Consider the following 57,671-nt stretch of genomic DNA (forward strand, 5'->3'; position numbering starts at 1 on the left):
TTAAGCTGCTTTTGCTGTAAGCTTTGGTTCAACTTTTTGTTTAAAGAATTTTGTTCTTTGGAAATAGTGAACAAATATATGTTGCAATATTAATATAAATGCTCCAACAATTCAATAAATTTGTAGTCCGGCACTAAAGAATGCTCCAAAGATTATAAATACTAATGAAATAATATTTGACATACGATTTTGTTTTTTCATTGCTGCTTTTTGATAAGCATCAACACGTAATGACTTCTTTTTCTTTCAATTTAGAATCTTTGGCATATATTGCGATAGTGCTTGCATACCGACAGATATTAAAATTATTGGTAGATATATGAATTCTTTGTTAGAAAATACCCGGTTTAGTGAGTTTGCTGATAATTGAATTGAATATCAGGTTGCTTGTTTTATTTCAGGAGAGGTATTTATAACTCTAAATACAACAATTAATATTGGCAATGCAATAAACTGAGGCCAAATCTGTGATCAAGGAGAGATTTTTTCTTTCTTATATAATTCACTAATTTCAGCTTGCTTACGTTGCATCATTTGTCTGTCGCCTTTGTAAGCAGCATATTTGGATTCAATTTTGGCTTTCTTTTGGTTGAATTCTTCCATTTTTGCTTGACTAAACAAAGACTTGAATGAAACACCAAATACTACTAAACGAACAATTATAATAACAACTATTAATGCTAATATAATACTTCATCCTGTTGTTCCAAGTCCTTTTATAATTGAGTCCATAAATAAGTATATAGGTTGAACAAATATACCATAAAATGGTCCTTGTGCTCAATATTCTTTGTATGTTGAAATAGGTTTTTGACTCAATATTGCGCTATTATTAAATATTGTGTTTGTTCAATATTCTGAATTGTAATTTGAAGCAGGACTTAGACTTGATTTTCTATATACAAAACTACCGTCATTTGTTTTAGAAGGTAATTTTACATAATTTACATTTGACAAGTATTGTTGGAAAACACTTTTAACAAAAGTAAATAGTTGAAGTAACTTTCTTCCTTCATCTTCGTTGGCTAAAAGAGTTTTATTTTTTGATTTTTGTTCGTAGCTTCTTATAAATTGATTTCATTTTTCAATTATTTGGTTAGCATTTTCGCTACCATTTAATTTTAATGCTTCTTTAAAGATGTTAACCTTATCATCTTTAAAGGTTTTCAAACTTGCTCATTTTTGTAATGTATTTGAAACAAGAATTTGAAAAATATCTCTTAGAACAATTTCATCAACTGATGAACCACCAGTTAACTTTCCTTCTACTATATCATAGTTAAATTCTTTTATTTTTGTTCAATCTGTTGGTATAATGCCATCTTTATCTTTTGGCTTAGTGTCAAATGATAAGGAATTAGGAATTAAAATTTCACTGAATTTAGTTAATGGAGTGTAATTTTTAGTTTTGTAATTTCCTTTTTCATCACCCAAATTAAAGTAAGCATAATTTCCATTTACATTGTAGATGTAGCCACTTTTATCAGATGTTCCTTTTTCTGTTATATTTGTTCAATCTTCATCATGAGAAGATAAAACTTTTGCTTTGTCGTTTTTTGGCATTTGCAATTGCAACCCAAATGAACGAGAACCATATGCACCATAATTAGGATCTCTTTTCCTTAACTCATTAATAGCATTAGGTTCTTTTAAAGCGAGATATGTATTGGCGATAATATTTTTATCATTTATTTTGTTTGGTAAGGTAAAGAAATTACCAGTGCTATCGTATCTATAAGTGACAATATTTGGTGAAATGTCACTCTTTTTAGAATATAGCTCTTGTCCAGAACCGACTTTATTACTTGATTTTACAGTAAATGATTGTACACAACCAACTAAACCGATAGCCAAAAATAATATAACTATGACAATTTTTATTCATTTTCAAACTTTTAACCAAATATTTTTCGGTGTTTTGTTTTCTGGTTGACGAACTCGAAAGTCTTTATAGAATTTAGAGACATCCTTATTTGCCATCAGCGATCCTTTCATAAAGTTTTTTTACTTCTTTAACTTTTTGATTCCAGTCAAGACTCAAGAAGCCTTTGCGAGCAATAATCACAGTTTCGTAATTTAAAGTGCTAAAATCAATGTTTCTTAGAATTGATCTGATTTGATTTTTGTAATGATTTCTCAAAACAGCATTTGCAAATTGCTTAGGGATTGAAATACCCACTTTAAAGAAATCGGATTTGTTAAAATAAATTATTAAATTTTTTGAAACCACTTGATTGTGAGAATCAAGAATTTTCTGAAATTCCCAATTTTTTTTAACAACGTTATTTTTATTTATCATAATTTAAAAATATGCAAGGTATTAGACTTATTTATTGTCTGATACAGTTAATGTATATCTACCTTTTGCACGTCTAGCTGCTAAAACTTTTCTACCATTTTTAGTTTGCATTCTAGCCATAAAACCATGAACTTTAATGTGTTTGCGTTTTTTTGGTTGGTATGTTCTTTTCATAACAATTCTCCTTTGCGTTTTTATATATAAAATAACTTAATTTATTTTACCAAAAATACGACAAAAAAAGTATATAAAATACCTAAGAAAAAAATTTAATATTTTTTATGTTTTTAATGTAAATTAAAAGAAACACAAAATTTAAAGTTAATAACAAAATAAACAAAGAAATTATTTAAATGTTTATTATGTTATTTTAGTATAAAAAACTTCTTATTTTAAAAACAAAAGGCCTAAAAAAAATGTTAATAATTTTGTTAATAATTTGTAAATTAGCATTTATAAGGGCTTATTAATTTATTAATTTTGAATTTTAAAATATAATAGAGGTATGAAAACTACAAATCCCTCTGAATTAGATTTAAAAGCGCATAATATGTCATTTCAAAAAGAATTAGTTAATACTGCAAGTGATCCCTTAATATATGATCAATTCTTGTCGTCATTAGAAATTGTAAAAGAAAATAATAAAATGATTTACATATTAGTTAAAGGACCTGAAGATGTTTTAACATATATTAAGAATAGTCATAATGAAAGTATTAAAAGAGCAATTAAAAACGTTTATGGTGAAGAATATAATTTGGTTTATATTAGAAATTTAGATGAAATTAAAAGTTTGCAAAATAGCAATAATATTGAATCTCCAACTAATTCATTGACTAATAATTCTAAAGAAAATTTTAGCAATATTAAGAAGAATTTAACATTTGATGATTATGCAATAGGAAAATTTAATAATATGGCTTTAAAGGCAGCAAAGGCTATTTGCAATAGTGAAAAGATATTGTTCTCTCCTTTATTTATTCATGCTTCAAGTGGGCTTGGTAAAACACATCTATTACATGCTATCGGAAATGAATTATTAAAACACGGTAGAAGTGCATTATATATAAATCCTGATTCATTGACAAGAAGATTAGTTGAACAATTAAAATCAAAGAATCAAGAACAAATTAATAAAATTATTGATGAATTAATGTCTTATGATTGCCTAATGTTTGATGATGTTCAACAATATGGTAATCGTGATTCTACATTAAATGTCTTATTTAATATTATTGATAATATGATAATGAACGATAAGCAAATAATCTTTTGTGGTGATAAAAAGCCGGATGATTTAGGTGGATTTGAACAAAGATTTATAACTAGATTTAATGGCGGATTAACTGTTGAAATTTTAAAACCAGAGTTAAATGATGTAATTAATATCTTGAAATTTAAGTTGCAAGAAAACGGTATAAATCCGGAACTTTGAGAGGAGGAAAGCTTAAAATTTATTGCTAGAAACTTCTCTTCATCAATAAGAAATATTGAGGGTGCAATTAACAGAATAAAATTATTTCAAGATGGTGACGACGGCTTTTTTACATATGATATTAATACAATAAAATCAATATTTAACAGCATGACTCAAGTTGCTGAGAATATTACCCCCGATAAAATAATTGATGCTGTTTCTAAATACTATAAAATTGACAGAAAAAAAATATTGAGTAATGTAAGAACAAATGATGTGGTTAATGCCCGTAGAATAGCAACATATTTAGTGAATAAAAATTTTAATTATACATTGCAAGAAATAGGCAAGGTTGTAGGAAATCAATCACATTCAAACGTTATTGTTTCGCTTAATTGAATTGAAAAAAATGCTAACAGTAATCCAACGCTTAAATTAGCATTGCAAAAAATAGAAAGCAATCTTAAAAAAATTTCGTAATAGGTAGGTATAGAAATGAAATTAAAAATTGATAAATTGTTATTGGATAATGCAATTGAAAGAGTATCAAAATCCGTGGATGCAAATCCGTTTTTACCAGTCATGAAAGGTATTCTAATTCAAGCAGAGGATAACAAAATAACATTAATTGGTTCAAATGGTGAAACAAGCATAAAGCATGAAATAGAAACATCAATTGATGCCCAAATTGAATTGCCCGGAATTGTATTAGTTGAACTTAGCTTGTTTAAAAATATTATTAAGAAGTTAGATGGCGAAATAGTATTAGAAGTTGTAAATAATATTCTTAAAATAAGTACAAACAACGAAAATTATAATTTAAATATATATGATGTAAATGAATATATTGCAATTGATTTTGCATGTTATGGGGAACAAGTAAAAATTAACTGAAATGACTTTAAATCTTTAGTTCGTGATGTTATTTTTGCTGCTTCAACAAACGAAGTTAGTTTAATCTTGTGTTGTGTCAATATATCGGCAGCCAATAAGAAAATAAAGTTTATAACAACTGACAGATTTAGATATGCCCAAGCAGTTCAAGATATTTCTGAAGATGTAACATTCAATATTTCAATATTAGCTAAAAACTTAAGAGATATTACCAACTTTGATTACAATGGCGACGTTATTTTAAATATTTCTGATCAAAAGATTTCATTTAAATTAGACTCAACAACTATTGAGTCAAAAGTTGTTGATCAATTGTATCAAGATGTTTCAAGAATTGTTCCACAAGAATTTGACACTGAACTTAAAATAACTAAAAAAGAACTAAATAACTTATTGAATAAGGCATCAGTTATTATTAATGAAAACTATAATAAAATTAAGTTGCACATTGTTGATAATGTTTTAACCATTTCATCTGCTAGAGAAGAAATTGCTAATGCTGAAATTAAAACAAATAATTTTTCTTACAACGGTGAAGAATTGAAACTTGCATTAAATAGTAGATTTTTAAAGGATGCTATTTCTGTATATGAAGATAATTTAAATATTTTATTCACAAAAGATAAATTAAGAATAGTCATAAAATCAGATTCTAACCCGAATGTGCTACAATTGATTACGCCACAAAAAGGATTCTAATGGAAATAGAAATTACTGGAGAATTTATTAAATTAAGTCAATTTTTAAAGAAAATTGATGTGTGTCCAACGGGTGGAATGGCAAAATATTTTGTTCAGGTTCATAGAATATTAATTAACGGGAACCTTGCAAACGGAAGAAATGCTAAGATTTATCCCGGCGATACCGTTTGAATAGATGACAATGTTTATTTAATAAAAGGACAAAAATAAAAATATTTTTTATAAATATTATAAAATATTATAATTATTAAGCTTAACAATAACATAAAGGAGAAATCATGCCAGGAAGAGATCAATTAACAGGTCAAAAAGCTCTAAGTGGAAACAAAAGATCACACGCTTTAAACACCGCAAAAAGAACATTTGACTTAAATCTTCAAAAAGTTACTGTTTTAACTGAAACCGGAAGTAAAAAAACAGTTCGTGTAACTGCAAAAAATGCTAGAACACTAAAAAAATATGGTCTAGTTGCATAGTAGTTTTTTATAAAAATAATATGAAGTTGCCTAGGCAACTTTTTATTTTAAAAAAAATTAAGCAGTTGGCTTAATTTTTATTGTTTATAAATTTGAATAAATTAATAGAAATTTCTTTTGTAATTTTTTCAGCTCTTATATTTAAATCTAGTTCATTACTTTTTAAAAAATCAGAAATTTTTTGTTTTAAATTGCTTGGAAAATTATTTAATAAAGTTTTACGCTTGTATTGAAACATTTGTTTAATAAATTTCAAAATCTCAACTTGATTATTTCAAATAAAATCATTATTCTTTATTAGATTTAGTTGAATAACTGCCGAATCAACTTTAGGAGCGGGATTAAATTCTTTTGCCTTAACAGTGAATAAATATTTAGGTTCATAGAGAAGTTGTATTGATGCCGCTAATTTACTATATTGAGAATTGCCTGCTCCACAGCATATTCTATCTGCTACTTCTTTTTGAACCATTAATGTTATTTTATTAATGTTTTTAGCGTTATCTAATAATTTAAAAATTATATCGCTTGTTATATTATAAGGAATGTTTCCGATTACTTCAAAATCAGTATATTTTAATAAATCTGTTTGTAAGAAGTCTTGGTTCAATATTTCAACATTGCTTGAATAATTTTTTTGTAATAAAAATTCGTATAATCTTTTATCAAATTCAATACATACAAGTCTATTTACAACATCTGCCATTTGATCAGTTATTGCGCCCATTCCTGGGCCAATTTCAATAATATTTTTGCCTACAACGTTTGCAGCCTTTACAATCTCTTTTTGAATGTTTTTATTGCTTAAGAAATTTTGGCCCAATGATTTTAATGCTTTAATCATAGATTTTAAAAACCTTTCTAACATTCTTTTTAATTTGTTCAACTAAAACATCAACATCAATTTGTTTTAAATTAGCAATATATTCATATGTGTATTGAACAAAAGGGCTAATGTTGGGTTTTCCTCTCATTGGAGTTGGGGCTAAATAAGGTGTATCAGTTTCACAAAATATTCTATCTAAAGGAATATTTTTTACTGCTTCTTGTAAAGGCTTAGCATTTTTAAAAGTAACAACCCCGCTTATTGAATAATAGATATTTGAATATGTCAAGCATTTATTTAAAAAACTAAGATCCCCACTAAATGAGTGAAATATAAAATTAATGTCTTTATATTGAGGCAAGGTTATTATATCTAAAGAATCATCTAAAGCATCTCTAATGTGCATAATTACTGGTAAATTATGTTCTTTTGCAAAATCTATTTGGGCAATAAATCCTTGTTTTTGAATTTCTTTGCTAGGTGAATCATCATAATGATAATCAAGACCAACTTCCCCAATTGCAACAACATTTGGTTCATATATCTTGTTTAAAATTTCTCTATCTTGCAAACCGTTTGATAATGTTGGATGTATTCCAATAACAGGATAAACAAAATTAACCTTTTTAGCAAGTTCTATTGCTTGTATCGAATCATCTTCGTTTGTTCCACATACAAAAAGTTTTTCCATATTTAGGCTATGTCATTCATTAACTATTTCAAGAGGATCTGAATAGTATTCAGTTGATGGGTGGGTGTGTAAATCGATAAATTTCATTATAGTTCTCCTAATATATCTTTAAAAATATCAATTATTTTTAATTCCCAAATTGCTTTTGATTGCCTATATTCTAAGTTATTATTAGATTCCAAACAATCTGAAATCACCTTGAATGAATAAAATGGTTTGCCAAAAATAAATGATGTATGTGCCAATGAACAACATTCCATATCGCCTAATAAATTATTTGTATTTCAATCTAATATATCTGAATTTATTATGCTTTTATTAATAAAACTGTCACCGGTTATAATATTGGCTTTTTTAAAATTGCTGCAAATTTTTAGATCTTGATTGCAATGAAATACATCTTGCAAACTAGGCAATTGCCCGATTTTATAATTAGGTAAGGCAGTTAAATTAACATCATAATATTTGCAGTTTTGTATGCAATAAATATCTCCAACGCTACCATTGAAAATTGATATAGCAGGTCCAATGTTAATTACTTTTAATATATTGAACTTAGTCAATAAATAACTTAACATTAAAGCAGAATTAGTTTTTCCAACTCCACAATGTGCTAACAAAATTTGTTTATTGTTTCAATTTAATTCATAAAGATTCTGAAAATTATTTTCAAAATCAATTTTTATTTGTTCTAAATGCTTGCTATATTTTAGTCTTAATTGTTCAGTTTCTAGTGGTTCAGCAAAAATAAATAAATAAAATTTCTTTTCCATATATTTTTATTATTATATGCATAAATAAGTAAATAACTTACATTTTTATTGTTAAAACGCAATTAGCAAATAAATTTTGCTTTTAGATAAAGTTTTTAATTGTAAAAAGAATTTATTTTAAAATTAAAATATATGAAAATATTGTTAATCATTATTTTATGTGTTTTAATTATTCCAATTTTCATTGGCGTTATTTGTATATTTTTTATTAAAAAACGCACAATTTTAAAAGAAAAAAACTTCAAAAAAGAATTAGGCGATAAGGGAGAACAAGAAATAATAAAAATATTGCAAACAATGAATACAAAAAATACTTAGTTTAAACAATATTAGGCTGACAGGAGAATGAGGTAAACAAAAACAAATAGATATATTGTAGTATTCTCTAAAGGTATTTTTGTAATAGAAACAAAAAACTGAAAAGGGGTGTTGTCGGCTCAAAAAATAAAAAATATTTGAAGGCAGTTGCTAAGTATGGCGATGACAAAGCGCGAAAATGATCTAAGGATCAATATTTCAAAAAAAGCCCATATTGAAGCATTAAATAGTATACTTTCTAAATCAATAAATTATTACTCAATTATTGTGTTTGTTAATAAAAATAAAATATATTTTAGAAATGATGAGTCGAATGATAAGAAAAAAAGTTATATTTTAAAGAAAAGATATTTTTAATCCATTTAGATGAAGTTTTAAGCACAATATATCGTTGCATTATTCATAAAGCAAAAACTAAAGAAAAATAAAAAGTGCAGTCTAATATAATCCATCCTACCTTTTTTGTATTTCTATTTTTATAAAAAACAGAAATATATATAAGTTTATATTTGCTAAAATTAACAATGAATTAAAAAAACTATTTTTTTAAAAAAATATTTAAAAATGGCTTATAATAATTACGCTATTAAATAAGAGCCACTGCCCAGGTGGCGGAATGGTAGACGCTACGGACTTAAAATCCGTTGGCTGTAATGGCCGTGCTGGTTCAAGTCCAGTCCTGGGCACCATAAATGCGCCCTTAGCTCAGCAGGTAGAGCAAATGGCTTTTAACCATTGGGTCAGAGGTTCGAATCCTCTAGGGCGTACCATTTCAAGAAATTGATCAAGAGAGCGTTGCTCTCTTTTTTATTATTTTTATTTATAAAAAATCAAGTTTATTTTTAAACCTGATTTTTGAATTATTCAACTATTGATTCTAAATATTGAAGTTTATTGTTTTGACTATTGAATTTTATTTTAGCTCCATAAGCAATAATAGTTTTTGGATAACAATGTCCGAAATTAACATTGTAAATTATTGGAATATCAAAAGGAACAACTTCTTTTCAAACTTCTTTATATTCATTATAATAAACACGATTTTGAGGGCATCCGATTAATATTCCTTGAATATTTTTAAATAAGCCAACTTCTTTGAATTTTAGCAACATCTTTTTAAGTAATTGCGGGCTTGGCTTTTCTTCACTTGTTTCAAGAAATAAAACCATATCACATAGTTCATTAGGTTTCAATATTAAATTATATTTTTTAAATATTTCGGCTTCTTCTTTGTTTTTTTCTTCATCTAACCCACTATAAATAGTTTCAATGCAACCACCTCATAAATATCCCTCAAACGATTTCTTTTCATTTAAAAATTCATATTTTGTAATGTTTCTATGTTTCTCTCTTGGTATATTCAATGCTTTTTTTGAAAAATCATTTCGTTCTTCATATCAATATGCACTTGGCTTAATTTCAAATTTAGTTTTATTATCAAATAATCATTTAAATGAGTTTTTAGTATAAGGCAACATTTCTTTGTCAAGTTCAGCAATATCACATAAAATGTTGTGCCCATAAAATGTTTTTAGTCCTAATCTATAAAACATTAAATGGTTAACGGTTGAATCGGAATATCCAATAAAAATTTTAGGATTATTTAAGACTAAATTTTTAAAGTTTTCGTCTTCTAATAAAAATGGAATAGTTTTGTATGTGTCAAATCCACCAATTGCACAAATTATTGCTTTTATATTGACATTGCTAAAAACTTCATTTAAATCCTCAACTTTTAACATAGGATTTTCTTTTAAAACTTTTATTCCTTTAAGTGCGTTTTTAGCAATCATAACGTTAAGTTGAAAATCCAAATTGAGTCTTTTTATTGCCAAATCTAATTGGTGACTAGCAAATTCTTCTCCAATAGTTCCTGCAGATAAGCTTACTATTGCAATGCTATTTTCCTTGCTTAATTTTATTGGTTTGATCATATAGAAATTATATTGAAAAGTTTATTAAATTAAAACAAAAAAATTAGACATACAATTTTGTACAAGTCTAATTTTTAGGGCTAGATTTAATTATTTATTGTTTTGAAAATATTTGAATAATGATTCAATATCTGAAATAAATTTATGTTTATTGATAATTAATTCTTTTATGCCGTCAGGAATAGATATATTGACCTCTTTATCAAGTTCTGCATTATCACTTGCCCCTAAAAAATAAAAGTCTTGGTTTTCTTCATCAACATAACAAATTAAAAACGTGTAATTATTATTTTTTTCTACGTCATCAACAAATAAAGCATTATCAGGTTTTTTATTATCTAAATATTTTTTATAGCTAGTAACTATGTTTTTAGTTTTTTGTTGATTATAATCGTGTTTTGCACTTTTAACTTCAATATATAAATAATTTGTTATTTCACCATTATTTATTTTAAAAACAAAATCAGGATATGAAGACTTAATTTCTCTTTCTTCATCAAAATATTCTAATTTTAAACCATGAAAAACAGGGTTTTTTGTATAAACTTTGACGTTTATTTCATTTTTATATTCACTAATTATTTTCTTTGCTTCGTTAATGAATAATGTTTCGGGATTCGAATCAAAATGATGAAGTCTATCGTTTAAATCTTTATATGCATAATTTTCTGTTTTGTTTAGTTTAACATTATTTTTTTCTATTTGATCAGGGTCAATAAATATTTCATTAGTTTCAGGCAATGTTTTATTGGCTAATATTTTATAAAGTTGGTTTGTTGAATCTATTTTTTCAATATATTGAGCATATTGTAATTTAAATGTATTGAAATATTCTTTTATTAAGATATATCAAAAAATATTTCTTGTTATTGGACTATTGTTTGAATAAATAGAATCATATTTTTCATTTAACGCTTCAATAAGAACTTCGTTGAATATTTTTTTATGCATAAGAAGAAATTTGTTGATAAATAATTCTAATTCAATTGAATTATTTATTCATGAATAAACTCTAATTTTATCTTCAATGTTTCCTTGTTCTCCTATTAATTTCTTGTTGTTTTTAATATATTCTTTATGGTATTTTTTAAAATATTCATCAATCTTTTCTTTAACAATAGAATTTTTAGCTTCTCTAATAAAATCTGCTCCTATTATTGCTTGTTTGATTTTTACTTTATTTATTTGGCCATAAACAAATTTTTCATTTTCAAATTCTCGTTTTAAAATCAATGTTCTTCTTATATTTTCTTTGGTTTGAGCATTTGAATAAATATAGTATCTATTGCCTTCTCTAGAAATTTGATCTTTGTTATAACTTGGATTTGGGAATCTTTTAATTCTTCCTATTGTTTGAATAGACAAACTACTTGATGACACTTTTCTAAGTTGCACAAGCATGCAAGCCCTCGGAATATTTCAACCAGTTGAAGGACCAATTTTAAAAATTATTGCATCAACATTAGAGTCATTTTTTGAAATTTCTTTTAAGTTTATTTTATGATTTTCTTCCTTTATCAAAGAAGAAGATTCCACTTTATCATTTGAAAAGTATTTAACATAACTCAAATTACATTCATTTAATTTTTTAATTATGTTCTCAATGCTTTCTTTAAAATCATCTTTTTCTTTGGCTGTTGATTTTTCACTTGGTTCATTTTCGACTTGAATAAGCATTGCTGGTCTTATATTTTTTAAATCACTATTATTGTTTGCATATTGGATTTGAACTTCTTTAAATGTTTGACATGCTTTATTTAGTAATTCATTATCATCAATTAAATCTTGACTTGAGTCAGCTATACCCTTGTTATAAATTAATTCATCTTTTAACAATTTAATATCATCTTCGGCTAAATCCTTTTCATCAATATAGACAAGTTTATGTGTTCCTTTAGGAGTTGCTGTCATTTTTATTATTAAATTGGCTGCTTTTTGAATTTTATATTCAAATCTAACTTCTTCTTTTTTTAATTTAGATTCATCATGGATTGTATCAATATCTTCAAATTTAAAATTACTTCTACCTTTTATATTTCCACCATGATGCGCTTCATCTCTAATATAAACTAATGTATAGTTTTGATATTTAGTTTGATCAAGAAAGCTTTCAAGCAAACCTTGTTCGGTAAATATTCTATTTTTACCAAATGATGAAACACCAAAGATTATTACTTTATTTTTTTGAGGAATTAAATTATAAGTTGAATCTTTATTTTTTTGAGAATTCAAGGAAGGAGATTCCTTTCTTTCTACTTCATACAAACCATTAATATATCTTTTATATTCATTTAGGTTTGATTCCATTTGAAAAGGCAAATCTGCTGATGAAAGCGTGGCAATAACAAAGACTAATTTGTTTGGTTCACCATTGGCATTATTTTCTTTTATTATTTCATTTATAGTATTAGCCAACATAAAGGTTTTACCGCTACCAGTTGGAGCTTGAAAATCAACTATTTTAGGTTCACTAGATTGAATTGCAATTTTATATTCTTCAAGCAATTGTTTAACTGCTTTTTCTTGTACACTAGTTAGATTCATTGCTATCTTTTCCTTCAATTGGTTTTAAAGCGGTTAAATTTAGTAATATTTCTTGTTCGTTAATTTTATTTACATTCGATAAGTCAAAATCATTCAACATGTTTTTAAAATCTTGTTTAATTATTTCATTATTATTATCAAACGCATCGGTGTTGTAATAATTTACCTCAAAGACGTCAAGGTTTTGATTATATGGTTCATTTTTCTTTATTCAATCGAAGTCTGTTTCACCTTTACTTCCTTTGCCATTGTTAATTCTATAAAGTCTTTCATAGCAAACATTTATACCAATGTTATTTTCATTGTTTGTAACTAATGTGAATGTTCTATTGCCACCATCTTCTTTATTTAAATCTAAAACTGCATGTCCGGTTGTTCCCGAACCTGCAAAAAAGTCAAGAATGCGAGCATCAGGATTAGGATGAATGTTAATTAAATACTTAATTAGTTCGATTGGTTTAGGAAAATCAAAAATATTTTTATCTGAAAAAATACTTTTCATATTTTCACCACCACCTTGGCTATAAATGTTATCTATAATATTTTCATATTGTTGGCCAGCACTAATTTTTACAATTTTTTTTGTTCTTGGATCAAATTTTACAAATTGATATTGCTTTCTAAAGGCTACTCATTCATCATTTGAATTTTTCTTACATTCGATGAATCCTAATTTATTTCCCGCCTTATATGCATCATAGCTTCATGTATAACAGCCCGACTCTGGTTTATATTTATTTACGTGCAACATAAAAGTAGTTCCATCTGGTGCTTCAATTGGATAATCTAGAGATTTCAAATATTGAAAACTACCAGTTGAACTAGGATGGAAAAGTAAGGTCATTTTATAATATCCACGTTCATTAAAAAAAACGTCTTTATTTATATAACCCAATTTCTTTAACCTTTCATCGCTATGAACAATATAATTTAAATTTAAAACATTTATATTTTTTGAATAGCAAAGAATATATTCTGTATTTTTAACAATTCCAAAATTAAAAGTAGTGTTACCTCCGGGTCCCCTCTTTTTTATTCAAGAAAAACATGTTACAAAATTTTCTTCTCCAAAAATTTCGTCCATTAATACTTTTAAATATGCTTGTTCATTATCATCAATTGAAACAAAAATAACACCATCTTCTTTTAAAAGTTGGCGAGCCATTTTTAATCTTTCATTCATCATATTTAGTCAACCTGTACGACTAAATTTGTCTCTATAAATAAATTTAGATGCCTCAACATTATCTTTTTCAGAAAGATTGTTGCCGTCATCTTTTGCACTGTCGGTATTATAAGGAGGATCAATATATATTAAATCGTAATTATAATCCCCCCCCCCCTATTTGTTCTTTTTGTCTTTCTATTACAAGTAGGTTTTTTAATGCATCATAGTTTTCACCAATAATTAAAGTGTTTTTATTAGTATTCAATAAATCATTTGTAAATGATAATTTTTCTTGTTTTTTTAATATTGCAATTTGTTTTGCATCAACACTAGGCGCAACATCAAAAACAAAGCCTGTTTTAACTCTTTGAATCAAAAGTTGAAAAACATTGTCCAAGTTTTCTTTATTTGAATTGTTTGTGTTAACTAAAATTTCTTTTATTAATTTCTTTTGGTCTTGATTTAATAAAAAAGAATTCAAGTTATCTATATCATCTATATAATTTTTTAAATCCTTCATGAGTTGTTCTCCTTGATATACCTAAATTTAAGATTTATATAATAATTTTAAATTATTTGATTACTATTTCTGTAATTTCCGACTTATTTCTTTACTATTTTTTAGTTAAAAAATTAAATTTAATAATTTAATTAACATATTTAACATATTTTTTTAACCTTAAATTTAAATATATTTGTAAAAAAATAAAAAAAATTGAACTTCATTTTAATAAAAGAGTATTATTAATAAAAAGAAACGCAAACATGCGCATATATTTCGATATATGGCATTTTTATTTTATTGCTAAAAAGAAAGGGGGATAATTATGAAAAACAAAGAAATAGATGCTAAACAAGCAAAACAAGAAAGAGCAGAAAAATTATTTGGCCAAACGCCAATAAAAAAAGCAATTTGAATTGTTGCTATTCCAAGTTTGCTTGCTGCAATTATGGCTGGACTATATGGATTTATTGACCAAATTTTTATTTTGAATTTGGTTCCAAAAAATAGAAACATCTTTGGAAATAATGAAAGTGAAATTGTTCAATTTTTAAATCCTGCCTTGCATAGTGGTGGATTTTTTAGTGATTATAAGATAATGATTGAACAATATAATTTACATTCAATTACGAAATTAGCTGAAATTACTCCTAATAGTATTGTTTCAACTGCGTCGGCAGTATTTGGCCCATTAATATTATTTTCTAATGCAATAGTATTTTTAGTACCTGTTGGAGCTTCAATTTATTACACTAAATGTGTAAGTAAGCAACTAAAACGGGCTGGCCAAGATTTATGGGCGACAATGTTTTGGTTTACGGTTGCGCTTTCCTTATTTGCCACGTTAGTATCTTTTGTGTTTATATGAAGTGGATTACTAAATGTATTAGCAGGCGAAACTCATATTGATTATAATATTGCTAGAATAGCCGGCATAGATCCTAATGCTTTGCAAGATTATTACAGTGCTGCATATTCATTAAGCATAAAATGAGCAAAGCAATTTCTATATATTTATGCATCAGGAACAATATTACAAGGATTAACCCTTTATCTATCTTATTTTATAAGAGCAGAAGGCTATAACAGTTATGTAATGATTTGTGCTATAGTTGCAAACGTAATAAATGTTGCTTGTGATGCATTATTTATTATTTGCTTTAAAATGGGAGTTTTGGGCGGCGTCATGGCAACCATTGTAGGTTGAACATTTAACACAATTACTTATTTTGCTTATATTTCAATAAAGATTAAGCAAAATAAATCCTGGTTATCTCTTTCGCACCTATTCAAATTTAAATTTAAAAAAGAATTATTGGGACCAACATTCTTACTTGGTGCAAGTGGATTTTTAAGAATTTTTGGAATAAGTTTTTCATTTTTAATTATGAATATTTTAATTACTAAGACCTCATTTTCAATGCCTGATTATTTCCAATATTATTGAGCAAAAACCCAACCAATTATTATGTTGTTCTTGACATCAATATTTGGTATAAATGATGGCGCTAGAAGCTTATTTACATATAATTATTCACTAAGAAACATGGATAGATGTAAACAAGTATATAAATGAACTATATTGATAGCTATTCTATATTCAGTTCTTGTTTATATATTTATTGCCTTAACATCTAATAATTTGTGAATATGAGTTTTAAACATAGACCCAGATAGAATTGCGGGAACTAGTGTATTTATTAAGGTTATGTCGCTTAGAATAATTGCCGTTTCATTTGTTGTTGTTTCATTGTTAGCATTTCAAGGTTCAAATGATATTGCAAAGTCTATCTTTGCCTCAATATTTGAAAACTTTATTTGCTTTGTAATAATTGTTCCTATTGGATATGGAATTGCTTGAGGAATATTTAATCATGATTCTGCCAACAGAGTAATTTCAAATTGAATCATTATTGCTGTGTTTGTTTTCAACTGTGTATTTGCTTCATCAATATTGATGCTTTATTCATGATGATTTGTCTATAAGAAAATGCCTTATATCGATCAAGCAAAAGTTAGTTGAAGTAGAAGAATTGAACATAAGTTTTTTGAACACGCAGAAAAACAAGAAGAACTATACAATGCTCAAATGCAACAAGAACAAGTTAATGAAAGTAATAATTTAAAGCAATAAAAACTAATAAGAATTTATATAAAAAAACTTGCAAATTTGCAAGTTTTTTATTTCTTATCGTTAAACAATTGCTTTAGTTTTATTGTCTTAAATTTTGTTGTTGGGCTGGGTGTGAATTGTTTTTATTATTATAAGTTTTTACTGCAAAACATAATAATGCAATTAAAATACCTAATTGTGCAAGATTAGCAATTACTGAAAGTCCATATATTGCTATAGCAGTTTTAGCAGCACCTGATAAAAACATTGCTGTAGCAATAATTGCTAAGACAAATGAAATCACAAACAAGGCAACCAATGAAATTGATAATTTTCTTGTTGTTATTTCATTTTTACTTAAGCCGCGAGATCCTGTTTTAAATCCATAAACAACTGTTAAAATAAAAAAGACGATGCTTGCTATTGCTAATAATAATCCAAATACTGGTACAAGCGAACCGCAAATAATATAAATAACATCTATTCCTAATAAGATTGCTGAAAATATTATTAGAAGTTTTGCATTTTCTTTGGTTTTCAAGTTTTTTGAATTATTTTCCATTACTTATTTTCCTTTCGTTTTATATAAAGCGTAATAAATTATATAAAATTCATAATTTTTAAATATTTTAAAAATAAAACATCAAGCGCTTCAAAACTAAATTTCGTTTTAAATTTGTGTTGCTGCTTGATGTTTTTAAATAATTTTGTAATTTTTAGCTTTTATTGTTGATTGTCGGAATTTCAATTTTGAGGCTTTTGAGAGTCGCCACCATAGTTGTTTGTTTCATTATTAACATTATTGTTATTTTTAGCGCAATAGATCTTAACTGCAAAACATAATAATGCAATTAAAACGCCTAATTCTGCAAGGATCAAAATTAAACAAATAATATATAGTGCAAATGTTGATGACTCTAATAAAAATGGATTATATTCATTTGTTGGGTATTCATAATTATATGCGCCAAGTGATAAAGATATTGCTATTATTATTGCAACAATAACTATTGCAATTGCTGCTGCAAACAATGCTATTAATGCAATGGATAATTTTCTTATTATCATTCGATTACTATTTTTTGGTTCACGTGATCCTGTTTTAAATCCATAAACAACTGTTAAAATAAAAAACACAATGCTTGCTATTGCTAATAATAATCCAAATATTGGTACAAGCGAACCACTAATAATATAAATAACATCTATTCCTAATAAGATTGATGAAAATATTATTAGAAGTTTTGCATTTTCTTTAGTTTTTAAGTTATTATTCACTTCATTCTCCTATTTTATAGCTTAGATATTTTTTAATTATATTAAAAATTAGTGTTTTAAAATTCATTTTTTTTAAAAGCATAAAAAAAGTTTGCAAATATTATTGCAAACTTCTTATTTATGAATTAATTATTTGTTTGTAATTCAATAACATTATTATTTGAAACTGTTAATAAGGCAACGTCACCTTCAACTAAATTTCCTTTTATGATTTCCATTGCTAATTTGTTTTCAATGTTTTTTTGAATATATCTTTTAATTGGACGAGCGCCAAAAGCGGAATCGTAAGCGTTATCAGCAACGAATTTAACTATTTTATCATCAAAATTAATTACTAAATTATGGTTATTAATAACTCTTTTCTTTAGTTTTGATAATTCTAGTTTTACAATGTCGCAAACAACGGCAGGGCTTAATGGGTTGAATGGTACTATTTCATCGATTCTATTAATAAATTCTGGTCTAAAACTTCTTAATAATAATGCCCTTACCCCATCAATGGTTAAACTCTTATTTATAATTTCACTACTTCCAATGTTTGAAGTCATGATAATTATTGTGTTTTTAAAGTTTACTACCCTTCCTGTACTATCTGTTAAGGTACCATTGTCCAATATTTGTAACAATATATTTAAAACATCTGAATTTGCTTTTTCAATTTCATCAAATAAAACTATTGAGTAAGGATTTTGTCTAATTTTTTCAGTTAGTTGTCCCCCGTTATCATAACCAATATAACCTGGAGGCGATCCAATTAATTTTGACACGCTGTGTTTTTCCATATATTCAGACATGTCTAATCTTACAATGTGATTTTCATCATCAAACAAGGCTTCTGCTAAACTTTTTGCAAGTTCAGTTTTACCAACACCAGTTGGTCCTAAAAATAGGAACGAACCAATTGGTCTATTTGGGTCATTGATGTTTGCTTTAGAACGCTTGATTGCATCAGAGATTAGTTCAATTGCTTGATCTTGACCTTTCACTCTCTTTTTTAATGTTTCAGACAAATTCAAAATTTTTTGTTTTTGGTTTTCTAGTAATCTATTAATTGGAATATTTGTTCATTTTGAAACAATATCTGCAACTTCTTCAGCATCAACAACTTCCTTGATTAAACGATTTTTCCTTGATTGTATTTTTTGTTCCAATTCATCTCTAGTTTTAATTAATTCAGGAACTAAAACATACATAATTTTAGAAGCTTCGACATATTTTCCTTCACTTTGTAGTAAAGGCAATTTTCTATTCAATTCTTCAATGTTTTCTTTAATTGAAGAAAATTTTTGAATATCTTCTTTTTCTTGCTTCCAGCGTTTTTCAAGGTCAACTTTTTGCAATTTTAAGGTATTTAGTTCTTTATCTATTTCTAAAATTCTTTCTTTATTTTTAATGGCTGTTTGCTTTGTTTCACTATCATTTGTTAGAGCAGCTTTTTCAATTTCTAATCTAGCAATTTGATAATTAATTTTTTCTAGAGGTTCAGGCAAATAGTTCATTTCAGTTTTTATATTTGATGCTGCTTCATCAATTAAATCTATTGCTTTATCAGGCAAAAATCTATCTGCAATATATCTTGCTGATAAATTTGCTGCCGAAACTATAGCAGAGTCGTCAATTTTAACTTCATGATATGCTTCAAATCTTTCTTTTATACCACGCAATATAGTAATGGTATCTTCAATTGAAGGTTCTGAAATTAAAATTTTTTGCATTCTTCTTTCAAGGGCCGGATCTTTTTCAATATATTTTCTATATTCATCCAATGTTGTTGCCCCAATTAGATGCAATTGTCCTCTTGCCATCATAGGTTTCAATATATTCGCCGCATCCATATTGCTATCGCCAGTTCCTCCGGCGCCAATTATCATATGAATTTCATCAATGAAAAGAATGATTTCACCATTTGCTTCATCAATCTTTTTCAATACTTTTTTTAGTCTTTCTTCAAATTGACCACGATATTGTGTTCCGGCAACCAATGCAGGTAAATCAATTTCAATTAATTGTTTACCTTTTAGGTTTTCTGGAACTTGATTTTCAACAATTTTCCTTGCTAGGCCTTCAACAATTGCTGTTTTACCTACGCCGGGTTCGCCAACTAAAACGGGATTATTTTTAGTTTTTCTTGACAAAATTCTAACTAGTGATCTTATTTCTTCATCACGGTTTATAACAGGTTCTAGTTTGTTCTGCGTAGCTAACTCAGTTAAGTTTCGACCAAATTCCTTCAAGGGATCTTTTTCTTGTTCATAAGGTGTATAACTTGCTTCCATATATTGTCCTCCTTTTACAATAAAAAATTATACTACAAAAATTAGCACTGTGTTAAAAAGAGTGCTAATTTTTTAATTGATATGTTGCCCATAAAAAAATTTGCTATTAAAATAATTTTATTTTTTTATAAAAAAATATTTTAGTGAAACATTATGTTTTTTTATTCTATAATTAATCCGGTTATTTCGTAACCGATTGAGTTAAGATGAAAGACATTATAAATAAACGATTTTGATTTCTATTTTTATTTATAAATGTTGCTACGCTTTGCATTTTTTTAGGAATTGCTTATCTAAACTGAGCTCTACTAACAGGATATTTGGTAGGAGTAATCAGTTTTCTTATTTTTTTAAGTGGCTTACATTTAGTATTTAAAAAAATGAATGATTGAAAAGAAAACGCTAGTATTAAAAAAAACAAGAACCTCGCAGTTATTATTTTTTTAATTTTAAATTTTCTTGCTTTATTGATTATTGCCTTATTTGTAATCTTTAACTTACTTTATAAAAACAAACATTCAAATGCAAATGTTGCATTTGTACCTTTTAACGTAATCACAATGGCTATTCCATATACATTATTTAGTTTACAAATAATAGTTATGGAATTAATTAAAAAAATTACCACTAAAAGGAATTTAAAGAGAAGGGAGGAAAATGGATAGAATTTTACGTCTTCATTGATTTGGTGGTCCAGTTAACCCTGGCGAAGTAAGCAGCTTCAATGACAACCAATTATTTACTTTAATTATTTTAGTTGCTTTAATTTTTATTATTTCAATACTAATTTTTGTAGCAATAAAAAGACAAAAAGTTGATAAAGCACCTAATACAGTTGTATTAATGGTTGAAAGTATAATAAAAAACAGTGATGAATTTATTTCTGAAACCCATGGCAATAAATTTGACAAAATGAATCCTTATTTTATTTCATTATTTGCCTTCTTGATTTTAGGAAATATGCTTTCATTAGTTGGTTTAGCCCCAATTGGAACTGGTTTGTCAGCAATTTTTGCTGCCACTGTTATAAGTTGACTTGGAACACACATCATTGGATTCATATATAAAAAATTTAAGTATTTATTTAAAATTCTTAATCCCTTAGAAGCATCATCAAACTTTTCACCATTAATAAGTTTAACTTTCCGTATGTATGGAAACATACTTGGAGGAGTTGTATTGGTTGCACTAGTAAGTTTATTCTTAAATAATATTTGAACCAAAATTATTGGCGCTAACTTAGAATCACCTTCAGCTGAGTTAAACCCTATTGGGTTATTGATCTTGCCAGCATTTAATTTATATTTTGATATTTTTGATAGTTTCATTCAAGCATTTGTATTTATGATTTTAACAATTTCATATTGAATGCAATCTGCTGAAGAAGATATAAAAGAAAAACATAAAGACAAAATAAAAGAATGAAAACAAGAAATCTTAAAAAATAAACAAAATAAAAATAATATAGATAATAAAAATAATGAAACCTCAGTAGTAGAGGCAACTATTTAGGAAAGGAAAAAAAATGGATAAATTAGAAAATATTGTTAATGCATTCAATACAGCATCAGCAGGTGTTAATAGTAAAGAAGCAGGAGTGAACTACCCTCTAGCATATGGTTTAACAATGTTAGGAGCAGGTATTGCTGTTCTTGGCTCAGGTTTAGTTTCTATTGGTCAAGGTTTAGCCGTTGCTAAAGCCTGTGAAGCTGTTGGAAGAAATCCAGAAGCACTTTCAAAAATTCGTACATTGTTAATTTTGGGTTTAGGTATTGTTGAAACCGGATCTATTTATTGTTTAGTTATTTCATTATTGCTAATCTTCGTTTAAAAATATGTTTCAAAATTTTGCAAATTTATTAAGCCAATCGCAAAATGCAATTGCAGCAGCTAAGCCATCTGCTTCTGCTAAAATTGCAGAAGAACTAAACAAAACTTTTAATGGTTTAACATTTAATTGACCATTCTTTGTTTTTTCATTAATAAGCTTAGGCCTAGTTGTTTTGATTATTACTTTATTGGTTTATAAACCCATAAAGAAATTAATTAAAAACCGCCAAGAACTTATTCAAAAAAATATTGATACTTCAATATTAGCAAAAGAAAATGCTTTAAAAGTTCAAGAAGAAAATGATAAAAAAATTATTGAAGCTAATAATCAAGCAGCTTTAATAATTAATCATGCTAAATCAGAAAGTGAAAGAATTGTCAACGCAAGCACGATTGCTGCTAAAAAACAATCTGAACTCTTATTAGATCAAGCACAAATTTTGATTAATAAAAAGCAATCTGAGCTAGAACAAGCGCAAAAGAAAATAATAGTAGAAAATGCTGTTGAATTAGCCAAGAAAATTATTGGCCGTGAAATTAGAAATGAAGATAACATTAAATTAATTAATGAAGTCTTAGAAGATTAATATGCAAGATTTTAATGAAATCATTTATAACTGAGCATATGCAATATATGATCTTACAAATGAAAACAAAAATTTGGCATTAGTTTCTAATGAAGCTGCTGAAATTACAAGACTTTTAAAGAAAAATAAAGATTATTTGTATGTTTTAAATTCTTATGATATTGACGAAAATGAAAAATATCGTCTAATTGATGAAGCATTTTCAAAATACAATTTTTATTTAGTAAATACTCTTAAATTAGCAGCTAAGCAACATGTGATTAAATACATTATTGTAATATTAACAAAATTTGTTGAACTTTCAAATGAAAAAAGAAACATTAAATACGGGTTTGTTTATACAATATCGCCTTTATCTGAAAGAGAATTAAAAAGATTAGAAGTAAAACTTTCAAACGAGTTAAAGGCTAATATTCATTTAACAAATGAAATTGATCCCAAATTAATAGCGGGAATCAAAATAAAAGTTGACGATTATTTAATCGATAATTCAATAGTCAACAAATTAAATGACTTTAAAAAAGTCGTAGAAAATAATTAAGGAGGGAGGAATATGTCATTAGAACCAAATGATTTGTCAGCAATCATTAAGGCGCAAATAAAACACTTTAATGAAGACATATCTAAACAAGAAATAGGCCGTGTAATAACAGTTGGTGATGGTATTGCCTTAGTAAGTGGCTTGAGCAATGTAGAATATGGCGAATTGGTAAAATTCGAATCCGGCGTTATTGGAATGGCCTTGAATCTTGAAGAAGATTTAGTTGGTATAGTTGTCATGGGTGATGACCGTAACATTGTTGAAAATAGTACAGTTTATCGTACTAAACAAGTTATATCAACACCTGTTGGTAACCATTTATCTGGCCGTGTGTTAGATGCACTTGCTAACCCAATTGATGGAAAAGGTCCAATTCAATATGAATATACTAGACCAATTTTTAAGATTGCACCTGGTGTTATGACTAGAAAAGAAGTTAATCAACCACTTGAAACCGGGATTTTAGCAATTGATGCTATGATTCCTATTGGTAAAGGTCAACGTGAATTGATTATTGGCGATAGACAAACAGGTAAGACCGCTATAGCCATTGATGCAATTTTAAATCAAAAAGGTCGCAACGTTTATTGTATTTATGTTGCTGTAGGTCAAAAGAATTCAACTATTGCACAAATAGTTGATCAATTAGCAAAACATGATGCATTAAAATATACAACAATTATTTCTGCATCAGCATCAGACAGTGCTCCTTTACAATATATTGCACCATATACAGGAATTACTATTGCCGAAGAATGAATGGCAAGAGGTAAAGATGTTTTAATTATATATGACGATTTGTCAAAGCATGCTGTTGCATATCGTACATTATCATTACTATTAAGAAGACCACCTGGACGTGAAGCTTATCCTGGAGACGTCTTTTATATTCACTCACAACTTCTAGAACGTGCAGCTAGAGTAAATTCTGATTATGGAGGCGGTTCAATTACTGCTTTGCCAATTATTGAAACTCAAGCTGAAGATATTGCAGCATATATTCCAACAAATGTTATTTCAATAACTGATGGTCAAATCTTTACTAAGGAAGCATTGTTTAACTCTGGCCAACGTCCTGCTATTGATATTGGTTATTCAGTTAGCCGTGTTGGATCAGCAGCACAAACAAAATTAACAAAAAAGGTTGTATCAAGTCTAAAATTGGAATTAGCACAATACAATGAAATGTTAGCATTTGCTCAATTTGGTAGTGATCTAGACCAAGCAACTAGAACTGTTTTGGATCACGGTGCTAAAGTGTATGAATTATTGAAACAACCTCAATATTCTCCATATTCTTCAATAGAACAAATAATTATTCTATTTTGCACAAAATATCGTTTAATAAATGTAATTCCAAAAGAACAAATATTAAAATATAAAACTGATATTTTAAATTACTTTAGAACTAATCCTAATGCTATTAATACATTAAGAGCCGTTTCTGAAGCAAATGATTGAACTAACGAATTAGTTGAAAAACTATATAATGAAATAATTAGCTTTAATGAATTATTTGTTAAAACTATTCCATTATATAATAAAGATTTATATCAACCAGTACCTGAATTACCATGGAAAGTTTGCAAAAAATAAAACATAGAATTAATTCGGTTAATTCAACTAAAAAAATTACCAAAGCAATGGAGCTAGTTGCAACTGCTAAGTTTGCTAAAATTAAAAATCAATTTGAAAATATCAATAATTATTATCAAAGTGTTGAAAGAGTTTTTTTAAACTTAATTAAAAATTCTGATCAAAATATTGATGAATTATTGAACAGTGCTTCTTGAAAATTCAAAAGCAAAAGAAATTTATATATTGTATTTGGCAGTGATTTAGGACTATGTGGCCCATACAATTCAGAAATGTATAAAAAAATTACTCAAACTGTTGGAAAAGAAGATATCCTAATAGTAGTTGGTAGCAAATTATTGAGTTTAATTCAAAAAGATAATAGCCATCATATTATTCAAATATTAACTCAAATTGGTGACAATCCAAGTTACGAAATCGCTCAAATATTGTCAAATAAGATTTATCATGTTTTAGAAATATCATGGCTAAAATCTATTAAACTTATTTATACTCAATACATTAATCCAATAAAATCTGAACCAATAGTAAAAGAAATTTTTCCAATTTCTATTGATACACTATCAAATAATGATAACAATTTAGCAGGGGAAGAAAGTTCAAAAAGTATTGATCCTTCTTGCTTTGAACCAAACCCTACTGTAATATTGCAAAATTCATTTTCAATATTCTTTGAAGCCTCTATATACAATGCCTTAGCAAATGCTAAGCTTGCAGAAATGAGTCAAAGAAGAACAGCAATGGAACAAGCAAGTGATAATGCACAAGATCTAATTAATGAATTAAATGTTCAATACAATAGTTCTCGTCAAGCAAAAATTACACAAGAAATTACTGAAATAATTAATGGATCAAATTAAAAAGAAAGGAGTAAAAATGGCAAATAAAAAAACTAATGAAAATCAAGAAATTCAAGAAGAACAAAACCCAGTTGATGAATCTAAAAATTCAGAAAATTATGGCGTTATCAGCAAAATTTTGGGATCTGTTATTGACGTTAGATTTGAAGAAGGACATACTCCAAAAATCTTAAATGCTTTAAAAATTATTGATGAAGACAAAAAATTTAGCAATGAACAAATTCTTGAAGTTGCTCAACACGTAGGAAATGATACAGTTAGAACGATAGCAATGAACTTGACTATTGGTTTAAAGCGTGGTATGAAGGTTCTTGATTTGGGTTCTCCAATAAAGGCGCCTGTTGGTAAAGAAGTTCTATCTAGAATGTTTAATGTTCTTGGTGAACCTATAGACCAAAAAGGTGGTGTATTCAAACACAAAATGCCTATCCATAGAGCAGCGCCAAGCTACGAAGAACAAAAATCAACACTTGAAATATTTGAAACAGGAATTAAAGTTATTGACTTACTTGTTCCATATATTAAAGGTGGAAAGATAGGTTTATTCGGAGGAGCCGGAGTTGGTAAAACTGTTTTAATTCAAGAATTAATTAACAATATTGCAAAACAACACGGCGGTCTTTCTGTGTTTGCAGGTGTTGGAGAACGTACAAGGGAAGGTAATGACCTTTACCACGAAATGCAAGCAAGTGGTGTTCTAGAAAAAACTGCTCTAGTATTCGGTCAAATGAACGAACCTCCTGGAGCCAGAATGAGAGCACCATTTACTGCTTTAACTATCGCTGAATACTTTAGAGATGTTATGCATCAAGATGTGCTATTGTTTATTGATAACATATTTAGATTTACACAAGCAGGTTCTGAAGTTTCTGCATTGTTAGGTCGTATGCCTTCTGCTGTTGGATATCAACCAACATTGGCTGTTGAAATGGGTCAATTACAAGAAAGAATTACCTCAACCAATAACGGATCAATTACCTCTGTTCAAGCTGTTTATGTTCCTGCCGATGACTTAACAGACCCCGCACCAGCAACAACATTTACACACCTTGATGCAAAAACTGTTTTGGACCGTGATATTGCTGCTTTAGGTATTTACCCTGCTATCGATCCTTTGGCTTCATCATCAAGAATGGTAGATCCAAATATAATTGGTCTTGAACACTATAACACTGCTAGAGCAGTTCAAAATATTCTTCAAAGATTTAAGGAATTACAAGATATTATTGCTATATTAGGTATGCATGAATTAAGTGAAGAAGATAAGAAAGTTGTTGCAAGAGCAAGAAGAATAAGAAACTTCTTATCTCAACCTTTCTTTGTTGCCGAAAAATTCTCTGGTATTAAAGGACAATACATAAAATTGTCAGATACTATTAGATCATTTAAAGAAATTTTAAGTGGAAAATATGATGAATTGCCAGAAGAAGCATTCCTTTATGTGGGTACCATTGACGATGTTATAGAAAAAGCTAAAAGACTTGGGGTTAATGTTGAAAAATAATGGAAACTCCTAAGATACATATTATTATTAGTACTCCATTAGGAATATACTTTGATAAAGAAGCAAGTATTTGTACATTTACTACTACTGAAGGGCAAATTGGAATTATGGCAGGCGCAACTGAGTTTATGGCAGCCTTGGTTCCTTCAAAAATAATGGTTAATTTTTTAAATTCACCTGATTCTAAAGTTTTTTATATTGATAAGGGAATTGTTCAATTTAAAAATAATGTCTTATCAATAATAGTTAATCAAATTGATACTAAAGAAATTGAATTGGATCATAAATTTAGCCCTGAAGATCAAAAGAAATATACAATTATTGAAGAAGTTACTTTGAAAAAGAGCATTTTGAAAAGTCAAACAAACAATAAATAATTAATTTTAAAAAAGTAGGAATTTAAAATCCTGCTTTTTTTTATGCTAATTTTTAAACTAAATTTTTATAATGAAAAATTTATCAAATTAATAGTTTGATTAAAAAGAAAAATTTCTGATTTCAATTTTTTAATTTTAAAATATTTGGGCCATTTTTTATATGTTTAAAATTTTTAAAATTTGTAATTCTTTTTATAAATTTTAGAATTATAATTCCACAGTACAACAAAAAACAAATAAGGAAGGAAGATAATAAAATGAAAAAAACAGCAAAAGCTTTATTAATAATATGCACAACTATAATACCTAGTTTTGCTATGCCATTAATATCGGCGGGATGTAATAAAACAACAAACCATGAAACAAACAAAGAAAACACAATTATAGATAGACAGGCCCCTATTAAAAAACAAGAAAATGATTCTAATAACCCCAATAAGTTAGAATCCAACAGTGAATTAGCAGAAGCAGTTAAAAAAGTTAATTTTCAATATAAGAATATTGATAAAATTTCAATGTTTGACAAATTAAACAAAGAAAATTTATCAAATAACCTTGATAAAAAATTTAAAATAGAAATTTTAAAATTAGAAGCAGACAAGAAGAATAATTTAATATCGATCTCGTATAATATTTCGTTTAATGATGGAGGTAAAATCATTAAATTAGAAAATCAAAAATATTCATTGACAGGACTTTCAACAAATAACGAAAGCTATTTAAATGGATTATTGAATGATAATGACACAATATTTAATTTAACAACTAATTTCAAAAAAGGCAATGAAATAGATGCAAGCCAACTGGATACATATTATTTAGCTAATAGCCAAGGCTCTATTAGTTTATTGGCATCTAATAAAAATGTTTATGTTCCCAAAGATCTAATCTTAGAATATGCTTGAAATGAACAAAACGAAACAAATAAAAAATTCAATGGTGAAGTAGAACTTGATGTTAGTGTTAAGACTAAAGACAATAAAACTATTACAAGAAAAAATGTAAAAATTGCTAATAAAATTGCTGAAGGCGTTTCGGATGATTATTTAACTAAATATAAAAAGTTAACTTTAAATTATAAAGACGCTGACAAGACTTCAATAGATTCTTTTAGCAAAGGTGATATTGAACAAACGTTAAAAAATAATTTTATTGTCAAATTTGAAAATAGCAGTGAAGAAGAAACTAAAAAATTCCTAGAAGACAATGGAATTAAATATGAAGTTAAGAGCATAACTGAAATTTCTCTTGAAAAGAAAACAATCAATGTTAATCTTCAAATAACATTAAAAAATAAGAAACTTGTCAATGCAAATATTGAAGTTGCGGGATTTAAAGGCGTTGAAAAAGTAAGCGATGAACAAGCTAAAAAAATAGTAGATAAATTGACCTTTGGTGATGTTTATTTCCCTGAAAAAGTTAAAACCTTTAGTCAAAGCCGTTTAAACAAATTAAATTTATATATTAAAGATGAAAACGGAAAAGCTCGACTAGAAAACCCTCTAGATTTTGCGGAATATTTTGCCAAAAACGGAATTAACAATTTTGATAAAAATTATATAGTTAAATATGATAAAGCCGAAAAGAAATTAATTACAACATTAAAATTGAATGAAAAAGAATACACAATTGAAACAAAATTAACGCATGAATCAAAACCAGATGAATGGGTCAATGAAGTAGGTAAGGAATTTTTAGGAAATCCAAATGAAATTTTGGCAAGTGATTTCTCGGCTACAAATTTAAAATTGAATAAGAATGTTGGCGATAGTCTTGATAGCTTAAATTTTATTAAATTGTCTTCAATAAAAAGACCATCAAAAAATTCAGAGGAATTAAAACTAAACGAAGAAGGCAAGGCAACGTTAATTTATGAATTTAGAAATATATATGATAATTCAATATATACAACAGAAGTCGTATTTGAAAATCTAAAAAAAGTAGAAAAAGCTGATTATAAAAAACAACACGCCTCTTTAATACAAAAAATTAATGATAAAAAAATTATTAAAAGTGGTTGGGCTACTGACGAAGAAATAAAGAAATTAGAAAATTTTTTGCCAGGCGAAAAAAAATCTAAAAAAAGTAAGAGAATAAACATTGAACATTATATAAACAATGGCAATACAGAAATACTTGTTGGAAGAGTAATTACTAAAAAAAATAAAATTACCTTCGGCGATACATTGAATAGACAAAAGGAATTTGAAGAAATAATATTTGATGAAGAATTTGTTGAAGCAGTTAAGAAGTCGTATGATAATAAAAGCGAAAATAAAATATTATCTAATGTAATAACAGATGAAAATTCTAAACATAAAAATCAAAAGAATTGAATAAGGCTTACAAAACATGAAGGAAAATGATGCATATTATTTACATTCATTGAAGATACAAAGTCAACGCCATATTATGTTCAAATAGAAAAATAGTCTTATAAAATTTTATTGCAATAATAAATGAAATAAAAAAATTTAAAGAGTAGGGGATTGTACCCTTACTCTTTTATATTGAAACAAAATAGTAAAAGCATAAAAAATAAAGTTAAAAGTTTTTATTTTTAACCAAGAAGTTTAAAATATTTGTTTTTTGTTAATTTTTAAGATGAATGCTCATTTTTAATCACCTTAGCAAATAAAATTATTTTAAAATTAAAAAAAGGAAATACAGAATATGAAGAAATCGAAAAAAATTTTGTTGACCATGGGAGGGATACTTCCCTTGGTTATTTCAGCGCCATTAGTTGCTGCTGGATGCAAGGATCCAAACAAACCAGAAGTTAAACCAGAGGATCCAAAGAAACCAGAAGGTGAAAAACCTGGCACAACTCCTGAAGTTAAACCAGAGGATCCAAAGAAACCAGAAGGTGAAAAACCTGGCACAACTCCTGAAGTTAAACCAGAATCTAGCAGTGATTTAAATGATTTAACAGAGGCAGTTAAAAAGGCTAATTTTCAATATAAGGATATTGATAAGATTTCAATGTTTGACAAATTAAACAAAAAAAACTTGTCAAACAACTTTGATAAAAAATTCAAAGTAGAAATTTTGAAATTAGAAGTAGATAAAAAAATTAATTCAATGTTAATTACATACAACATTTCGTTCAATGACGGAAGTAAAGACGCTAAATTGGAAAATCAAAAATATTCATTGACAGGACTTTCAACAAACAATGAGAGCTATTTAAGTGGATTATTGAACGATAAGGATACAGTATTCAATTTAGGTGATGCTTCTAATGAAGATAGTTTAACAACAGTTGAACAGTTAGATGCATATTATTTAGTTGATGGTCAAGGTTCTATTAGTTTATTGGCATCTAATAAAAATGTTTATGTTCCTGAAGGTCTAATGTTAGAATATACTTGAAATGAACAAAACGAAACAAATAAAAAATTCAATGGTGAAGTAGAACTTGATGTTAGTGTTAAGACCAAGGACAGCAAAACTATTACAAGAAAAAATGTAAAAATCGCTAATAAAATTGCTGAAGGCGTTTCAGATGATTATTTAACTAAATATAAAAAGTTAACTTTAAATTATAAAGATGCTGACAAGACTTCAATAAATTCTTTTAATGAAGGCGATATTGAACAAACATTAAAAAATAATTTTATTGCCAAATTTGAAAAGAGTAGTGAAGAAGAAACTAAAAAATTCTTAGAAGACAATGGAATTAAATATGAAGTTAAGAGCATAACTGAAATTTCTCTTGAAAAGAAAACAATCAATGTTAATCTTCAAATAACATTAAAAAATAAGAAACTTGCCAATGCAAATATTGAAGTTTCAGGATTTAAAGGCATTGAAAAAGTAGATGACGAACAAGTTAAAAAAATAGTAGATAAATTGACCTTTGGTGATATTTATTTCCCTGAAAAAATAAAAGATTTTAATCAAGAATTTTTAAATGAACTACCTTTATATATTAAAGACAATGATGGAAAAATTAAACCCGAAAATACACTTGATTCTGAATATTTAATTAAAAACGGAATCACAGAATTTGATAAAAATGAATTTGGTCAACCTAAGTATGAAGTTAAATATGATGAAAATACAAAGAAATTGTCCGCAACATTAAAATTAAACGGCAAGGAATATAATGTTGAAACAACATTAACTCATGAATTAAAATTAGATGAATGGGTAGATGAAGTCGGAAAAGAAATTGATGGGGATTCAAATACCATTCCCGTAAATGAATTTTCTAATAAAAATTTAAAATTGAATAAAAAAATTAATGACTTCGTCAATGGTTTAGACTTTGTTCAATTAAATTCAATAAAAAGAGCAAAATCTTCTGAGGCAGAAAAAAAATTGAATTTAGAAGGTAAGGCAACCTTAATTTATGAATTTAAAAATATATATGATAATTCAACATATAGAAAAGAAGTCGTATTCGAAAATCTAAAAAAAGCAGAAAAAGTTGATTATAAAAAACAATATGCCTCTTTAATACAAAAAATTAATGATAAAAAAATTATTACTAATAATAAATGAGCTTCGCCAGAAGAAATAAAAAAATAAGTGCCTTTAAAAGCAATAAAGAAACCTATTCTTATAAAGATAATGAAGGTAAAGAACAAAGTGCAGCATTAACTGGTAGATTTAAAATTAAAGGAAAATCAGGTGATTTAAAATTGCATTTTGGAGATAATAACAGAACTAAAGAATCATTCAAAGATTTAAAATTTGACAATGATTTTCTTGAAGCAATAAAAAGTAAAACATTAGTTAATGTTGTTAAGGATTCTGGACATGGCGAATGAGTTAGATTTACACAACACAACGGCAAATGATGTATAGTATTTGCTTTTAAAGATGATCCAGAACTTACACCTTACTATGTTCAAATAGAACAATAATAAGTTCAAAAATAAAGTTCATTCTATTAAAAGAAAGGACTTTATTTTTTATTTATAAAATAAAATTTATATATTATAATAAATTATTACAAAAAGCAAAAGGTGGGTAAAATGGTTAAGAAAAAAGTATTATTTAAAATATTTGCTATGGGTACTATTCTAGCCGGAGGCGTTTTTAGTTTAAATTCATGTATTTTTAAATCAAATGATACAGAAAATAAAGATAATAGTTTTGAAAATAACACTAATAACGGTCAAAGCAACCAACATGATTTAGGCACCGAAGATAATAATTCAAGAAATTTGATAGTTCCTGAATCAAATAATAAGCCCGAAAATGATTCTATCCCTCAACCTGAATCAAAACCAAATATTACCCCAACGCCCGAACCAGCGCCTAAGCCAGCGCCTGAAATAAAGCCTGAACCAGCGCCTGAGCCAACTCCCAAACCAACGCCTGAACCAAAAGAAAATGATCATAAAGCCAATCATAATCAAACTCATTTTGTAAGGCCACCTTTTATTGCTAAATTTAAAATTAAAAATACTGATTTTTCAATAGCGACAATTTTTAACCATTTAGATAGTCCTGGTACTAGAAAAAAAGGAGAATACATTGAACCAAAGCCGTCGATTTTATTGGCTGATAGGTCAAATAAACAGTCGGATTTGAATAAACAAGGAGCCCAAGAAGTAAGCGAATTCCTAGGCTTAATAGATGTTATTAATGAAAACAAAGATTTGGCTAATTTTGTTATTTACGGTGGCGATACTAATATAAAAAATGAAAATTTTTATTTAGCAAGAAAATATCCCGAAAATATTCAATTTACTTTAGATAGAAGCTTAAAATTAAAAAAATATGATCAAAAATTTCTAACATCGTTAGGAACAAGAGGAAAATATTCAGAACAATACGACAAAATGTTCTTTATTAATCAATTGCCCAATACATTTAAACCAAAAATAATTACCAATGGTCTTTTACCTTATAAGGTTGATATTTATAGAACGTTTAATGATGTTATTTCAAAAGCAGAACTTGAAAACTTAAAAGGATGAAAATCAAAAAATAACGATAAATCTACAATTAGAAGTCAAATTTCAGACCATGCTCCAGTATTTACAGATGTCGTATTTTCAAATCCAATTGAAACGCTAAAAGTAAATGAAACATTAAGAAAAAACCAAACTTTATCTAAAGAACAAAACACTATAAGAATAGCTCATTGAAATATACTGAATTTCGGCGGTCCTAATCAAGATGCTAAAACAATGGCTATTGCTACTACAATTTATAAGTCTGGTTTTGATATAATAGGCTTAACTGAAATTAATGATGGAAGAGGAAACTATGTGCAAAATATAGTTAATCTTTTAAATGAATATGCAGGAAAAGAAAGATATAAATTTGTATTACAAAATAAAAAGGATACAAATATAAGGCCTGAATATTTACAATCAAATAAGTTTGGAAAAGCACAACAAGAACAAGTTGCAGTGATTTATGATAGTCAAAATTTTGAATTTGTTTCAAGCCAAAGCTATTTAAAACCAATTAAATACTACAAAGATAACTAAAAAAACTTGGATGCTTCCAAGTTTTTTTAGGCTAATAATCACCTTGTTTAATTTTATTTAATCCGCTTCATTTGTTACTTGAAGTTTTGTTATTCATATTCATGAATTTTCTATAACCACCTTCTTTGATAGTCATTAGAATATATTCTTTTTTAGAAACTTCATTAGGTTTTCCATTTTCTTCAACTTTGAAGTTTACATTTTTTAATTTACTATTTTCAGATTTATTATATCCACTTGTTGTAATTAAATAAGTAATTGATTCAGGGCCATAATTTTCTTCTTTATAGTATTCTCAAGAACTAAATAATCAGCCTCGAGTTTCATTATAAACATAGTTAGTAAATTCTCTTCTTCTTTCAGGGTTTTTAAAATAAGCCTGCATTCCCGTAAATTTACTTGATACTCCAGGAATTGCTTTAAGATTAGTTCCTTCTTGAAATTCTCAAAGTATTGCCCGTGTTCCTTGGTATAGGCTCAATGTTGGCGCATTTCATTTTGAACCGGGTTCCCTATCTTTTTCCAATGTTTCTCTACCAAACATTTCAAATATAGCAAAATCTACTGCTACATTAAAACGATATACTGCTTTTCATGCTTCAGATTGTGCCCTAACTTTATATGTTGATGAAATTGCATCTTTATCATTATTGTATGCCTTTGCAAGCAATTTATAAATTGTATCAAGCAATTTTAAAACATCTGCGGAATATTCAATATTATCAGGGTCATCTTTATCAGTGGCTTTTGAAGATTTGAAAATACTTCCTAACGCATTTGAAACAGAACTATTTAAGGTATTCATATTTGAACGTTTTGATTCATCTGAATTGTTGTTTAGATTTCTTAATGCATTATAAATTACAGAGTCATTAAAATTACTTTTTCCAAATACTAAATTGATTAATTTAACCAAAGCAGTTTCATTGATTGGTTTATCTTCGCCTACTAATTCAGATAATACTAAAACATCATTGAAGGTAAATGCTGATTTAATTTTTTTAATTGCATCATTCAATCATTTAACAGGATTTAAAATATCAAATTGTTTAGCATAATTACTTATCAATCCTATTGAACGCTTAATAAATTTCCTTTTAATAAAATCATTATTTAACAATGCTGGTACGATTTTTCCAATTAAGTCTTTTAGGAATTTTTTATCTTCATCATTTCCTTCTATTTTTAGGTAATTTAAAATACTTTCAACAATGTGATTTGTAATTTCATCATCAGTTGCAAGATGCTTAATAAGTTCAGAAGAGTTTTTAATTAGATTATCTTGAATTCTAGTAATTGTTTTAGATATTAAGTCCCCAAGGTTGGTCGATTCAATTTTTGATCCTGCTAGAAAATCATTAACTACGGCTTCAATTAAGCTTTTAATTTCTGGAAAATCAATGAATTTTTTACTTATTAATTCCAACTTATCTTTTGGAATAATATCTTGTTTAAGGTCATCTCAATTAAATTTCTTAATTTGATCCTTCAAAACATCATATACAAAATCAACTAATGCTTCTTTTCCGTTTTGATTATCTGCTTTTATTGATCCATTTAGAGCTTTTAAAGCATTGTAAATTAATTTTTCTAAATTCTTTAGGAATTGTTCGTGTTCCTTATCTTGTTTAGTTTTATCTACTTCGTTGAACGTTGTGGAATTGCTTTTAGCAGAGAATGCTTGTTTAAATTTATCAAGATTGTCAACTATATATGAATAAGCGAAATTCAATTCATTATACAAGACATTTTTATCAATATTTTTATCTAATATTGTTTCAAATAATTCACTTAAATTTTCTGTTGTTAAATACTTATGGTATTCAATCTTTTTAATAGATTCAAGAAGTTTGGATGCCAAAGCATTTCCATTGAAATGACCATTATTATCAAGGAAATCAACATCAACAAACAAATCAATGAAATCTCCCAATATATTGCTAAATACATTCATTGAACCTAGTTTGTTAATTAATCTAGTCAAAAGATTTGCAATTCCTTGAATTTGAGCACTACTTGAACTAATTGAATATTTCTTGTTGAATAAATTCAATGCATATTCAATAGATTTGTTAATTAAGTTTTTGTTAGAAGTCATTTCATTTACTGCGTTTTTAATAAATGCTTTAAATTTATCTTTATTTGCTGACAATAAATGTTTAAATAAACCATTGAAATCACTAATAGAAGCTCATTGATTGCTATCACCTAAATCTATAAATGAATTTAATAATGTTAGTATAAATTCTTTTGTATTATTTGAATCAAAAATTACCTTCATTAATGTTTCAACTATTTCATTGCCTAATTCAGAAGCTTTTGAATCAATTTTTAGAATTTTTTCTTTTATTTTTAATAAATTGTGTTTGATATATTGTTTAAATTTATTACTTTGCAAGAAAATATCAACTGAATTTTTTAATTCATCTTTAATTTCTTTTTTTGCCTTATTGTCTAATATTGAAAATACGCATTTAAACAAATTAAAATAAACATTAATATTTACGTTGATTTGTCCATCGAATCCAACTATATTTGTGTTTGAAGAATCTAAATTTTTATGTTCAGGAAGCGCTGGAGATTCATTGCTATAATCTGGAATAATATTTTCAAAGTTCTTGATATTTTTTAATAATAATAATGCAATATTTTTTATGTCTTCAGATTTTAAAGATTTAACAAATTCTATGATTTTGTTGTAGTTTAAATTATTAATAATGCTTACAATATTAATTAAATTATTTCAATCGTACTTTTTAAATTCAAATTGATTCTTGTTTAGATTATTGACAGAGTAGTCTAAAACATTTTTAATTAAGCCATCTAGAATATTGAATTCTGGCAATTTTTCAATGCCTAGCGAAATTAATTTTAGCAATGTTTCTTTTGCATTAACAGGTCATGTAACATTCTTTAGATTTTGTTCCATCAATGAAACTAATAATTTTGCTATTGAATTTTTAATATCAATACCAAAGGTTTTGTTATTAATAAATTTATTGAATATTTCTTTTATTTTTTCAATGACATATTCTTTATTATTTGAAATAAATTTGCTTATTCATTGAGAAATATTATTTAAATCTTTTAAATTATTATCATCAAATAACTTTTTAATTAGTTCTTTTATTAAAGGCAAAAGATCTTCATTGTAACTTGTTTCAACAAAAGATTTTATATATGAAATTATTTGTTGAAGGTTTTCTTGTACATCGCCCTTAAAGCTTGAAATATTTATTTCATCAATGTATTTTAATACGATTTCTTTAATATTTATTTTGCTTGCTATGTAATTTATAAATGTTTCTTTTTCTAAAACGATCTTTAATATTTTAATTAGTTCGACATCTTTTATTTGGTTAATTTCTTGTTCTTCATATTTCTTTGTTAAGAATTGTTGAACATCCTTAATTAATTCACCATTATTAAAACTAAAATAATTCTTAATCGTTTTTGTAATAGATTCAAGAATAGAAGCTCAAGAATATTTATTTATTGACTTCAATTCATTTGTTAATTTAATTTTTAAGTTTTTATATAAATTAGATTTCAATGAAGTAGGTAAAATCTTGTTGAAATAATTAGTTAATTGGTTAATTTCATCAGAATTCAATTTTGTTTTTGCTTCAATTTCTAAAAACGCAACTAAAAATTCAACTAATTTTTGGGTTATATCTTTATTTGATAAAACATTTTCTAGCAATTGTTCTAACGCATCAAAGCCCTTGTTGTCTGCAAGATTTTTCAATATTTTATTGATAAATTCAGGCAATGTTTGAGCATCATATTCACTGCCGTTTTCAATTAAATTTTCAATAAATTCGAAAACTTTGTCAATTAATTTATTATCAATAATCTTATCGAATTTATCGACAATAAAATTGGCAAGATTATTATCATTTGTATTGACTTTATTTAGAACTTCATTATGAACATTTTTTAACTCATTATTAATTATTTTTGTTAAATATTGTTTTAAATTTTCATTTTTTAATAACTTTTGAACTTCTGGTTTCAACTCATTGATAATTGTAGATTTAGATGAAGCTAGTTTATTTCATAATTTTTTAATTAGTAAGAAAATTTGCTCAAAATTTAAATCATTGTCTAATTTAATTGGTTTTGAACCTTCATTTTGTTTTTGTATTGTTGTGTTGTTGTTTGCTAAAACAGCATTTGCAAATTCATTTAAATTCTTGATTAATATCAAAAATAGAGTTTTTACATTTTCTTCATTTAATGTATCTATCAATGAATTTAATTGTTCGTAATTCAATAAATGCTTAATTAGATTTTTTAGATCTAAAGCATTGCTTCAACTAATTTTGTCTAAATTAAAACCATTATTTTCAATGTATTTAGAAATATACGAAGCGAATGTTGATACTAGCAAGTCAACATTTTGTTTTTGCAAGGCAAAATCAATCAATTTTGATACTAATTTTTCAATATTGTTTTCATTATCTATTTTGGCAAGAAATTGAGGATATTGTTTCTTTAATAATTTAAATAAATCATTTTTAATTTCTTCGTTGCTTTTTATTTCTTTATCTAAGAAATTATTTAAAATTTCTTTTACTATTCCTACATTTTTTGAAATTACGTTTGCAACAAATTCATTAATGTTTTTAGATTCTATAACCTTATTATCTATTGCAGAAAGTTCAATAATTGATTTAATTTTTGGAAGTAGTTCGTTTTCTCATTGACTATCTATGTAATTTCTAGTTTTGGTGATTAAGGTTTGTAATAGTGAATTTAATTCAGTGTCGTTAGATAGTTTGTTGTCTTTAAATGAATCCAAGTAATTTAATATAATAGATTTAATGTCAAATTTTTTAAAGACGTAGTTAACAAGTTCAGATTTAGAAGCAAGAACAGAAAGTGTTTTTATTAATTCGGAAAATTTTATTCCTTCTGATTTATTATCTTTTTCGAGTAGTAAATCAACAAAATTATTAATTAAATCCTTATTTTTTTCAATGTTGAAGTAGTCACTAAATATTGATTTTAAATAGTTTTTCAATTTATCAAATGTGTCAATTTTTTTATTATCTAAAATTTGAATTTTTTCATCAAAATTTTCAATAAGTTTAGTTACTAAATTGCTTTTAGTAATTGAATTGATTAATTTAACTAAATAATTGCTTATTTCTTTAATTTCTTTATCATTTAGTTCAGTATTTGCTTCTTTTTTTAATCAAATTGCGCCCAATTCAACTGCTTTATCAATAAATTTGGTGTTAGTTGCAATTTCTGATATCACCGTTTTTAATAAATCAATTGAACCATTCTTTTTAGAATTTTTTAAGAATGAAACCAAAAAATTATAGCTAGACGAGAAATCGTATTCATTATTTCCACTAATAAAATCATTTAAAATATTTTTTAAACAACCTAAAACTTTCTCGCTTCTTATTGTTGAAATTAGTTGATCTCAAACATTTTCAACAAATTTTTGAATTTCTTCTTCATTGTTGAATATTTTTTTATAATTAATTGATTTAATGAAAGCAACGATAGGTTGAATAACAACATAATTTCCAATTTGATCAATTAATTGACTGAACAAACTATTATTCTTAAATAATTCATTTACTAGAAGCGAGATAATATCTTTAAATATTTCGCTACCAAATTCGTTTAAATTCTTCTTTGCATTTAATGCTATATTTTTATAAAATCTTAATATGTTTTCTCTTGAATCTTTATCAATTAATTTGCCTATGTTTTTTGGCATTAATGCATTATTTTTAATTGCATATTTTAGGGCTAAATGTTTTAATCCTTGTTTGTAGTCGTTAATATTTTGTATTTTTGGTTCAAACGATAGGATTTTAAATAAAAGCGAGTTATCCCTATTTAGGTCGTATTTATCAAAAAGAATTCCATTTAGAATTTCTGAAATTAAATCCCTATTTTGGTGGTCATCATCTAGTTTAGAATTCATTAATATTTGAATAATAATGTTTGATATTTGAGATAAACCATCGAAGTTTGAAATGTTGTCAAAAAATGTTGAAACAAATAAAGAAATATTTGGTTTTTCAAGTAAATCTAAATCATATGATTTGTATAAAGAATCAACAATTTTTCCGGTCAAATAGTTTGCAAGCTTGCTATCTTTTGAAATTTCTTTAATTATTAGGCTAACTAAATCATTTACATCTTTGCTTGAATCGTGAACCAATGTAGTAATAAAGTCATCAATTTTTTCAAATTTAAAATATTTATCTGAATTATTAATTAACAAATTCAACACTTTTTGAAAAATGTTGTCTAAACCTTTTTCAATATCTTTGTTATTGAAAAGATTTTTGAATAAATCAACAGTAGTTTGAGGTAATAACCTCTTTAATATTTTTTTAATGAATACATCTGAAAATATGGCCTTAAATAATTTTGCATATTCGCTTCTTTTAAGATCTTGACTTAAAGATTTGTTATAAAAAATTTCTTTTAAAATTTCATAAATATTTTGTTTAGAAGTAGTTGTTGAATAAACAATTTTTTTAATTTCTTCAAAGTTTAAACCTGAATATGATTTTTTATTAATAGCATTATTTAATGCGTTATTAATATCTAAAAACGATTTGCTTAAATTTTTTGAATCAATAAAAAGATTCAAAAAATTAATAATAGATTTTTTACTTTCTTTATTCTTTAAAGATTCTAATAAACACTTATTAAAGCTGTTTAAATCTTTTGGGTCTAAGCCAATTAATCCAAATAGTATTGAAAATGTATTCAAAATTTCTTTATCTTCAATGTTTTTGTTTGAATTTAACATTGATTTTAATTGAAGGATTATATGGTTTGAATTGTATGAAGAATTAATATTTTTGATATCTGCATTTTCTTCGAATGTATATTCTTTTTCAAAGGAATCTACACTATTGCCATTTATTCCTAAAATCATTGAAAAAATTTCGGAAGGAGTTTTGCTAAATTCAAGAGATTGGCTAAATTCATTTAGATTAGAATTATTATCAACTAATTCTTTATATTTATTATTAGGCAATGACATTTTCATAAAAATATCTTGCGCTAATTTTTTGTATAAATTATTAGATGGGAAGCAGTCAAAGAAATTATTGTTTAGTTTATCGGCATTATCTTTGAGATTTTTAATGTCATTATTAATGTTTAAATAGTTTAGCTTGTTTGTTTTGGCAATGTTTGCTAATGATTTGTTTAATTCTTCTATGCAATCATTAGTCAATGAAATATTGTATTGTTTGTCAATTAATTTTGTTAATTTCAAATATGGCGATATATAACCAACAAGATTAATATTTGCCTTAGGATTATATTGTTTAATGATTGAAATTAATTTTGAATATGAATCTTCAAAATTTTTACAATTTCTTTTAAATTCAAGAAGAATTTTTGAAAAATATTTCAAAATTTCTTCTTTATTTTTGTTTTCTCTTAAAAGATCAAACGCTTCTTTAAAAAATGATGATTGTTCAAAAAGGTCATTAAATCCCAAAGAAATTGTAATCAGGTTTGCTTGTTTTATATTTTTAATTAGCTCTTGTAATTTTTTATTAGAAAAATCGCCAAATAGATTATTCAATTTGGCACTATTAAATTTTGAAAGTAAATTTTGGTTATAGGAAATAACTTGATTTAAGTGAGCTGATTCCTTTTTGTCATCTAGTGAAAGTAATGAAATTCAATCATTAACATTTGAAAGTGGCAAACCGTAGTTATAATAAGTTGATAATGTTGTTTGTTTATCAGATAATAGTTTTATAAAATTAGCAATGTATGAAGGATACGATGTTCCTAAAACTAAATCGTTTTTGCTATCATATTCATTGTTGAAATAGTAATTTGAGCTGCTATTATAACCTGCAGCAAAGCCGTCGCCTAATGCAACATAATTAATTTTTTTAGAAACTTTATTTTCACTTTGAGTTATTTTTGTATCCGGCTTTTTAGTTTTGTCTTTACATGATATAGCAACTAATGAACTAGAAGCAATTGAAGATGTAATTCCTAAAGCAACAATCGCCTTGAGGATTTTTGTACTTTTTTTCATAAATACCTCCTAACCAATAGAAATATCTTCATAAATATATTGATATCTTTGTGGTTTTGATTTTGAAAAAGTAAAAATTTTTAGAAATTGTGATATTCCTAATTGTCCTACTATCATTGTTATAATTAAAAGTATTTTTCCAGTAATACCTAAATTTGGTGTTAATCCAATATTAAGTCCTGAGTTTCCGAATGCTGAGAAAACTTCGAACATTACATATACCATTGGATATGACTCATTATAAACATTTTTTAAATCGCTTGGAAGTGTATGATATATTACTATTGTCATTATTAGAGTTATAAAAATTGCAATTGCAAAAATGTTAACTGCTTTAATTAAAGATTCTTTTCCTATTTGTCTATGAAAGGCATTTATGTTTTTGCGATTTTTAATTAAAGTAATTATACTCATGAAAATTATAGCCACTGTAATATTACGAATACCTCCAGCAGTTGAAACAGGAGAAAATCCAATAAACATTAAAATACCGTGAACCATAATTGTAGGTTGAGTAAAATTATAATAATTTACAGTTGAAAAACCTGCTGATCTTGTTGACATAGTTTGAAAATATATTGCAAATACTTTGTCGCCTATTGAACCATATTCGCTTGAGTTCCAAAAATAATTTGCCCCCTTAGCAGTTGTTTCGAAGATAAATGTTAATAATAAACCAATTAGTGATGTAAAAATGTATGTAATAATTGTAAATTTTGTAAATAATGTAAAGCAATGACGAGGATTGTCTTTCTTGATGCTTTTAATTTTTTGTCAAACATCATAGAATACAGGGAATCCCATTCCACCAATTAAAAATAAAATTGATGTTAAAAATAAAAAGTAATAATTATGATAATAAGGTTGCAAACTTTTTGTGCCAATTATATCTAATCCAGCATTATTTATTGCACTTAGTGTATGAAATATTCCAAATCTTAGTGACATACCAAAGTTATGATAAGGATTTCTTATTGATTCTTCATAAGGATTAAATGTTCATGGATTATTTTTACTTAATGCATTTAATTGAGACATCTTTTCATCACTAAAAAGTGCTGTATTATCATAATAAAATATTAAAGAAAATATTAAAGAAAATAATATAGAAATAATAATTAAAAAACTTATTGAAATTTTTATCATTTTTTTTGTTTCATAAATATTAGAACCGCCTCTTTCAGTTTGATGAATTTGGCCACTAAATAAATTCGTTCTTAATCCAAGTAATGATTGAAAAATATAAAGTTTAAATGTAAAAATTCCAATTCCGCCAAGAATAAAACAGACAGCTATTAATATCTGTCCAAACATGTTAAATACTTCACTAACGGCAACTCCACTTAAACCGGTTGTTGTAAATGATGAGGCTGCTAATAGCAAAGCGTCAAGATAACTAATATGCTTTGAGGGATTATGACTAACTTCTCAATATAACATCAAAGACATTAGAATCGTAAAAAGTATATAAATCAAAAAGATAAATCTTATTGTTCCAAGTTTCTTTAAAAACACAAATAAGACGTTTGATTTTTTTGGATTTCCCTTTTTAATCATAGAAAGAATTTTACCACAAAGTTAAAAAATGTTATTTTATAATACTTTACCATACCGCTTCTGTGTAAAAAAACTATAATATTTAAGCTAATATATTTAAAATTCAAAATTATTTTTTAAAATATTAAAATTTTGAAATGAAAAGAGGTTATTATGAGTTTATTTAAAAAGATACGTGAAATTTGTATTATTGGTATAGGTCGTTATGGTTCGTCGGTAGCAAGAACATTATTGGCCGATAGAAATAATAATATAAGGATAGTTTTAGTTGATGAAGATGAAAAACATTTGTTGCCTTTTAAAGATGAAGTAGAAATGATCTATGTTGCAGATTGTGCTGAACAAAAAACATTAGAAAGTCTTAATATAAAAGATTTTGATGCCGTTATTGTTGGCGCTTCAAATAATATTGAAATAGTTGCCGCCTTAACTGAATGTGGTGTAAAAACTATAATAGCAAGAGCTTCAACAAAAAGACATGCCCAAGTTTTAAAGCAAATTGGTGTTAGCTCAATTGTTTGTCCTGAAGAAGAAGCCGGAAAGAAAACTGCAATGTTAGTTGCAAACCCTGCGCTTGCATTATATTCAGAAAACATGGTTGAATTGCAAGACGGATTCGTTTCTGCTTCAATATATGTTAAAAACCCTGCTGTTGCAAACAAAAAAATTAGTGAATTAAATTTCAGAAATAAATACAATGTTTTAGTAACTATGATTAAGAGAGATAAACATTCATATATTCCTGAAGGTGATTTTGAAATAAAATTAGATGATTTAATAACTCTTATTGGCCAAATTGAAGATATTATTCAAGTTATTGAAATTTGCGCAATGAACGAAAAATAACTTAAAACAAGAACAAAAAAATAGCAAATTTTTTCTAGTTTGCTATTTTTAATTTTAATTTGTAAATATAGTAAAATTATAAATATTATCAATTTAAAAAAGGAGATTAAATGGCTATTTTAGACAATGAGCTTCTTAAAAAATTAGAAGCAAAATATGAATCTAATTTAAATAACAAAATTATTGAAAATGCTATTTTTAAAAATGGTATTAAGGCTTCATCAACTAATAATCAAGTTGTAAGAAAACACGATTTTCAATTTTCTGTTGAAGTAAAACCTGGTTCAATAACTAACCAAAAACATTCAGGTAGATGTTGAATTTTTGCAGAACTAAATGCGGCAAGAGCAAAGGTTATGAAGGATTTAAACATTGAAGATTTAGAATTTTCACAAAATTTTATTCATTTTTATGACAAATTAGAAAAAGCAAATGCATATTTAACATGAATTGCAACAACTGGTTTGGAATTAGATAATGAAGATAGATTATTTAGAAGATATAACGAAAATCCTATTTCAGATGGTGGATATTTTGAATTCTTTTTAAATATTGCTAGCAAATATGGAATTGTTCCAAAATCTGCAATGCCAGAATCATTCCATAGTGAAGCAACAAACGATATGGTAGAACAAATTAATTGAAGACTTAAAGCATATACATTCAGAATGCGTGAAGCATATAAAAAGAATCATAATATGAGTGAAGTAGAAGCAATTCAACAACATGCTTTGGAAGACGTTTACAACATTTTAGTTAAGTCCCTAGGTATGCCTCCAAAAACATTTATTTTTGAATACTATGACAAAGATAAAAAATTTGTAAGATTGCCAGAAATGACACCAATAAAGTTTTTTGAAACATACATTAAACAATTTGTTGAAAATAAGGTTGATGTAATTAGCGACCCAAGAGAAATTTACCCTTACTATAGACAATTGGTTGCTCCTTCGGTTTTCAATTCGGTTGGTGGTATTGAATATAAAATGTTAAATATACCAATGAATGAATTAAAGGCAGCAGCAATTAAACAATTGCAATCTGGTCAATCAATTTGATTTGGTTGCGATGTTACAACTTTTTATTCAAAAGAAGGAATTTTTGATACTAAATTATATGACTATGATTTAACATTAACAGAAACTCCAAAAGAATTTAATAAGAAGGAAAAATTCGAATCTCGTGCTTCAGTTATTAGCCATGCCATGAACTTAATTGGTGTTAATTTAGATGAAAAAGGAAACCCAATTAATTGAAAAGTTGAAAATAGTTGAGGAACTGAAGTTGGTAAAAAAGGCTATTGATCAATGAGCGATTCTTGATTTGAAGAATATGTTTACATGCTAATTGTTGACAAGGAATTTTTATCAAAAGAAGCAATTGAAGGTCTTTCAAAAGAAGCTATAGAAATTTCTCCATACGACCCATTATGTGAAGAATAATAAGTTTAAAAAAAGTTGCACATTGTGACTTTTTTAAAGTCCCGAAGGGGCTTTTGGTGTTCCAGACTTATCTACTAAAATAGCGGTAATTTTCCAAATCAATAACTTCCTTTTACTTGTTTATATATTTTATTTTTGAGGGTTATTTTTTTTACATATTATTTGTTTATTTACTTTCATTACTTTATTATAGGTTTTTTAAGCATTATTGAATTAATGCGCATGCACATAACTCTAATTAAATTTTATTAAACTCTATCAATCCACTCAATCCAATTAACTTAATCATCCAATAAAAGAACCCTAAAAAGTTTTAGGGACTTTATATAACTATAGGTTTGATACAAAGAAATTTAATGATTTCTGGACTATCAAGCCTTTTTTTGTGCTTTTATGTGGGGTTCAAATCACCTAATTTTTATTTAGTGTCGTTTTTGAAGTGATTTTTCATCCAGAAATGCTTTTAAATTACATTGACTAGAAAACGATATGAATCATCAGCAAACCGTGAATTATTTCCTATTTGGAATTTACACATTTTTTGTTTCTTTACAGGTTATAATTTAAATTAACAATTTAACTAGACACGATTAATGTAGGTTCTAACATGTTTGTTGTCTACTCTAACGTGATTATGTACTTGTGAAAGTTTAGTTTATTTAAATCGACAAAGTGATAGTTTTGTGATATAGTTAAGATGTTTTTTTAGAGGTATTTAATAATGTTCGATTACGCAAAAGCAATAAGGTTATATAGAGAAAGAAAATTTCTTACTCAAATTGAATTGGCTAAAATTTTAGGCGTATCTCCTTTATCCGTTGTTAGATGGGAAAATGGAAAATTTGCTCCAACCATGAAGACTAAAAAACAAATATATAATTTGCTTAAGGAAGCGAATATTTTATTAGAAGAGGTTAAATAAAATGAAATCGATTGAGTTATTTGCTGGAGCTGGTGGATTAGCTTTAGGCTTGGAAATGGCAGGATTTGAGCATATTGGTCTTGTCGAATTTAATAAAAGTGCAGCTGATACTTTAAAAGTTAATAGACCAAATTGGAATGTCTTATGTGAAGACATTGAAAAAGTGGCAGCCCGAGATTTGAAAAAGGAATTTAATATTGAAAAAGGTAGTCTTGATTTATTATCTGGTGGAGCACCTTGCCAATCGTTTAGTTATGCTGGAAAAAGACTAGGATTAGAAGACACTAGAGGTACAATGTTTTACCATTACGCTACTTTTTTAAAAAAACTGCAACCTAAAATGTTTTTATTTGAAAACGTTAAGGGGTTACTTACGCATGATGATGGTAGAACTTATAAAACAATTTGTGACATTTTTGAACAACAAGGATATATTGTTTACCATAAAATTTTAAATGCATGGGATTTTGGTGTTCCACAAAAAAGAGAAAGATTAATTACTATTGGAGTAAGACAAGATTTATTAAGTAAAATATCTTTTGAATTTCCTATGGAACATAGCTATAAACCTACAATGCGTGATGTTAAGTTAGATATTAATCCTAGCAAAGATGAATGTCAAAGATATTCAGATTACAAAGAAAAAATATTTTCTCTTGTTCCTCCAGGCGGGTATTGGCGTGATATCGACCCAAATGTCGCAAAAGAATATATGAAAACTTGTTGGGACATGGGCGGAGGACGAACTGGAATCCTTCGTAGAATAGGATTAGATGAACCGTGTTTAACTGTTTTAACTAGTCCTGGAATGAAGCAAACAGATAGATGTCATCCTATAGAAGTAAGACCATTTTCTTATAGAGAAAATGCTAGAATTCAGACTTTTCCTGATGATTGGAAGTTTGAAGGTAAACTGGGTGAAAAATACAAACAAGTTGGAAACGCTGTTCCTGTTTTGTTAGCAAAAGAAATAGGCTTAGAAATAAAAAAAGTATTGGAGGGAATAAGAATGTCAAATGAATATTTATTAGATTTTATTAAACAAAATGATTTTGAAGAACATGTAAAAGAAACAATTAAATCTTACAACGAAACTTTAAAAAAAATCGACTTAAGAAAGTTCAATGCAAATGTAATTGATCCTATCAAGTTAACCTTTGATAAAAATTTATTTAAAAAGACTTGGGAAGAAGTTGTTGAATCTGAAATTGCAAGACAAAGAGATAAATCTAACACAAATGCAATAGGTTACTTCCACCAATATATGTTTAAATATATTAAGAATTGTATTGTTCCAAAGACAGGATTTGATGTTATTTATACGGACTTCAATAATCATAAAATCTGTGTTGAGATGAAAAACAAGCATAATACAATGAACTCTAGTTCATCCCAAAAAACATATATTAATATGCAAAATCATATTATTAATCATTCGAATGATGAGTGTTTTTTAGTAGAGGTTATTGCTCCTAAAAGTAGAAATATTCCTTGGGAATTATCAGTAAATGGAAATCACTGCAAGGCAGAAAATATTCGTAGGGTATCAATAGATAAATTTTATGAAATTGTTACCGGAGAATCTGATGCATTTTACAAATTATGCAAACAATTACCAATTACAATTGAAAAATTAATTGGCGAAACGAAGTTCCTACCGTAGAAAATGATTCGGTTATTGAAGAACTAAAACTTAAGAACCCGGATTTATTAAAAGGATTATATTTGCTTGCTTTTGAATCGTATCTAGGCTTTGGAAATTAAGATATGTCACATAAACCAGAATTGGCTGAATTTACAAATATGTGTATGATCTATGATGATAATGGGAATGTGCTAGTCCAAGAGAGAATTAAATTTTGGTGTGGCTATGGTTTCTGGGTGGTCATCTTGAATTGAAGGAATCCTTCGTAGATTCAGTAATAAGGGAGATTAAAGAAGAGACAGAATTAGATATTTTTAACTTAGAACTATGTGGTGTTAAACAATGGTTCAATGAAAAAAAGGAAGAAATGTCTGCTTCCTATATAAAACAAATAATTATACTGGTGAGCTTAATTCTACTGATGAAGGTAAGAACTTTTGGCTAAATTTAGAAGAACTTAAAGGTAGTGATAAGCTTGTTGAAACGTTTAGACAAATGCTTGAGGTATTTACTGATGATAAAATTAGTGAGCAATACCATGTAAGAGTGAATGGCGAACGTTATATTGAATTAAAGTAAAAAGGTGTATCTAGCTGAATCAACAACTAGGTCGGCACCTTCTTTTTTATTTTGGGATATATTCCATAATATCGCCAAAGTCACAATTAAGAGCTTTGCAAATCTTGTATAGGACATCGGTTCCCACAAACCTTTACTTAATTTGTTTAAAGTAGAAGTACTAATACCTGTAAGATTGCAGAGATCTTTTTTTAAATTTCTTTGTACGGTTAAGTCATTAATCATAAATGAGCAATCGCCATTTAAATTCTCATCCCGAATTTCGTATGTTTTGGAATAAAGGGGGAATAAGTCTAAATAAATAATTTTATCATCGCTAAGTCAATTATTAGCACAATCCAATAGGATAAGAATTCGCATAGAAACTTAAATATCTTCTTTTTATTCACCATCCTTTATCCAGGTTATCTTTCTTTCATTTACAAGCATATGAACAATGCCACGCTCTTCTGAGTTGCCAATCAATCGGTTACCTTGAGTGGATAAGTAGGATTTTCTATATGAAATTGTCATAACGAAGTCTAAAGTTGAATTCATTCTTTCGTATCCATTAGAGAATCCACGAAGGATAAAAGAGTTTAATTCCATTATAAACATCATCTTTTAAACAATTGAATTCACGTTCTGCATCGAAGAAGAAATCTCTTATTTTATGAAGTACACTCTCAGCACTATAGGAATCTTCTCTATGGATTTGTAATTCAGTTTTGCAAACAGGAGAAATTGTATCTAAATCACTAATAGATACGGTGCCTCTTTTTTTATTAAAAATAATAATTTATATAATTATTAACTTAATACATTTATAATTAATACATTAATGTATTAGAAAGAGGAAAAATGTTAGGTGTGGACTTAACCGATATTAGACGATTTAAAGAATATAGTGAAACGCTTTTGATTAAGTTTTTACATCCGATTGAAATTGAACAATTTAAAAAGGTTTCGATAATAAAACGTGCTGATTTTCTTGCAACTAGATGAGCAATTAAAGAGGCAATCTTTAAAGCTGACAATCAATATTATTCATTCAATCAAATAAATATAACAAAAGATGAAGTTGGACGCTACGTTTTTAAAGATTTTGAAATTTCAACCTCTAATGAAGGAAGATACATAATTGCAGTAGTTTTTAAAAGATAGAACAAATAGTAGGAGTTATTTATGAATTTAAGAACAAGAATATTTTTTAGATTTTTTGGTTTGTTACATTGCATGTCGTTTTTATGTGCAAAATCAAGACGTGATTTTAAAATGCCTGATTATTACAAAGTAGTAGAAAAAAACGACTTTTTGCAACAAAAAAGTAATGCCATTTTAAACCATTTTAATATTTCTGTTAATGTTGAAGGGTTTGAGAACGTCCCTAATGGACCATGTTTAATTATTCCAAATCATTCAACATATTTAGATCCACTAATAATGTGATCAGCATTATGAAATCATAGAGATGGTTCAAAACAAAGCAAATTAGTAAATTTCGTTGCAAGAAAAGAAATAACGAAAAAGAAAATGGTTAAAAGAATAGCTGATTTGGGTCAAACTTATTATATTGATACTCAAAACCCTAGAGAAGCATTGGCAACCTTGAAAGATTTTGGCCAATTTATTAAAAGAAATAAATCATGCGGCGTTATTTTTGCTGAAGGAACAAGAACAAAAGATGGAAAATTAGGCGAATTTCATAGTGGCGCCTTTAAACTTGCTCAATCTTCATATTTAACAATTGTTCCAGCAACAATAAATAATGCAGCAAATGCATTGGATTGAAATAGAAAAGAAAAATTAGAAGTTAAGGTGACATTTCATAAGCCAATGAAGCCAATTCAATTTCAATCACTTGATAGCCGTGTATTAGCAGAACAAGTTAAATCAATAGTTGCATCAGATTATATTGATCAAACAATTACATCAAACGAAACAATCAAAAACAAATATTCAAAACGAGACAATGTAAAAGAAGTTAAGAGATAAAATATGTCCGATTTAGAAAAACCAATTATTAGAGAAATTTCAATAAAAGAAGAACCAAACAAAGATCAAAACAATCAAACAAATTCGTCAATTTTTAAAGAAAAACACGTATTTAAATTAAAAAATTTTGATGGTCCGCTTGATTTGTTGGTTTCTTTAATTAAAGAGAAAAATATAAGCATTTTTGATGTTGATTTATCTGAATTAGCAAATCAATATCTTGAAATAATTCATAGTCTTCAATCTTATGAAGTTGATATAGCAAGTGAATATCTAGTTATGGCTGCACATTTATTACAATTGAAAGCTAGAATGGTATTGCAAGATCCAGAAGTTGAAGAAGAAATTAGACAAGAAAAAAAGAGATTGCTTGAACAGATTGCTGAATATGAAAAATTCAAAGAAATTTCTTTGCTTTTACGTGAACAAGAAGAAAAAAGATCTAGATTGTTTTCAAAAGAACCAGAAGACACACAAGATTTCGTAAGAGATATTGATGGTTCGATTCTTGATGGACATTCCAATAGTTCAAAATTAGTTGTAACTTTAAGAAAAATGTTTGAAAGAACATATGCTGAACTGATTAGAAATATTACTATTTCAACAATAGCAGTGAGTCCCGAAGAACAAAAAGAAAGAATTATTAAATTATTTAAAACAAAGTTGCAAGTAACCTTTAAAGATGTTTTTTCTGTTCCAAGTTTGGGGCACTTTGTTATTACTTTATTGGCAGCATTGGATTTAGTAAGACAACAAATTATTGAAATTTATCAAGAAGAAAATGAAGGCGAAATTCATTTTAAGAAAGGGGCTTTATATGAAGAATAAAATTATTGAAGCTTTGCTATTTATTCAAGGCTCTGAAGGGTTAAGCAGTGAACAAGCACAACAAGTTTTCAAATTGAATACAATTCAAGAAGCAAGACGATTATTAAGGGATTTTAAAACATACTTTAATAACTTGGAAAGAGGAATAAAAGTATTGGAATTCAATGATGTATTCAAGTTTTTAACTATTGAAAGTGTCAAAGATTATATTAGCGATTTAGTAACTATTACTAGAAAACAAAGATTATCAAATGCTGCAATTGAAGTTGCGGGTATTGTTGCTTATAAACAACCTATAACAAGAGGCATGATTTCAAACATAAGAGGTGTTGTAAGCGATGGAATTGTAAGTAGTTTATTAGAAAAAGGAATTATTGAAGAAGTTGGAGTAGCTCAAACTCCAGGCAACCCCATTTTATATGGAATTACTAATAAATTCTATGATTATTTCAAAATAAAGACCTTAGGAGAATTGCCTCCTTTTCCTGAATTTAATAAATATAGCAGTGAAGAAGAGGAAGAAATTGATAAAGACTTCAATTTGTTTGATTCTCAAAGACCAGAAACGGACAATGATGGAGTTTTAATTTCTAATGAGGGGGCAGAATATGATAAATTTTAAGGCTAAAAAGGATGACGAAGGTCGTATCCTTTTTAAATACTTGGTAAAGGTTTGCGATAATGTTCCAATATCTAGAATAGAACGACTTTTTAGAGAAAAGGATATCAAGGTAAATAATATACGTGTAAGCGATAAACAATACAAAGTCAAAGAAGGAGATTTAATTTCAATTTATGGATTAATTGAAACTTCCAAACATATTGACAACAAAGCTAATACAAACATAAATTTTAAAGTTATTTACGAAGATAAAAATCTTTTAATTATAGACAAAGCGCCAAATATTGCAATGCATTCTGAAGAAAATTGTCTAGATGATCAAGTTTTAAAATATTTAAATTTTAAAAAAGTTTCTTCGTTTAGACCTGCTTCGATCGGCAGAATAGATAAAAAAACTAGCGGTTTGGTTGTTTATGCAAAAAACTACAAAACTCTAGTTGAATTCGAAAATAAACAAAATAAATTTGACAAAATTTACCAATTTGTAAGTGATTTTGATGAAGATGTTTTGGATATAACAGTAAGACTAAAAAAAGATATTAAAAACGAAAAAATGATTGTCGATAATAATTTTGGAGTTAAAGCACAGACAATATTTTATAAAGAAGGAAATAGAAAATTTGCCAAGATAATAACAGGCAAAAAACATCAAATTAGGGCGACATTAGCATATTTAAAAACACCTATTTTAGGAGATATTAAATACGGCGGAAAATTTGCTAAAAGAATGTATTTACATTCATATTCAATAAAATTTCATGATCTTTCTGATGATTTTAAAGAATATAATGAACAAGTATTCATTTGCTATCCAAAATGATAAAAATGATTAAGGAGTTAACATGGAAAAAGAAGAGATTAAAAAATTGGCTAATGATCTTTTATTTGAACCAAGTGAAGAAGTTATTAAATTAACTAATAACTTGCTTAATTCAATAGAAAAAGGTTTAAAAGATTTAGAGGAATTTGACTTACAAGACATTAAACCGATGTCGCATATCAATGAATCACCAATTTGTTTTGAACAACTAAGAAGTGATGAACCGGATAAAAGTTTTTATTTGAATAAACAAGATTTATTAAATAATGCATCTGAACATGATGAAAATTACGTAATTATGAAGAAGGTAATAAATGATAAATAAAGGTAATGTAAAAGAAGCAATTTTACAATTAAATGCTGATAAAAATAATGCGGTATCATTTGTTTTTAATGATGCTCAATTAAAAGAACAAGGACCGCTTGCAAATTGTGTTTTTACAATTAAGGACAATTATGCAGATTTGAATGTTATTGAAAGCGCTTCAAGCAGATTTCTTTCTAATTTTAGACCTTCATATCAATCTACAATCTTAAAATTATTAAATGAAGCAGGAGCAACGTGCGTCGCAAGAACAAATTTGGATGAATTTTGTATGGGCGGCAGTGGAGAATATTCATGCAATGGATTAATAAAAAATCCTTTGAATAGTAATTATTTAGTTGGGGGTTCTTCATCAGGCGCCGCTGCGACTTTTTCTAAAAATATTTCGTTTGCAATTGGATCGGATACAGGCGATTCAGTTAGAAAACCTGCATCAAATATTGGTGAGGTTGGATTTAAACCAAGTTATGGTGCTATAAGCCGTTATGGATTGTCTGCTTTTGCTTCGTCATTAGATACAGTTGCATATTTTACACATAATGTTCAAGATGCAATAATTCTTTCGTCAGTATTGTTTAAGCAAGATTTAAAACATGATTTGACATCAGTTGATTTGTCGTTTAATGCAGATAGTGTCATTGAAACAAAACCACATAAAATTGCTTATTTGGATTGTTTTGACAAATTGGATATATCTGTTGCTGATGCATATAAAAAATTATTGAATAAGCTAGAAAAAATGAATATTGAACTTGTAAAAATTTCAATAAATGAAAAGTTACTGCAAGCCATTGATACTGTTTATAAGGTTATTGCTTTTTCAGAATCTTCATCTAATTTAGCAAATCTTGTAGGTGTTGAATTTGGCAATAGAATTACTGGCAATTCTTGAGAAGAAACATTTAATTTATCAAGGACAGAAGGTATTGGAAAAATGGTTCAATCAAGAATGATTTTAGGATCTTATTTTTTAGAAGATAATAATCAAATAAAGTATTTTGTTAAGGCTAAAAAAATGAGAAGGTATTTAAGCAATTATTTCACTAATGTTCATAAAAGCGCAGATATATTTATCTATCCAGCATCTAACATGTCCGCTCCTCTTATTGGAAAATCATATGAACCAAGTTATATGGATTATATTTTAACAAATTCTAATTTGACAGGAAATCCTTCTTTGACATTAAAATTAGGAATTGACAAAAATAATAATCTTCCATTTAATTTGGCAATTGACGGAGAAATATATAAAGATTGCAAGATGCTAAGCCACGCATTATTTATTGAAAGAGTATTGGAAGGTGAAAAAAATGAATAATGATTGAGAAATAGTTATAGGAATTGAAATTCATATTGAGTTAAATACCAAGACAAAAATGTTTTCTCCAGTTCAAAATGAATACGGAGATGAAGCCAATACAAATGTTTCAAATATAGACCTTGCCTATCCTGGAAGTTTGCCTCTTTTAAATTCTAGTGCCATAATTAAGGCAATTAAATTAGCTAAGGCGCTAGAAATGGAAATAGACCCATTAGTTAGATTTGACAGGAAAAATTATTTTTATCCCGATTTAACAAAAGGATATCAAATTACTCAACAATTTCATCCGATTGGTAAAAATGGTTTGATAAGGGCAAAGGTTCAAAATTCATGAAAAACTTTTTCTATTGAAAGAATTCATATGGAAGAAGATACTGCTAAATCAATTCACGAAAATGGTTTGACATATTTAAACTATAATAGATGTGGAGTTCCTTTAATTGAAATAGTTTCTAATCCTGTAATGCACAGCGCAGAGGATGCGATGGCTTATGTTGAAGCCATAAGACAAACAGCATTAGTTTTAGACATTAGTGATGCAAAATTAAATGAAGGAAGTTTAAGGACTGACGTTAATTTATCAGTAAGAAGAAAAGGAGAAAACATCCTTAATACTCGCACGGAAATAAAAAATTTAAATTCTCTTTCGAATATTAAAAAAGCAATTGAATATGAATCTAATTTCCAAATTCAAATGTATGAAAACAATTTAACTTTTAATCAAGAAACAAAGCGTTTTGATGAAAAAATGCAAAAGACTGTTTCAATGCGTTCAAAAGGTGATGCAATTAGTTACAAATATTTTCCAGATCCAAATTTACCTTATATTCAATTGCAACAAAAATTTATAGATGATATTAAAATAGAAGAAATACCATATCAAAAAGAACTAAGATATCTAAAAAATGGCTTAAATCAAGTTCAAATATCTCAATTGTTGAATAATATTTCTTATGCAAAATATATTGATAGTATAAACTCAAAAGATTTTAAAAAAGCCACAAATGTTTTCTTTTCTGACATAGTTACCTATTTAAATAGTAACAATAAGAATATTGAAAATTTATCATTTAAAGCAGATGATGCAAGAAAGGTTGTCGAATATTTAATTGATAATAGGATTAATAAAAATAATATTGTTGAAATTATCAAAATTAAAGATCAAAATCCAAATTTAAATATTGAATCTATTATTAAAGACAATGGCTTTTTAATTGAAATAAAAGAAATTGATTTGAACGAACTAGTTCAAGAAATATTAAATGAAAATCCAAACTTGGAAACTGAATTTAAAAACAATTATAACCGTGCCCAAAAATTTATGCAAGGTCAAATAATGAAAAAAACAATGGGAAAGGCAAATCTAAAAAATCTTGATGAAATAATCAAAAATAGGTTCAATAATGAGTAAAAAATGAAATCCAAATAAGCTACCTACGGGTTGAAAAGTTGATGAAGATCAAGCAAATAGAAAACCAATAACTATTTCTTCAACCCAAATTATTGCAAGAAAAAAACGAAACAATATTTTAGAAAAAATTCTTAAGTGAATTATTTACGGAATTATTTTTATAGCAATACCTAAATTTATTAAAAGTTCAAAGACAAAAGGAAAAGAAATTGTAAATTCTGCATATGAAAAAATAAATTCAAATGAATTTTCTTTTGTCCCCGCTGGATATGCAATGTATCTATTTTTGTCTTTTATTCCAATCTCAATATTGATGCTTGGAATTATTGGATCGGTTGATGAAAAGTATGAAGTGGTGCTAAAGAATGTAATTTTGGGACAAATTATTCCCGGAATTTCAGAAGTAATTCCATCATTTAGTACGTTATGAGGTTCTACAGGCAATGCAATTGCTTTAATCTTATTTGCACTATCAGTATTAATTTTAGCATCTAAGGGATATTCAAAATTTATTTTTTCAATAGATGCTTTATATGAACACAAATCTCCATTCAGAGTGTGAAAATCGAGAATTAAAGGATTCATAGTAAGTGTCTTTGTCTGCTTGATATTGTCTTTAATTTTACTAGGGCTAACAGCCTTTATGGTATTTTTAATTGATAAAGTAGGACTTGGAAAATTTGATGCCGATATTAAAAAGATGAAATTAGCAGATTTTAATTTAACTACAGAATTTTATTTAATATATTGATTTACAACAATTTTGTTTTTACCTGTATTTACTTATTTAGGATTTCTATTTTATTTTGTATATGCCCCAAATTTTAAATTGAAAATGTCGCAAGCACATCCTGGGGCTTTGATAGCAGCAATACCAACAGCAATATTTATTTTGATTTTTGGTTCATTAACATCCTTAATTCCTTATAAAAAATTTGGGATAGTTGCTTCATTTATGTATATTATTTTATTATTGAGTTTTACTTCTTATTTTATTTATATGGGAATTATTGTTAATTCAAGTTTTTATAAAACTTTTATTAATTTACCAACTGTAGAAAAACATTCATTTTGAAAAAAACAAAAAATCTCAATTTAAAGTCATTTGATTTTTTCGCTAATTTTTCATTATTTATAGTTATTAACGACATTTAAAATATAATTATTATAATAATTAATAAAGCAAAGGAAATATATGAATAAATTACCCGGAGGGTTAAGACACTATATTTATTGGGCTCGGTCACAGACAAATATTTCATATCGTAAATGAAACTCAAAACGTATTGCGTTTGTGGGTGTTTTGATTGCTATTTCAGTTGTCTTTTTTCTAATAAGTGTTAGAATCATGCCCATAAGTGCCTTACCAAGTATA

The 57,671-nt window shown here is 26.9% G+C and carries 54 protein-coding genes and 2 tRNA genes (1 of these 56 running past the window's edge); 38 read left to right on the forward strand and 18 right to left on the reverse strand.

Annotated elements, in window-relative coordinates; translation table 4 throughout:
* From yidC to rpmH, 3 genes are read right to left on the reverse strand one after another with little or no spacing between them, the layout of a single operon-like run.
* Entirely contained in the window at positions 1 to 1,980 is a 1,980-nt protein-coding gene (gene yidC / locus MHO_RS00005; protein ID WP_041359561.1) for a membrane protein insertase YidC, read from the reverse strand.
* The gene (gene rnpA / locus MHO_RS00010) at positions 1,970 to 2,299 is read right to left on the reverse strand and encodes a ribonuclease P protein component (RefSeq protein ID WP_012855283.1); all 330 of its coding nucleotides are present in this window, start codon (positions 2,297 to 2,299) and stop codon (positions 1,970 to 1,972) included. The genes yidC and rnpA overlap by 11 nt, the downstream gene beginning before the upstream one ends.
* Positions 2,300 to 2,326: 27 nt before the next feature.
* On the reverse strand, positions 2,327 to 2,473 hold the full coding sequence (gene rpmH, locus MHO_RS00015; RefSeq protein WP_012855284.1) for a 50S ribosomal protein L34: 147 nt from the start codon (positions 2,471 to 2,473) through the stop codon (positions 2,327 to 2,329).
* Positions 2,474 to 2,804: 331 nt separating this feature from the next.
* Between rpmH and dnaA the strand changes: the two genes are divergently transcribed.
* The 4 genes from dnaA (at position 2,805) to rpmB (ending at position 5,787) form a co-directional block, all read left to right on the forward strand.
* Complete coding sequence (gene dnaA / locus MHO_RS00020; protein WP_012855285.1) at positions 2,805 to 4,196, forward strand: chromosomal replication initiator protein DnaA; 1,392 nt, start codon at positions 2,805 to 2,807, stop codon at positions 4,194 to 4,196.
* Positions 4,197 to 4,211: 15 nt separating this feature from the next.
* Positions 4,212 to 5,309, forward strand: a complete 1,098-nt coding sequence (dnaN, locus tag MHO_RS05045) for a DNA polymerase III subunit beta (protein ID WP_012855286.1) — start codon at positions 4,212 to 4,214, stop codon at positions 5,307 to 5,309.
* Entirely contained in the window at positions 5,309 to 5,521 is a 213-nt protein-coding gene (locus tag MHO_RS00030) for an RNA-binding S4 domain-containing protein (protein ID WP_012855287.1), read from the forward strand. Before dnaN ends, MHO_RS00030 begins: the two co-directional genes overlap by 1 nt.
* A gap of 68 nt (positions 5,522 to 5,589) precedes the next feature.
* Positions 5,590 to 5,787, forward strand: a complete 198-nt coding sequence (rpmB, locus tag MHO_RS00035) for a 50S ribosomal protein L28 (RefSeq protein WP_012855288.1) — start codon at positions 5,590 to 5,592, stop codon at positions 5,785 to 5,787.
* A 70-nt stretch (positions 5,788 to 5,857) separates the two neighbouring features.
* On the opposite strand, the gene rsmA is transcribed toward rpmB, so the two are convergent.
* From rsmA to MHO_RS05055, 3 genes are read right to left on the reverse strand one after another with little or no spacing between them, the layout of a single operon-like run.
* A complete protein-coding gene (gene rsmA, locus MHO_RS05050; RefSeq protein ID WP_232500347.1) occupies positions 5,858 to 6,655 on the reverse strand; it encodes a 16S rRNA (adenine(1518)-N(6)/adenine(1519)-N(6))-dimethyltransferase RsmA in 798 nt (265 codons plus the stop codon).
* Positions 6,624 to 7,391 (reverse strand): TatD family hydrolase, encoded by a 768-nt coding sequence (locus MHO_RS00045; protein ID WP_012855290.1) that lies wholly within the window; start codon positions 7,389 to 7,391, stop codon positions 6,624 to 6,626. The genes rsmA and MHO_RS00045 overlap by 32 nt, the downstream gene beginning before the upstream one ends.
* On the reverse strand, positions 7,391 to 8,077 hold the full coding sequence (locus tag MHO_RS05055; protein WP_012855291.1) for a 5'-methylthioadenosine/S-adenosylhomocysteine nucleosidase: 687 nt from the start codon (positions 8,075 to 8,077) through the stop codon (positions 7,391 to 7,393). Before MHO_RS05055 ends, MHO_RS00045 begins: the two co-directional genes overlap by 1 nt.
* 132 nt (positions 8,078 to 8,209) lie before the next feature.
* Between MHO_RS05055 and MHO_RS05060 the strand changes: the two genes are divergently transcribed.
* The 4 genes from MHO_RS05060 to MHO_RS00070 all read left to right on the forward strand — a co-directional run bounded on the left by MHO_RS05060 (position 8,210) and on the right by MHO_RS00070 (position 9,165).
* On the forward strand, positions 8,210 to 8,395 hold the full coding sequence (locus MHO_RS05060; RefSeq protein ID WP_041359570.1) for a hypothetical protein: 186 nt from the start codon (positions 8,210 to 8,212) through the stop codon (positions 8,393 to 8,395).
* Positions 8,396 to 8,557: 162 nt separating this feature from the next.
* A complete protein-coding gene (locus MHO_RS05065; RefSeq protein ID WP_143763813.1) occupies positions 8,558 to 8,752 on the forward strand; it encodes a hypothetical protein in 195 nt (64 codons plus the stop codon).
* Between the two features lie 245 nt (positions 8,753 to 8,997).
* Positions 8,998 to 9,084, forward strand: a tRNA-Leu gene (locus tag MHO_RS00065).
* A gap of 5 nt (positions 9,085 to 9,089) precedes the next feature.
* A tRNA-Lys gene (locus tag MHO_RS00070) sits at positions 9,090 to 9,165 on the forward strand.
* Between the two features lie 90 nt (positions 9,166 to 9,255).
* On the opposite strand, the gene MHO_RS00075 is transcribed toward MHO_RS00070, so the two are convergent.
* The 4 genes from MHO_RS00075 to MHO_RS03200 form a co-directional block, all read right to left on the reverse strand.
* Entirely contained in the window at positions 9,256 to 10,329 is a 1,074-nt protein-coding gene (locus tag MHO_RS00075) for a S66 family peptidase (RefSeq protein WP_012855292.1), read from the reverse strand.
* Between the two features lie 90 nt (positions 10,330 to 10,419).
* Positions 10,420 to 12,873, reverse strand: a complete 2,454-nt coding sequence (locus MHO_RS05070; protein ID WP_012855293.1) for a DEAD/DEAH box helicase family protein — start codon at positions 12,871 to 12,873, stop codon at positions 10,420 to 10,422.
* On the reverse strand, positions 12,860 to 14,191 hold the full coding sequence (locus tag MHO_RS00085; protein ID WP_143763814.1) for a DNA methyltransferase: 1,332 nt from the start codon (positions 14,189 to 14,191) through the stop codon (positions 12,860 to 12,862). The genes MHO_RS05070 and MHO_RS00085 overlap by 14 nt, the downstream gene beginning before the upstream one ends.
* Before the next feature lie 7 nt (positions 14,192 to 14,198).
* The gene (locus MHO_RS03200; RefSeq protein WP_041359577.1) at positions 14,199 to 14,561 is read right to left on the reverse strand and encodes a hypothetical protein; all 363 of its coding nucleotides are present in this window, start codon (positions 14,559 to 14,561) and stop codon (positions 14,199 to 14,201) included.
* A 307-nt stretch (positions 14,562 to 14,868) separates the two neighbouring features.
* Here MHO_RS03200 and MHO_RS05075 point away from each other — a divergent pair, with 307 nt between their 5' ends.
* The gene (locus MHO_RS05075) at positions 14,869 to 16,677 is read left to right on the forward strand and encodes an MATE family efflux transporter (protein WP_012855294.1); all 1,809 of its coding nucleotides are present in this window, start codon (positions 14,869 to 14,871) and stop codon (positions 16,675 to 16,677) included.
* A gap of 79 nt (positions 16,678 to 16,756) precedes the next feature.
* On the opposite strand, the gene MHO_RS00100 is transcribed toward MHO_RS05075, so the two are convergent.
* The 3 genes from MHO_RS00100 to MHO_RS00110 form a co-directional block, all read right to left on the reverse strand.
* Positions 16,757 to 17,218 carry a Got1/Sft2-like family vesicle transport protein gene (locus MHO_RS00100; RefSeq protein WP_012855295.1) on the reverse strand — a complete coding sequence of 154 codons (462 nt, stop codon included), beginning with the start codon at positions 17,216 to 17,218 and terminating at the stop codon, positions 16,757 to 16,759.
* 161 nt (positions 17,219 to 17,379) lie between these two features.
* Positions 17,380 to 17,934 carry a hypothetical protein gene (locus tag MHO_RS00105; protein WP_012855296.1) on the reverse strand — a complete coding sequence of 185 codons (555 nt, stop codon included), beginning with the start codon at positions 17,932 to 17,934 and terminating at the stop codon, positions 17,380 to 17,382.
* A gap of 125 nt (positions 17,935 to 18,059) precedes the next feature.
* On the reverse strand, positions 18,060 to 20,210 hold the full coding sequence (locus tag MHO_RS00110; RefSeq protein ID WP_012855297.1) for an ATP-dependent Clp protease ATP-binding subunit: 2,151 nt from the start codon (positions 20,208 to 20,210) through the stop codon (positions 18,060 to 18,062).
* Between the two features lie 206 nt (positions 20,211 to 20,416).
* Between MHO_RS00110 and MHO_RS05080 the strand changes: the two genes are divergently transcribed.
* The 13 genes from MHO_RS05080 (at position 20,417) to MHO_RS05100 (ending at position 33,957) form a co-directional block, all read left to right on the forward strand.
* Positions 20,417 to 20,875, forward strand: a complete 459-nt coding sequence (locus MHO_RS05080; RefSeq protein ID WP_012855298.1) for a hypothetical protein — start codon at positions 20,417 to 20,419, stop codon at positions 20,873 to 20,875.
* Positions 20,868 to 21,722 (forward strand): F0F1 ATP synthase subunit A, encoded by an 855-nt coding sequence (locus MHO_RS05085; protein WP_012855299.1) that lies wholly within the window; start codon positions 20,868 to 20,870, stop codon positions 21,720 to 21,722. The genes MHO_RS05080 and MHO_RS05085 overlap by 8 nt, the downstream gene beginning before the upstream one ends.
* A 13-nt stretch (positions 21,723 to 21,735) precedes the next feature.
* The gene (gene atpE / locus MHO_RS00125) at positions 21,736 to 22,041 is read left to right on the forward strand and encodes an ATP synthase F0 subunit C (protein ID WP_012855300.1); all 306 of its coding nucleotides are present in this window, start codon (positions 21,736 to 21,738) and stop codon (positions 22,039 to 22,041) included.
* A gap of 4 nt (positions 22,042 to 22,045) precedes the next feature.
* The gene (locus MHO_RS00130) at positions 22,046 to 22,627 is read left to right on the forward strand and encodes a F0F1 ATP synthase subunit B family protein (RefSeq protein ID WP_012855301.1); all 582 of its coding nucleotides are present in this window, start codon (positions 22,046 to 22,048) and stop codon (positions 22,625 to 22,627) included.
* Between the two features lies 1 nt (position 22,628).
* Complete coding sequence (locus MHO_RS00135; RefSeq protein ID WP_012855302.1) at positions 22,629 to 23,168, forward strand: F0F1 ATP synthase subunit delta; 540 nt, start codon at positions 22,629 to 22,631, stop codon at positions 23,166 to 23,168.
* A 12-nt stretch (positions 23,169 to 23,180) separates the two neighbouring features.
* Positions 23,181 to 24,764: a F0F1 ATP synthase subunit alpha gene (gene atpA, locus MHO_RS00140; protein WP_012855303.1), complete on the forward strand. Its 1,584-nt coding sequence runs from the start codon at positions 23,181 to 23,183 to the stop codon at positions 24,762 to 24,764.
* Positions 24,743 to 25,624, forward strand: a complete 882-nt coding sequence (atpG, locus tag MHO_RS00145; protein WP_012855304.1) for an ATP synthase F1 subunit gamma — start codon at positions 24,743 to 24,745, stop codon at positions 25,622 to 25,624. The genes atpA and atpG overlap by 22 nt, the downstream gene beginning before the upstream one ends.
* A gap of 16 nt (positions 25,625 to 25,640) precedes the next feature.
* Positions 25,641 to 27,128 carry a F0F1 ATP synthase subunit beta gene (gene atpD / locus MHO_RS00150; RefSeq protein WP_012855305.1) on the forward strand — a complete coding sequence of 496 codons (1,488 nt, stop codon included), beginning with the start codon at positions 25,641 to 25,643 and terminating at the stop codon, positions 27,126 to 27,128.
* Positions 27,128 to 27,505 carry a F0F1 ATP synthase subunit epsilon gene (locus MHO_RS00155; RefSeq protein WP_012855306.1) on the forward strand — a complete coding sequence of 126 codons (378 nt, stop codon included), beginning with the start codon at positions 27,128 to 27,130 and terminating at the stop codon, positions 27,503 to 27,505. The genes atpD and MHO_RS00155 overlap by 1 nt, the downstream gene beginning before the upstream one ends.
* Before the next feature lie 257 nt (positions 27,506 to 27,762).
* Complete coding sequence (locus tag MHO_RS05090) at positions 27,763 to 29,937, forward strand: hypothetical protein (RefSeq protein ID WP_012855307.1); 2,175 nt, start codon at positions 27,763 to 27,765, stop codon at positions 29,935 to 29,937.
* A 241-nt stretch (positions 29,938 to 30,178) separates the two neighbouring features.
* Complete coding sequence (locus MHO_RS05095; RefSeq protein WP_080569060.1) at positions 30,179 to 32,038, forward strand: variable surface lipoprotein; 1,860 nt, start codon at positions 30,179 to 30,181, stop codon at positions 32,036 to 32,038.
* Positions 32,008 to 32,376, forward strand: a complete 369-nt coding sequence (locus tag MHO_RS02980; RefSeq protein ID WP_080569061.1) for a hypothetical protein — start codon at positions 32,008 to 32,010, stop codon at positions 32,374 to 32,376. The genes MHO_RS05095 and MHO_RS02980 overlap by 31 nt, the downstream gene beginning before the upstream one ends.
* A 111-nt stretch (positions 32,377 to 32,487) precedes the next feature.
* Positions 32,488 to 33,957: an exonuclease/endonuclease/phosphatase family protein gene (locus tag MHO_RS05100; protein WP_012855308.1), complete on the forward strand. Its 1,470-nt coding sequence runs from the start codon at positions 32,488 to 32,490 to the stop codon at positions 33,955 to 33,957.
* 31 nt (positions 33,958 to 33,988) lie between these two features.
* Here MHO_RS05100 and MHO_RS05105 read toward each other — a convergent pair whose 3' ends face one another.
* Entirely contained in the window at positions 33,989 to 42,004 is an 8,016-nt protein-coding gene (locus MHO_RS05105; RefSeq protein WP_012855309.1) for an SGNH/GDSL hydrolase family protein, read from the reverse strand.
* Positions 42,005 to 42,013: 9 nt separating this feature from the next.
* Complete coding sequence (locus tag MHO_RS00180) at positions 42,014 to 43,561, reverse strand: TrkH family potassium uptake protein (protein ID WP_012855310.1); 1,548 nt, start codon at positions 43,559 to 43,561, stop codon at positions 42,014 to 42,016.
* A gap of 153 nt (positions 43,562 to 43,714) precedes the next feature.
* Between MHO_RS00180 and MHO_RS00185 the strand changes: the two genes are divergently transcribed.
* From MHO_RS00185 to MHO_RS05110, 6 genes are all read left to right on the forward strand, one after another.
* A complete protein-coding gene (locus MHO_RS00185) occupies positions 43,715 to 44,407 on the forward strand; it encodes a potassium channel family protein (protein WP_012855311.1) in 693 nt (230 codons plus the stop codon).
* A gap of 110 nt (positions 44,408 to 44,517) precedes the next feature.
* Positions 44,518 to 45,849 carry a C1 family peptidase gene (locus tag MHO_RS00190; RefSeq protein WP_012855312.1) on the forward strand — a complete coding sequence of 444 codons (1,332 nt, stop codon included), beginning with the start codon at positions 44,518 to 44,520 and terminating at the stop codon, positions 45,847 to 45,849.
* A gap of 721 nt (positions 45,850 to 46,570) precedes the next feature.
* The gene (locus MHO_RS05910; protein ID WP_041359582.1) at positions 46,571 to 46,771 is read left to right on the forward strand and encodes a helix-turn-helix transcriptional regulator; all 201 of its coding nucleotides are present in this window, start codon (positions 46,571 to 46,573) and stop codon (positions 46,769 to 46,771) included.
* A 1-nt stretch (position 46,772) separates the two neighbouring features.
* Complete coding sequence (locus MHO_RS03310; RefSeq protein ID WP_012855313.1) at positions 46,773 to 48,434, forward strand: Eco47II family restriction endonuclease; 1,662 nt, start codon at positions 46,773 to 46,775, stop codon at positions 48,432 to 48,434.
* Between the two features lie 199 nt (positions 48,435 to 48,633).
* A complete protein-coding gene (locus MHO_RS05915) occupies positions 48,634 to 48,861 on the forward strand; it encodes an NUDIX domain-containing protein (RefSeq protein WP_420891015.1) in 228 nt (75 codons plus the stop codon).
* A complete protein-coding gene (locus tag MHO_RS05110; protein WP_232500348.1) occupies positions 48,759 to 48,995 on the forward strand; it encodes an NUDIX hydrolase in 237 nt (78 codons plus the stop codon). The genes MHO_RS05915 and MHO_RS05110 overlap by 103 nt, the downstream gene beginning before the upstream one ends.
* Here the strand turns inward: MHO_RS05110 and MHO_RS05960 are convergent.
* The 3 genes from MHO_RS05960 to MHO_RS05935 are packed head-to-tail and all read right to left on the reverse strand — an operon-like array spanning position 48,987 to position 49,773.
* Positions 48,987 to 49,355: an ABC-three component system middle component 2 gene (locus MHO_RS05960; protein WP_012855314.1), complete on the reverse strand. Its 369-nt coding sequence runs from the start codon at positions 49,353 to 49,355 to the stop codon at positions 48,987 to 48,989. The two genes, MHO_RS05110 and MHO_RS05960, sit on opposite strands and share 9 nt — an antisense overlap.
* A 21-nt stretch (positions 49,356 to 49,376) precedes the next feature.
* The gene (locus tag MHO_RS05930) at positions 49,377 to 49,595 is read right to left on the reverse strand and encodes an ABC-three component system protein (RefSeq protein WP_420891016.1); all 219 of its coding nucleotides are present in this window, start codon (positions 49,593 to 49,595) and stop codon (positions 49,377 to 49,379) included.
* Positions 49,546 to 49,773 carry an ABC-three component system protein gene (locus MHO_RS05935; protein ID WP_420891017.1) on the reverse strand — a complete coding sequence of 76 codons (228 nt, stop codon included), beginning with the start codon at positions 49,771 to 49,773 and terminating at the stop codon, positions 49,546 to 49,548. Before MHO_RS05935 ends, MHO_RS05930 begins: the two co-directional genes overlap by 50 nt.
* A gap of 62 nt (positions 49,774 to 49,835) precedes the next feature.
* Here MHO_RS05935 and MHO_RS05120 point away from each other — a divergent pair, with 62 nt between their 5' ends.
* The 10 genes from MHO_RS05120 to MHO_RS00260 form a co-directional block, all read left to right on the forward strand.
* Positions 49,836 to 50,138, forward strand: coding sequence for a 4'-phosphopantetheinyl transferase superfamily protein (locus tag MHO_RS05120; protein ID WP_012855315.1), 303 nt, complete (start codon positions 49,836 to 49,838; stop codon positions 50,136 to 50,138).
* A gap of 21 nt (positions 50,139 to 50,159) precedes the next feature.
* Positions 50,160 to 50,969: a lysophospholipid acyltransferase family protein gene (locus MHO_RS05125; protein WP_012855316.1), complete on the forward strand. Its 810-nt coding sequence runs from the start codon at positions 50,160 to 50,162 to the stop codon at positions 50,967 to 50,969.
* 3 nt (positions 50,970 to 50,972) lie between these two features.
* Positions 50,973 to 51,797, forward strand: a complete 825-nt coding sequence (locus MHO_RS00225) for a segregation/condensation protein A (RefSeq protein ID WP_012855317.1) — start codon at positions 50,973 to 50,975, stop codon at positions 51,795 to 51,797.
* Positions 51,787 to 52,419 (forward strand): SMC-Scp complex subunit ScpB, encoded by a 633-nt coding sequence (gene scpB / locus MHO_RS00230; RefSeq protein ID WP_012855318.1) that lies wholly within the window; start codon positions 51,787 to 51,789, stop codon positions 52,417 to 52,419. The genes MHO_RS00225 and scpB overlap by 11 nt, the downstream gene beginning before the upstream one ends.
* Entirely contained in the window at positions 52,406 to 53,242 is an 837-nt protein-coding gene (locus tag MHO_RS05130) for an RluA family pseudouridine synthase (protein WP_012855319.1), read from the forward strand. Before scpB ends, MHO_RS05130 begins: the two co-directional genes overlap by 14 nt.
* Before the next feature lie 19 nt (positions 53,243 to 53,261).
* Positions 53,262 to 53,564 carry an Asp-tRNA(Asn)/Glu-tRNA(Gln) amidotransferase subunit GatC gene (locus MHO_RS00240; RefSeq protein ID WP_012855320.1) on the forward strand — a complete coding sequence of 101 codons (303 nt, stop codon included), beginning with the start codon at positions 53,262 to 53,264 and terminating at the stop codon, positions 53,562 to 53,564.
* Positions 53,554 to 54,882, forward strand: coding sequence for an amidase family protein (locus MHO_RS00245; protein ID WP_012855321.1), 1,329 nt, complete (start codon positions 53,554 to 53,556; stop codon positions 54,880 to 54,882). Before MHO_RS00240 ends, MHO_RS00245 begins: the two co-directional genes overlap by 11 nt.
* The gene (gatB, locus tag MHO_RS00250) at positions 54,875 to 56,296 is read left to right on the forward strand and encodes an Asp-tRNA(Asn)/Glu-tRNA(Gln) amidotransferase subunit GatB (RefSeq protein WP_012855322.1); all 1,422 of its coding nucleotides are present in this window, start codon (positions 54,875 to 54,877) and stop codon (positions 56,294 to 56,296) included. The genes MHO_RS00245 and gatB overlap by 8 nt, the downstream gene beginning before the upstream one ends.
* Positions 56,289 to 57,395 (forward strand): YhjD/YihY/BrkB family envelope integrity protein, encoded by a 1,107-nt coding sequence (locus MHO_RS05135; RefSeq protein WP_012855323.1) that lies wholly within the window; start codon positions 56,289 to 56,291, stop codon positions 57,393 to 57,395. The genes gatB and MHO_RS05135 overlap by 8 nt, the downstream gene beginning before the upstream one ends.
* Positions 57,396 to 57,491: 96 nt before the next feature.
* Positions 57,492 to 57,671: the start of a hypothetical protein gene (locus tag MHO_RS00260; protein WP_012855324.1), read on the forward strand. Its footprint extends 825 nt past the window's final position; only the first 180 of its 1,005 coding nucleotides appear in the window; it begins with the start codon at positions 57,492 to 57,494; its stop codon lies off the right edge, out of view.

Source organism: Metamycoplasma hominis ATCC 23114, assembly GCF_000085865.1.
GTDB lineage: Bacteria > Bacillota_I > Bacilli_A > Mycoplasmatales > Metamycoplasmataceae > Metamycoplasma > Metamycoplasma hominis.